This is a genomic window from Paenibacillus sp. QJM3NY_38 (genome assembly GCF_056173265.1).
In genome coordinates this window covers 1-57,671 of the sequence record NZ_JBWBUJ010000002.1, presented here as the reverse complement: position 1 = coordinate 57,671, position 57,671 = coordinate 1, and the positions used below count along the sequence as shown (strand labels likewise).

Here is a 57,671-nt window from a genome sequence, read left to right as displayed (position 1 = left end):
TATATACTTCAATATGACACCACCTTGATTCATGTATATTATTTAATTAATATATTACAATAAATAAACCATAAATCTACCATACATTTCTACAATTCTTTTAAGTTGAATGGGAATTATCGGAAAGCTATTAGTCTCCTTGTACTAATGTAGCTCTCTCCCTTACGCTGGGATATCTCCTACCATGATGTAGACCCTCTCCCACTGTCCAAAACACCCCTCCAATTGTGTGAGAGAGCCCCTCCATGTCTGTATATATGCTTTTATACTTTAAATTGTAGAAGTATTATTAGTATATGGATACATCTCTTAATAAATAGGTATACATATCCTATTTCTTATGAATACATCTCCAATAGTATTAATATATACGTCTCCCTATGTATTGGAGACATATACGTGTGACCATCATGGTCTTCCCGATTCTATGGGAGTCGTATATAATTCTAGTAAGAGAAGCATATTGTAGCGCATAGATACATCTCTCAATAAATTTGGAGAGGGTCTCCAATAAGAAGGGAGGGTTATTGTGAACGAAAATGTCTTTGAAAAAGCCTACACAATCAAGGAATTCAGCGATGCTACCGGAGTCCCCCAAAACACTCTCCGGAATTGGGAAGAGAAGCTTGGGGATGCCTTTATGGTTCCCAGAGATCCGCATGACAACCGTTTTTACACTGACAGACACCTAGAATTAGTGCGGTTAATTCAAAAGTGGCGGGACTCTGAATACGAATTAAGCTTCACCCAGATAAAGCAGATGCTTCTCCATATGAATGCAGCTGGCTCTACCACCGGTATGTTTATGCCTCCAAGTGGGGGGGAAGAGGGTTCCAATTCACTTGTATCTGTCTCCCAGTCGAACTCCCAATCCTTACAACTACAAGAAGTTCAGCAACTTGTAGTAGACATGGAAGCACGAATGCAACAATTTTTTGGACATCTTGATCAAGTCTTAGTGAAACACGCTGAGACAACACAAGAATTCATACGAAACGAAATCGAAACACTAAAAAATAGCCAGGCTAGTCGTGATGAAAGTTTAATTCAACAAATCGAATCAAAATTTCATGAAAAAATCCAAGAAGAACATAAAGAAATTGTTTCTAATGTAAATTCAATGAAAGACGAGTTTAAATCCCAGGTAGAAACTACAACAGCAAATAGCAAACAACAGTTAGAGGAGCTTATGGCAACCACCCAGAGCCAGCTCCAACAGCAGTTGGAGGAGAATATGAAGAAATGGGCAGTAATCTCCCGAGAAGATCTAGAGAACTCAAATAGAAAAAAGAGGAAAGGCTTCCTTGGATTATTCGGACGTGGAGATTAGAAGAACCAGAAAAGCGCTGCGTAACGCAGCGCTTTTTTTATGACCAAAAATCACGTAACGACGGCCTTTTTTTAGAGCAGAGGGCACTCGTTGAAAATTAACGACGCGTTACGCGTCGTTAATTTGAGGATAAAAGAAACCCCTCTCAATGAGAGGGGAGGGGGATCAGAGCATAAAATCATCATCGTCTTTTGCATTGGATTTGCTGTCGGTATCTCCAAAGAGATCAAACTCACTATTTACTGGTTCCTTAGTCGTTGCTACCTCGTTTTTAGCAATTGTTTTGAATGCTGAAAGATCTAAGACAGTCTTATTCTTGCGTTCACTCTTCTTCAATTCTAATTCTTGCTCTTCTCGGTCAATCTCTTCTAGCATCTTGGCGATCCGGTCAGGCAGGGCGGAGCATACGACACCTGTATAAAGAATGGCTTTGTTTCGCTCGCCCTCATTATGTTTCCCACGGCTTGTAATTGTTCCCCAATTACTATTTTCAATTAAGCCAGAATGGGGTTTCTCAGCATTAGCAATGAAGCGACCGAACCGTTCTTCTAATGTTCTGAATTCAGAATCCGAAATAATCGGGTTCTTGTGTTTAGGATGAATAACAGCAACGAAACCATTAACAGCATCTAATTCATAATCAAAGTCATTTGCTGTTGGGGATTCTCTAAAACTCTTTTCGATTAGCGAAGTTAAGCTATTCACTTCAAGAGAGTCATCTTCGTATATATAGCATTTTCCTGATGAATAGTAGCCTGGAGTACTTAATACATCAAGCAGTTCATCCTCGTCAAAGGTCTTGCTTGAAGGGAGAGAAGTCAAGAAAGCCACTTCGGTTAATAAAGATGCGAGAGTACTATTACCGTAATCTGTCCATTCCAACCTAGTCTCTGTATCACTAAAAATACCCTCAGTCATTGTAAATAGCTTCTCGTTATCCACGATTGTCACGGATCCACATGCATTTCTCTTAATCAATTCATCAATGTGTGACAATCCCCAGCGAGCATTCTTTTTAATTCCTCGTTTTTCCCATGATCCCGGTACTGACACAATAGCACCAAACGATGGTTTACCATTAAAGGGTTTTCGTACTCTACTCAAGTTACTTAGAATGATAGGGGCTGCGGCATTTCCCGTACCTCCGCCCATGCCTGCAATAACAAATACAAAATCCGCATCAACCACATCAGAATTACTGAGTAGTGATAACACCTTATCTCGGTTATCCTTAATTGCTGCCTGTCCACGCTCAATATCCTTAACCGCCCCATTGTAGCCATCCAACTTAATGATATTCTGAATGATTTTAAGGTCAGAGAGGTCAGATTCAGAGGTGTTTAGAGCATATACATCGTGCCCTAGACGAGCAAGCTCATCCCCTTGACGGCCACCAAACTGTCCGCATGAAATAAAGCAAAACTTTAGCTTTTTCTTATTCCCATCATCCCGGCGCATAAACCCCTCAAGTGTAATAAAACCAAGATTCATTTCCATAACCTAATCCTCCTTGTTTGGGTTGAGTTTACTATTACGCAAGTACACTGCTAACTGCTTGCCTCTGATTTCGTCTGGAATGTACTTCTTTTGCCGGCGATCGAGTGGGGAGGGGTCTACATTTACAAACCCATTCGTCTCTAAAAGAAGAAGAGCTTTTTCAACGAGATACCGATCCCCAATTTTGCTTACAAGATGTGTCCAGGTAATTCCTCCATCAGATCTGTGATTCCATATCTCAGCAAAAACACTTGTCATTTCTCGTGGAATCCTTCCTGCGATAAACTCCAAAACTTCCGTGGGATATTGAAGGTCTTGATCATTCAATTTCAATCACCCCTTTCACGCAACGTAACGATGCGTTATTCCACTCAAACAATCCAGATCAGCGTTAAATAAGGATTAATTAACGTTGCGTTACGGTGCACTAATTAGTTGTCAGTAAAGATTATTCACGTTGCTTTACGCGTCGTTAATTATGTAATTCGTTATTGAAGGTCTTGTTTCCTGCATATTATCAAGTTTTATATAACCTAAAATCGCGGAGTTAACGATGCGTTACGCTACGTTATTATTATTTAGCAGGATATTGTTTCCTGTCAAGTTTATAGGGAGTTATTTTTCTTTCTGAAGACCCTCACTTGAAAGATTGATATTATCGAATGGGTTCAATTACTATATTGTTGACGAGTGGCAATTAGTCTAGAAGGGGGGCACAAGAGAATGACCTTTTTTTATATTTGATTGATTCATTCATCGTAATTATGATGGTTCGTTCATCGATCCTTTTATCAAGTTACAAGTTGTTCATCCATTGATTCTTTTATCTATACTTCCACCACACTCTTCATTTAACGCTAAAACATCTGTATTTTTGCTGCATTTTCATGTAGAGTGCATGTTTATTGTTCCTAGTAATCCCCGACTAATACCCTAAAAAGGGTAAATTCAACCCAAGCCCATTCATGGGTTCCGAAGGAGATGAGGTATAATGGCTGACCAAGGGAAATTTGATCGTACTGATCAAGCAGAAGAGGGAGGTAGAAGACGCAAAAGAGGAGCGAGCGATTATTCTATAGGCGAAGCAATTGACCTCTTGAATGAAAGAGAGTGGCGTTTATTGGTAGACCTCTACAAATGTAGATGTATACCACAATCAGTCGTCGTCACAACATACTTTTTGGACTCGCCAGACTTGTACTATGAAGAGTATGAAAGTGTAGATAACCCTGCCAAGGCAGCCTTCGAGGAAAAGAATAGAAAGAGAGCTGTTCTAAAAGCACGTCGAACATTCAAGCGATTAAAAGATCGTGGTTTGGTTGAAGGAACATCAATCATCCCAGATGCTGTAGATTTACCAGTGGCCCGAAGAGGAAGGGTAACTGGGGAGACTTGGTACTATCTCTCGCAGAGGGGATTACGAGTTGTCGAAAAAAGATTAGAAATACCTGATGATTCAAAATTATCTAAAGTTGAAGTGGATATGGAACGGGCGAAGAAAGAGCACTACTGGGAACTCGGCAAAATATATCTCGATTTGAGATATCGTTGGATGGTAAGTTTCAATGATCTAAAGCAGTTCATTGATTGGGATTGGTATCCATCTGAAAGTGTATGGGGAGACAATGGGGTGATAGAGGTGCGTCCGGATGCTATTTTGCGAATAGGGGAACAGTTGTTTTGTATCGAGTTAGACCGCTCGACAGAACCAATTCAGAGATCTCCATTCCATACTGAACAGGTATCCATACAAAAAAAACTAGAGAGATATAGGGATGTTATAAAAGCTTCGACAAATACTATTATTCGGAATTCCATTATTGCATTTGTAATTCCAGATGCAGTCTATAAAACAAGACTACTTAATATTGGAAAAGCTGCTGATAAAGTTTTTGGTATAAACCATCGCGTACTAATAGGTCGAAATATTGAAGATATTTTAATAGCATACTCAGACCTTGCAGGAACATCCAACAATGAGTAGAGGGGGAGACCTTTACATTTTAGAGAAAATCCCGCTCCAATTGTTGTATATTAATTAATATACTTGTGTGTTATTATATTGATTAATTAATATATAAGTATCGGAGGTGATTGTTTGAGCAAAAACAAAAAGGTGGTCTTGGTAAGTGTTGGTGTTCTATTACTCTTGATTGCTTCAGTAATTCTATTCCGGAGCCCCACCAAAGAAACCATACCGGCGCCAACTTCTCAAGAAGTACATACAGAAGTTAGTGATCCTGTTGGATCAACAACTCACTCAGGCGAATACCAAGAATCCCATGAGAGAGTGGCTAAGGTAATTGATGATGCGAAACATGCCATTTCAGAGCGAGCACCAGGCTGGTGGGACAAAATTGAATCATGGTGGGGGTGGTTCCTAGGATTTAAGACAGAGCATGCCATTATCCTAGCACTTGTCGCGTTCTTCTTAATTGGAATCGTCTTTAATCCAAAGAATCGTGATCAATCCCGACATCGATAGGAGGTGAAACAAAATTGGGACTGTTTACGAAGAAGAAAAAGAAAGATGAAGTGAATGATTCTTCACCAACGAAAGAATCCGAAGGACAAGCACCTGAAAAGAAGAAAACCGATAAGTCGATTAAGGAACGAGCACCAAAATCTAGAACCGGTTTAAAGCTGCTCAGAACATGCGTCTGGGTTTTCATGTGCTTCATAATTTTTAAAGGCTGCATGTCGTTTGTCCAAGGGACTCGAGTAATTAACCAAACCGTTATAAACGGGAATACGGCTCCGATCATCGAAGAAAAGGTAAAAGGTTTCGCAGCGGACTTTGCAGCTGAATACTTCACCTGGAACACAGGCAACTTCTCTGAACGATCAACACGATTATCCGGATTCATATCGGGTATAGATTCCGATGCTGGTATTAAGGCGCTCGACATCAAGGGCTCGAGTCGAGTTCTTTCAACTGAGGTCTTTGATACAAAAAAACTAAGCGATAACCAAGTTGAGGTTACGGTGATGGTCCGAAGAGAAGTTGAACCTCTTATGGACCAAACCACATCGCAGCCTCCACACTCGAAAGATGATTCTACTCAAGAGGACGCGATCATACCATTGCCGGAAAATGAGAAATCAATTAAGAAGATTTACATGGTAGTTCCTGTAACACTGGTTGAAGAAGGTATGGTAATCCGATCATATCCGCGGTTTGTCTCCGAGATGCCCAAGGCGGAATCCGTCGAAGCGGCATCGAACGGTCCTTCAATCTCTGATACTAGCACCATTGCTTTAGCAAAAGAACTAACCAGCAGCTTTCTTAATGCGTGGTATGAGGGAAACATTAGTCAGCTTCGATATTTTTACTCTAATGCAGACGATGCTCCCAAATCCCTAAATAAATCCGCCTTTGACTTTGATCGTGTCGAGAGTTTAAACATGTATCGAAATGAATCACAAAGCGGAGTAATGAAAATTCTGGCAACAGTCATAGTGAAAAGTGATATTGGAGAATCATTCACCAATGCATGGTCTTTCGAAGTAATTGAAAAAGATGGGCGCCTCTACATGCTTGATACTGCTCAAGAGGAAGACATTATCGGAACTGAAAATCAAGAACTGACGTCCGATCCGCAGCAGACAACGGATGAGGAAATCCCAGACCAACCCGCTTCCAATAATCAAGAATAACGAAGGGATGCTTTGATAAATGAGAAAATTAAATAAGGATCTGGTGATCCGCACCACATTGCTCTCGATTGCATTAATGTTAATGGCCACGCCGGCATTTGCTAGTGGTCCTGGACAAAAATTGGGGACTTGGCTCACATCAAATATTGGTGCAGTGATACCAGGAATCCTAATCACAATTGGTGCTTATCACATGATAAAGCGAGATTGGATGAAGCTCGTCAGTTTCATGGGAATCGCACTTATTGTGGCAGTACTGATGAACTGGGAAGACGTCAAAAAATTATCAAAATATTTCTTTGATGCAATCTTCGGAGGCATTTAATGAGCGAAAAGCAATCTGAATCTCCTCGGGTGACCGTATCGAACTACTCGAAGATATGGACATGGGATTGGGTTATATATGCTTTTGAAGGTAAGAAGTTACCCGTTCCGGCGAACGTAAGAGCGATCGGCACATTCTTCGCTTGTTTAGTGTTTTGGTTTATCGTAGGAAAAATCTTATTTTTTATCCCACCGGCTTACACATATGCTGTTTTACCGTTCGTCTCAGCGTGGCTGATTATGAAGCAGAAGCTTGATGGAAAGGCTCCACACAAATGGCTGCTATCTATGATTTTCCATTGGATTAGACCGAAACACCTTCGGAGATACAAATCGATCCAGCACAATAAACGATATTCCTATGGCAGTAAAGTGGTGTATCGCACTCAAAGGGAGCGCGGGTAATCCGCGCTCCTTTTGTTAATAAGGAGGGTAGGACATTGAGCGTCGAAGCTACAAAAAAAGCGAACAAAATCAACATCGAGTTTCCTATCGCTTACTTTGAAGGGAACCTAATATTTAACCATAACAAGCAGGTCTGGGCCATTTATGAGCTAGATCCCTTCGTATATGACCATCAAAGTGACCAACAAAAAATAGACCGTTTGATAGCACAAACATCATTTTTAAGCATGTTAACGGATCAATTCCATATACTCTGGCTTCCTAAAGCCCATGATATTGCGAAACATCATGAACGCCTCAGGCAACGAAACTCCGGGCCACTTAAAAAATGGGGAAACCGGTATGTAACCGGACTGGAAGAGTATTTGAGCGAAGCCTATGATACCTCTGAAGGATCCAACAACGCAGAGTATCGTCCATATATCATTGTCTACATCCCCAAAAACGATGATAAGGACCTAGTAGAGCAAATTGAGACTGCGTATACCGAAGTAAAAAAATTGTTTCTTCATCCTAAACGCTTTTTCGAACATATCTCCGGTCTTAATGAACCAGAGATCTTTGAACATGAATTTCAAGCTTATATGGTAAAAGAGAGGCAAATATATGATAGGATTTCACGACGAGTAAAAGTAAAACGAGGCACTCCCGCTACTTCAGAATGGTTAATTAAACGCAATTTCTGGTGGGGAATATCCGATCCTGTATTACGTTCGACAAAAGAAAAACCCTGGTCACCAAAGAAAAGGAAAGGGAAGCGGGGTGGGCTCGATACGTTTTTGTATGATTCTAGGCAGATCATTACCTTAACGGAAGCCGAAATTGACTGTGGCACGCATCCCCGCCGACTACAAATTAGCCAGCCGCATAATGGAGAGGACCAATCTGTCTACCATACGTACCTAACCGTTTCTGAACTACCAGATAATATGGACATGCCTGGAAGTGAATGGCTCTACAGTGCCGCCACGCTCCCATTTCCAGTTCAAATGAGCATCAAAGTAGAAGTTTTGGAAGCGCCAGAGGCAATCAAGAAGCTCCTTAAGAAAAAGACTGATATCGATAACCAGGTAAAGAATGTACAGGAGGCTGGAGCTGCAGTTCCGATTGAACTCGCAGAAAAGCAAGAGAAGGCCCTGTACCTCGAAGATGAGTATAAAAAACGGAAAAACCCTACATTCATCACACATGTTACATTCGGTCTTTTCCATACCGATGTCAATTTGCTTAAGAGCAATGCAAAAATATTGCAGGATCATTTTCGAGATTTCGGTAACATTCACGTCGAAATGCCTGCTGGGGATCAATGGCTGCTCTTCAATGATTTTATCCCTGGATCACCTCGCTATGTCTCCGATTATATTCAACGAATTCCTCCAGAAACTCTGGCTTCAGGAATGTTTGGAGCGACTCAGCAGCTGGGAGACAACATCGGAGTTTATATCGGTACGACGGGAACATTACAACAGCCTGTTTATGTCGATCTTCGGCATGCAAGCCAAATTAACCGCTCACCTTCCTTCACCATCAGTGGGACATTGGGTGGCGGTAAATCGGTTTTGCTTAATCTGTTAGGTTATATCAATGCGACCTGTGGGGGAAAAACTTTGATCTTTGACCCCAAAGGCGAGCGATCCCATTGGCCAGAAATGCTCCCAGAACTAAGGGGGCAGATCCAGGTAGCTACCTTATCCGCTTCTCATGAAGACCAGGGGAAACTCGATCCTTTCGTGATGTTGCACAACATCGAAGACGCCAAAGAGGCAGCGATGGACATCCTATCCTATCTAGCCTCTGTGAAAAGTGACCGGGTTGAATATAGTTATATTTCCCAAGCTGTGACAAGAGTAGCATCTGAACCAAATCCGTATCTAAAAAAATGTATTGATGTTCTTCGTGAAATGGGAGAGACTAGACAGCCTGCAGCTGTTGTTGCCGAAGTTCTCGATAGTTTCAGTGACTTGTCATTTGCGAAGTTACTCTTTGGCAATGGAGAGCAAAAAACCATTAACTTGGACTATGCAATGAATATCTTACAGGTCCAAAATCTTAAGATGCCTCCAGTCGAAAAGCCTCCAGAGAACTATTCACTGGTTGAGAAAATGTCCGTCGCTACTATGTATTCTATCGGCCGTTTCATGGATACCTTTATTTATTTTGATCGTTCGGTTTTCACGTTAGCCGAAATGGATGAAGCTTGGGCGATCCTACGGACTCAAATCGGAAAAGAAATGGCAGATCGAGTCATCCGTACAGGCCGTTCCCTAAATGGGGGGCTGGGAATTGCAACACAGAATCCTACCGATGTAGCCGGAGATCTTGCAGGGAACATTGGAATGAAGTTTGCCTTCCGTGACTCCGATACAACAAAGATTAAAAATACACTCTCCTATTACGGACTGGAACACACCCAAGAAAATATTGACCTTATTAAAAATCTTGATATTGGTCAATGTCTCATGCAAGACATCTACGGCCGCATAGGCGTACTTACAGTCGATGTTGTGTTTCAACGACTATTTGACTGTTTTGATACTCGTCCGCCAGAGGAAGAGAGTTCTGATCAAGAAGAAGAAAGTGAGTTCTCGATTCTGGAGAAGTTCCAAGAACATTACGAGCAGTTTTCTGCAGCGGGTGATGTAGGAGGGGAGCTTGATGAAGAAGATCCAGACGAAGATTAGTCGACTCAAAATTAAGAAACCTCTTGTACTGCTTGGTATAGTCGTCTGTTTTCTATTGATTCTTGTTCTTCCTACCGTAGTAGAAGCGTCATCCATTGATGAAATGGTTCCTTCCGACAACAATAATGAAGCTATTTACAACAAGTATGGGGCCACAAATTATTCATTTCAGACGCTTCTACCTGAGCGATCCTTTTGGCAAATCGGCCAGAAAGCATCGGACGGAATTGTAAGAGTCTATGATCATATTCTAAGCTTCTTCTTTCTCGTCCTTGTTCAGATCACGCGACTATTTACGTTTTTAGCTCATCAAGCATTTACGTTTTCTTTCATGGATCAGCTGATTGATGCCATCGAAAACATTATTCAAAACATAACCGGTGTAAATAACGGTTTATTAGGAAACGGTTTATGGGGAAGTCTGTTCGGAATTTTTGCGTCCATTACGGTCCTATATATTTTGTTTAATATGATTCGTGGTCGGTATATGGACGGTTACCAATCCGCTGTTGGGTTTATAATGGCTGTCGTTATTTGCCTTGGGTTCTTTTCAAATGCCGGCACGATTATCAAATCCTTTAACAGTATTGGAAACGAAATGGGAGGATTGGTATATTCGCTCCTTGCCAAAGCAACGGGACTCAATATGGACCCCAATGCTGGCGTTGGTATAATCTCCGAACAAGTATGGAATGAGCTGGTTGTCCGACCATATAGCATGCTTCAGTTTGATGATTCGGAGCTTCGAAAAAAAGACCCTCAGATGCTTGATGAGGTGCTCGCTACAGCGCCTTTTTCGGAGGAACGTGAAGCAGTTTTGCAGAAAGCGCAAAGTAAGTACCCAGCAATTGGTCGTGAGAGACCTTATGAACAAATGCTTATCCTTGTCTGTTACTATGTATTTTCAATATTTACGCTAGGGTTATTCACCTTCTGGGCAATTCTTTCTGTTTTCTATCGTGTAAAACTACTGATTCATGCCGGCGTAATGGCCGTAACATTACTTGTCACTCTTCTTCCGGGTCGAGAAGCGGGATTCAACTCCATGAAGCAGCAGTTTATCAAGTTAATCGGTCTTTGTGTTATGACCACCTTTGTGATGTTCTTCCTTAGTTTATCCCTTGTATTTGGACATCAATCCTATGATGTAGTCTATCAAGCGGGAGCCGGCTGGTTTACTGCAATGATAGTAGAAGCTATCGTAGTTGTCGTGGTGTTCAAATATCGTAACGAGATTGGGGATGTCTTTAGTAAAGCCGCAGGTCATATTCCGATGCCAGCTCGCGCCAAATCTACAGTTGTTGACGCATTGCAGCGTAATGTAACAAGAACCTTGTACAGTAATGCAACGGGTAAAATTAGCAGTATGTTCAATCGCAAGGAACATGAAGGGGTTCCTAGTACATTTAAGCCGGCTGCACTCAGTACTGCTGATAATAACATCAATGATGCTACCACTGCGAGCATGGTCCTCCGATACCAGAGGGAGAAGAAGGCTGCCGAGCAGCTATCTAACGATACTGGAGGCCAGCCTCAATACTCGCCATTCGTGCAAAAAGTAAATGAAAACCTACAAAATGGAAGCAAAAATCCATTTCGTGGCCTGGACAAGGAATGGAAGGAAGAGAAGACTCGGTTATCATCTGTCAAAGCTGATGGCGGGGATATGCGAAATGCAATCCTTATGCAGGGCGTGAATGAAGACATGAATGACCAAGAGGTTGCAGCAACCTTGTATTCAAATGAAAATGCGATCCGAGAGGCAAGTACTTTCATGGTTAACCGCCCTAAACAAGCTGTGAACCAAATGAATAGAGCAAAAACACTTAATCGAAACCGAAAGCTGGAGACCGCGGTGGACGATTTTGTCATGGTCCAACTTTTCCAGCGTTACAAAACCGAGTACAAACAAGCCGTAGATACTTCTATCGAGACTGGCGAGCCGGTGCGTCATACAGATTTTGTTAAGAACATGGATGATGGATTCAAGAAAGCAGGCCTTAATACGACCAATAAAGTGAATACCACTATGCTGTCCAGGAAAGGCCGAATTTCAGTCGCTACACATTTTCAATCCATCCCTGAATATGGAACTCAAAAAGAGAAGCTGCTGAAAGCGAACGAGTCGTTCAGAAAGATTGCTGTGCAAAATGGTGGGATCCCAGAAACACCTAAGTTTCAGCCTCATCCATTACAGAATCCCGCAACCATTATAAAGAGCATGCCCCCGCTTCCTTCAGCTCAAATCAGAACTGGAGAAAAGATGGATTATGCTACGCAGATTAAGCTTCCTACTTCAATCACGGCTACACCTGTGACCGAACCAAAGTTGACCGTAAACAACGTGAAGTTCAGCAACCCGGATCTCAAGAACAAAATTGAAACTTCACGAGCAAACCTCAAAAACAACATAACAACGGAAGACTTACAAGACATGCGATTAGAAATCGACACCAACGCAAAAACAGCAGTCGTTATGAACCTAAGAAACAAGGTCTCTGGTGAAGTATCAGGTGGACTCGATGATATGCAAGCCTCCCTTGAAATCATGAAAAAGGCTCGCGGTCAATTAAACCGTGCGGAAGTGACGACAGCGAACCGGAGTATGGAAAAGTCAGTAGCCAATAAAGCCCAGAGCGGTAGAAAGCAGACCAGGGCTTATAGACAGCTTGACTAATTGGGGGAGAAAATTATCATGCAAGATTCTAAAGCTCTCATTGGCGATATCGTAAGTGGTAGATTAAACAAGGAGAACATGAAGCAACGTCTCAAAGGCGAAATCAAGCGGCGGATACTCAATAAAGCAATGCCTTTGCTTATTAAAAACCCAATATTTTGGATTATTCTCGCAGTCCTATTAGGTGTGCTCGCCTTTTTTATGATAATCGCTACGTTAGTCTCGTCAACAACGGTAGTAGCTTCATCAGCATTTATAACTGAAAGAGTTGTTCCTCCTCAAATTTATTATCGTGATTTAGATAGAATCATAACAAGTGAGTTTGGGGAGCGAACAGATCCGGTCTTTGGAACAAAAGCCTTTCACAAGGGAATTGATTTTGGTTTACCTGTCGGAACACCGATCATCAGCTCGTTTGATGGTATTGTAACAACGGTAAGCTATCCGTCTAGAAACTCATCGGAAAGCAATTACAATGCCGGCATATACGTGGCGATAAAAAGTTCAGATTCTGAACTAGCAACAACTACAAGGTATCTTCATTTGAGTGAGGCATTCGTCGAGCCCGGACAAGCTGTTCGCCGCGGGGAGATTATTGGTCTTTCGGGTAATACTGGGAAGTCTACCGGCCCTCATCTACACTACGAATGGATCCCTGATGGTGAGGAGCCGGTAGATCCTACCCCATTCATAATGTTGATGTCTAAGGCAACGGATACAGCCAGTAAAGAAGCATTCAAACTATTCAATAAGGTGAAGTGGACGAAGGAAAGCGGGGATTATGACTTTTTTTCAGACAAAATGATGTATTTAAGTGGTGTGTATATGGAATCTCCCGCTCCGCCATTTAGTGATATTGGGACTGTGACGATACGGAATGTACATTCTGGAACAAGTGATTCACGAACAGGTGAGGGGACGGATACTGAAACACCGGAGGAAGCCCCCGTAGTCACGGTCCCTCCAAACTTGGGTTCTTTGACACATCCCTTTTTCATGCAGTACGCTGCCGCCGCCCAGGCTGAAGAAAGGCGAAGCGGGGTTCCTGCAAGTATTACGCTTGCTCAAGCCGCGCTCGAGTCCGGGTATGGGAATCGAAGTATTTGCAACAACGTTTTTGGTATTAAGGCACAGAAAGGGTATACCGGTCCAACTTGTTCGGCTCAAACTAAAGAAGAGTACGGCGGCAAAATCGTAACAATCATCGCAACATTTCGTGCCTATTCTAGTGTAGAGCAATCCTTCGCCGATCACTCCGCATTTCTTTTAAGAAACTCGCGATATCGGTTTGCCTTAGCTCAAGACAATCCTTACGCATTTGCAAACGAGTTGCAGCGAGCTGGGTATGCTACAGATAGTCAGTATGCCAATAAGTTAAAGAGCATCATGCGAAGTCAAAACCTCACATCCCTTGACGCCAATGGAGGAATCGATCCAGCAACGGGACAACCGTTTAACGATGTAGCCTTTATTGGCGGAGGAAATGGGGGAGGAAGCGGCGGAGGCGTAGGGGGCGATGGTAACGTAACCCTAGTTTTCGGCATCCAGCAATATTTTGGCTCCTATGCGAAGGAGGTGCATCGGTCCACATCTACGGTTACTGACCCCGAAACGGGAAAAACCGAAACAACGGAAGTTGTTACCCGAACGGATTTAATTGATCCAACCTTTAATAAACCGATAATAAATTCGGTTAATTACAATAATGTGGTAAACTATGGTAGTTACGGTGAAACTGAGTATCCTGATCTATATGTAAAAGACTTGCCAGCCGCCATCATAGTGACTCTTTCAAGCGGTACCGATGAGGATCTATTCGTTTCTCACGTCCAATACGTTAGGGGGACATACTAATGAATGCACTCTTATCTAAACAGCTGCATGCCGAAACATATCTCATGTTGAATATAGAAATCACCTTCACCGGTTTGAAACAATGGTTCCGCATGGCTGGAGAGCAATACGACGATGTACTCCTCTTTCAAGCCGTCCTGATGCCTGAAAAAGCAGTACCTGAAAAGCAAGCTGAATTTGCCCAACTGGTACTGTTCCGGCACGAAGATGTGTTTTTCCATATGCACAGAGGATTACCTACAGATGATCCGATCCATCAATTGATGCTCCGGATATTAAATGTTCGCACTCTCTATGGAGAAGAAAATGCAGTGATAGAGCTTTGGGAGACTTTAAACCGTGATCGGATGGAAGAGCAGCCGAAATACAGATCCATTCACGAATTCTTTAGTAGTTAATATCTGGGGCAATAGATAAGGCCAATAAACAGCCTTCCTATTGCCCCATTTCCTTTAATAGACTATAATTAAGGTATTACGATTAAATGGATTAATTTTCTTTGCTGCTATTTTTCAGCGAAGAGGGAGTATGTTGTCTTTATACGACAACACTAAATAATTGCCTTGATGCAAAAAGGACGGAGCAGACCTTGTATTGGTGTGCTTTATTTTTTGCGTTCAGGGCTTTTTTTATTTCTATTTTTGAGAAAGGGGGTAATAGAGACGTGGATTAGTGCGCATTGTTCCCAGACAATCTGCTCAGAAATGAGCAATAAAACTGGGGGATTCATATGAATCTAACTCTACATCAGAGTAGGTGGGGGAGGTTCCCACTAAAGAATGAATGTTGGCATTCTTACCCTAATACTCCGACATGCCTGGTACATTTACTGGTACAAGGTATGAAGCTCGGTGAAGGCGCTGAAAACCAGACCTGAAAAGCGGTTAGGGAAGGTAAGCGGGGGGCCATAAAGTCACTATGCCTAATGCATTAGCGTGAATTCCTGTTTGACGGCTCGAAGTCTAAGACTCACCGAATAAAAGGGAGTCGCCCATTAACATGTGGGTCAATCGTAGAAGTACACTTAATCCTTGTACTTCTATACCACTTAAACTGAGTTGGTGATCCGCGTCCTCCAACAATGGACAAAAGATTGGTTGACGGGCTAGAGGGAGAGGCTAAGGTGAAAATGTAAGGCTACGATGTAGGGAACAATGGAAGTTCGGAAGAGGGTGTTAAGGGAAGTAAATCCCGATACCTCTAGATGTTAGGAAATGACCATCTAATCCGAATGGCGGCAGCCCGTAGTAGTCAGAGATGGGGAAAGCCCGTTACAAGGCGAAGGGGCATAGTCAGTTTTTATCTACATGATCACTCAATTTGTCGAGGAAGCCGTTGTGCGTACCTGACTAACGTCAACGATCTACAGGCCTCAAAGGAGGTGGTCACGTTGACTCAAAAATTCGACTATCCGAAGACAGAGCTAGAACTCCGGGACATACTAGACAAACTTTTCGCGGAAACAAGAGACAAGATTATTTCCAACGACCTACCGAGATTCAAGGGCTTGCTAGAAATTATATCATCAGAACCTAATATTTTATCTGCGATCCATAAAATCAAGGCCAATAAGGGTAGCCAAACTGCTGGGTCAGACGGGAAGAAAATGAGGGATTCAATTCTCGAAAGAGACTACCAAGAAATCATTCTTTTGGTTCGCGAAAATCTAACGAACTACTCTCCAAGACCTGTTAGAAGGGTTTGGATTCCCAAGCCGGGAAAAGAGGATAAGAGACCTCTTGGTATCCCAACAATTCTTGACCGAATCATCCAAGAATGTGTACGAGCAGTGATAGAACCTATTCTAGAAGCGCAGTTCTTCAGACATTCGTATGGGTTTCGTCCAATGCGTGACTCACACATGGCACTCGGTAAGATAACCAATACGGTACACACCACTGGTTATCACTGGATTATCGAAGGTGACATCAGCAAGTTTTTCGACAACGTAAACCACACCATATTGCTTAAAAAGCTTTGGCACATGGGGATACGGGATAGAAGAGTGCTGATGATTATCAAGTATATGTTAAAGGCCGGAATTATGGATGAACTCCAAGTCAATGACCTGGGAACTCCACAAGGAGGAATCATCTCACCACTACTCGCCAACGTATATCTTGATAAACTTGATACATGGATCGTGAGGGAATGGGAAGAGAAGAAGACGAGACATCATTACAAACGCCATGACAAACGCATCGAGATGCTTCGTAAAAATTCAAATCTTAAACCTGCTTATCTTATAAGGTACGCTGATGATTGGGTTCTTATTACGAGCTCCAAGAGCAACGCCGAAAAATGGAAGAAGCGTATATCATACTATCTCGAAGTCAACCTCAAACTAAAATTATCTGAGGAAAAGACTTTGATAACCAATATACGCAAAAAGCCAATAAACTTCGTTGGATTTAACTACAAGGTAGTAAAAGGAAACTCCCTTACAGGATGGGTTCCTAGAATTAGACCCAACCCAGAAAGGCTAAAATCGAAGGTTTACGAGATATTAAACGATATTAAGAACCTTGGTAAAGGACATCCAAAGCAAACGGAATTCCATTATCAACTAGTTCGCAATTTAACCATCATAAACTCGAAGATTAGGGGAGTTATTCAATACTACCGGGTCGCAACATGGGTTCACATTGATCTCAGTAAATACGCACAACTACTAAGTAGAGCAGGGTATATGAAGTTAAGGAGATACGGAGGATCGTTAACTCCTGCAAATATGGTAGACAATCTCGTTTCTGTACACAGTCAGTACAAATCTAGAATCCCAAGTATACGGCATCAGAATATGACCGTCGGGCTGACGAATCTAAGATTTGCCACATGGCAACGTGCACCATTTAAGAAACAAGAGGAAACTCCGTATTCAAAGGAAGGTAGGAAAATCTACTACGAACGTACTCAAAAGAAACCCTTACAAGTACGAGCGGATGAACTTCTGAGTATATCACTCCTGAATCTGATTGGTACACATCTGACCAATACCAGATACAATTTCGAATACTTCATGAATCGCCCTTATGCGTTTAATCGAGATAAAGGGAAGTGTCGTATTTGTGGAAGATTAGTTGAGCCATACAATGTCCACATACACCACACCAATCCCAACCTAGAACTATCCCATGTTAACCGTGTAAATAATTTAGCCACACTACATGAGGAGTGCCACAGGATGATACACTCATCCTCCAACTTCGAACATTTAGGTGGCCGAATCTGGAGAAAAATTCTGTACTTTAGAGAAATATTGAGCGAGATGTAGATAAGGATCTGATGGAGCGCCGTGTGCGGTGAAAGTCGCATGCACGGTGTGAAGCGGGGGAAAAGGGTGCCATAACGGGTAATGCCGATGCCGTCCCTTACCTATCGCTACCCATAAGGAAAACTGGCCACATGAATTAGAGTGTTTCCGGAAGGCCGTGAACGGAAGTGTCGATGAGTACATCATGGAAATCGCCGATCATTATTTAAATGATCGTCTCGACAATGAGGAGTACGAAGATCGTACATACACACAAATCGATATTGCCGTTGCGATCTTTAATGGGAAAATAATTGAAGGATATTCGAGCGAAGACAATCGAAAAAGGCCTTCCCGCTCCATGAAACTAGTTACCCCAAGCCGTTTAATTCTCGGTAAGGATCTTCAGGGGAATTGGTTTATCATTGTAGTTGGATTACTTTCGAGCAAGCATTTCAGGGTGATTACTTGTTACCCACCTGGGAGGCGCTATCTTCCTTATATCGAGACTGATTAATCACCAATTTTTTTGGAGAAATCAGGTTCCGTGATACAATAAGGTCAGAAGGAGGCGTTGTGTATGACGACTCATTGTGACCGTTGCAAAGGGGAGTACGTAAATATGTTAACCACAAAGTCCCAAGTTTTTGAAGGTGGTAAGTTAACCGTATCCGACATTCCCGCTAGGAAATGCCAATGTGAAGTACTGACACAGGTTCCTGATGGTGTAATTGTCGATGGTTATAAGATGCTGCTAGAGAAACATGGAATTATCGGTGATGTAACGGTTTCGTTGGCCAAGCTCAAGGAGCATTTTACACCAATGGATTTTATCAACCCGCACATCAGCACGTGACCTGGAGACATAAAAAGAAAAGTCCCGAGTAGAGTCTAACGTTGTAAAGCGTGATTCTCTCGGGGCTTTTTTTATTTATAAGACCATAAAAACGAAGGGTTTGATTCTAGTGCCGACTAAACGTACAGATAAGACCAAAGTGTTGTTAATCGTTTGCTATGTCATCGGGATATGCCTGACGATAGACCGATTGATTTTTGGGTAACGATCCATCGTGAAAGGGGTTAATAGACATGAATGTATTTCAGTACCGATTTAATGGGGGGACACTGATTGTCACGAACATTCGTGATGAAGATGCCAACTTCATGCAGACGATCGAGCATTACATCGATCTTCTCAATCAGTACAAGGTATACGGTACCGTTGAGGTTACTTTGGAAAATCTGAGACGAAGACTCAATTCAAAGTTAACTTCAATTGCCTAATGCAAACCAAACAAGGCGATAAAGAGAGCGACGACTTAATACGCTCTTTTTTTGTTGCCAAAAGGAGGCCATAAAGATGATTAAAAAGGTTTCGATTCAGCTTAACCGAAGCCTGATTTGCGGTGGGGTAGCAGTCGTTGAGAAGAATGGCATCGATGCTTGTATTTTCTTCGATGTTGTCAAATCCACCCCCATTAAAGTAATTGTCGGCAACCGTGGTAAAGAAGTGCCTGAACTTGAAGCAGATGAATACGAACATGCCCTTCTGGAACTGTTCGTAAGACATAATGTACCGCTTCAAATTGGCACATATTCTGTTTACAACGAAGTGCTATAGAGAGGAGTAATTGAGATGCGATTATCCAGCCGTAAACCCATCTGTCTGCTCATGAATCTTGGAGGTTTCGAAACCCGTATGGATGAGCTGCTGACCAAGGCATTCTGCTTAGGAGAAGAAGTATTCTCGTTAACAGGCGAGGGGATCGTTCCTCTCCCAGCTCAAAGTGCCATTGTCCCTGTGAACGTAATGTCCCTTTCTTCAGGTGAGTTGCACGTCTGGTCCTCATTGGTCAACGAGCAGCTGCAGGAGCGGGAGATGAATGTTGCGAATGTCGTCATCCTCGCTGCTGGTCGTAAATACTGTGGCGTATTGCCCCTAGGAACGATCATCTTTGAAGGCCTTCGGATTGGAGCGTGAGTCATGAAGCTGCAGAGTATCGCATTTAAATGGCATGCGGACGCACCACTGGAAGCCGTAGCTCCCATATTACAGCTAGCAGGTTTCACACTGGGTAGGCAAAACATCTGGTCCCGCTCCGTGGGCGAGCATAAGCTGGAAATTGAGGCCCGTGTACGGATGAATAGCCCTGATCGGTCTTATTTCTGGATCCGTTGGCTAAGTGCAAGGGGTATCGTCGATAAGGGACCAATGGAACGCCTGATAAGCGATTGGTTTTTTACAGTCAATAGTCATATTCCGATAACGGTCAACTGGCTACAAGTTAAAGTTGCGACTTCTGATTTTAAACCACCGTTATTTGGCTTTTATGAAAGCGTCACTAACATTTGGGTGAAATCAGAAAAACAGATCCGCCCAGACGATCAGATCTGCCTAGATCTGAACGTGGGGTAATAGATATTTTGTCAAGCCGGATCCATTGAATCGGCTTGAGTGATGGGTACGCTTAGACGTCTGCCCAGGGAGCCATAAAAAATACAATTATCGTGAGGAGGGAGCCCCTCTGCTGCAACTTTGGCGGGGGCGTATACCCTCAGTTGCGGTAAGGGCGATTAAAGATGAATAACAAGGTGAACCTTTATAAACTACAATGGATGTACAACCGCCGGTCACAAATGAAAAAGTATACTGTTATCGGTAAACTTTTGTCACGCTAGAGCGGGAGGTGCATTTAATATGTCAATTTCTATTTTAAATGAATCGGCTGTTAGGGAAGCGAAAAACGTCTATTTTCATTCGTGCGACGCCGGCCGTCTCACTGCAAAAGATTTACTGACGGTTATCCTGGAACCGATCGTAAGAGACCGATCCATCTCAGCGATGGTGGACGATATTCTGCAGAATGGATTGCCCCATCTGGGCACGCTATCCGAATTTGAATTATCTGTCCTGTTCGACCTGGATGAAAGGCAGAGTTTTCAGTTGATGTCGGTTTTTGAATTGGCTAAACGAATGAATGCTCCAATTATAAAAGATAAATTAATAATTCGAAGTCCTGAAGATGTGAAAGACGTCCTTCAGGATCTTAAATATTTGGACCGTGAACATTTCGTCACGATCTATCTGAATGCCAAAAACCATATGATTGGTCGTGAGACCATTTCTGTGGGTAGTCTAGATGCCTCCATTGCACACCCAAGAGAGATATTCAAAGGGGCGATCCGTAGAGGGGCAGCAAACGTTATATTTGCCCATAACCATCCAAGCGGAATACCGGACCCTAGCCCTGAGGACATCATGATTACACAACGGTTGGCTGAGGTTGGCATCATTGTTGGTATTGAGGTCATGGACCACATTATTATTGGTGGCGATAAATACTACAGTTTTCAAGAACACGGCACATTCCCAGTTCCAAGGGAAATAGGCTTGTCAGAATCTTTATGCTGATTGAATCCGTCGTTGAGATCACCGGCTTCAAACTGCATAAGATGGGCGCGCTGAGTGTAACAATTGTTACTTAGAATAAAAAGGGAGGGGCTTGGACGCTCGTCCCTTTTTGTTATGGGATAAATATTGTAATCCTCTTTCCCACTGGGAGATGAGGGTTAAGGGAGGGATATTCATGCAATATGAGCAAATCGATTTATTTGAGTATTTAGAGGACATGGAGTTCTCAGAGAATCAAGATTCTCTTGAGACAGAGATTTCGTTCCCTTCAGCTTGGGCAACAGGAATTCAGGACTTCAAGGACAGGGCCAGGTCATTTGGAAATAGACAGTTACTGGCGATCCGTACGGCTGCTGCTTGGTTCATCAAGGCAGCCCCTCTTCTTTTCATGTTTCAATACGTAAATGTGTATACGGTGAAACGAGTCTTTAAGGAAGAAGTGGGCAATTACGACTTATACCAATGTTGTGAGTCTGTACTGACCAGCCGTTGGAACGCAGAGGCGATCTCCCTACATTTAAAGCGCCAATACCAAATCAGCCATTGTTGGGGATCCCTCGGGAAAGATCATTGGGCACAAGAAATAGCAGTGCTTGCTGAGGCACGTAGAATGTACGGCCAAACCATACGAAAGTCAGCATAACTCTGCAATAAATAATCAGTGACTGTAAACAGGAAGCAGTATAGTCTTTGAGTCAGTAGAAATCGGCTCATCATAAAAGGAGGGAGACCCTAAGGTTGTGGGAGGGTTTGCCTCCGCAATCAAACGGGCAATACATGATCAATCATTTACATGGTGAAGGTTTAATAAACTTAACGGTAGATACTATGAGAAAGGTTCGGCTGGAGCTTGAACCATTGCTTCGTCGTTGGGACAACATGTGTCCTGAAGACCAGGATCATTACATCGCAACCGAAGTTATGGGATGGACCCTCGGTAGCGGGGAAAATGCAGGCTTGTATATTACTGAAACTGCTGAGCTATTGCGGGTTGAAGACTTTAAGCCAACAGAGTGCTTGACGACCGCTCATTATTTATTTGAGTTCTTTCTCATTCCTGACAAAGTATCCATTCAACCATGTGGCTCCGCAGCCGGATTGTTTTGGATGGTCTATTTTAAAGATGCCTACATCGGGGCGGGGAAGAAGCTGCAGCAGGCGCTGTGTAAGTCATGCATTGTAATGAGGCATGCGATCACGTTGACAAAGGAGAAACCGGTTCAAGGCGGGATGATGCAGCCTATTAACCGTGTTCTACCATAGGAGGCGCCCATGTCTACAATTCATTTCTTGGCAAAAGCGGAGGCAAAGGAACGGCTATTCTTCCGAAAATACGGAAAACCTGGTTACCAGGTACATACGGTGACTGGCAGAGCAAATACAATTGAACGCGTTACTGAAAAATACGTATACATCAAAACATCCAGCGGGAACGAAGCGAATCGTATTCCCCGGGAACGTCTGAGACAAGCCCTAGCTATTCTGTTTCACCAAAGAGTAATCACCTTAAAAGAATTGATCCGGATTCAAAAGTTTTCAAGCGCACTTGCTGCTTTAATCCGTATTATTATGATCGATATCTGTAAGGTACTTCGAACGCCAGCCGGCGTTCGTCTTTCTTTAAAGGGATTGCGATACATTTACTCTGGAATCAGCAAAGGGAAACGTGATGTGAGGATCGTAAAACAGAACGGCGGTTTGTTCGTCTTGATTAACTACTTTACCGTTCGATCGGACACCGCAGCAACCTGGAAGGATAACCTTCGCGAGCTGGGATTTGATTATAAATGCGTCATGCTCGATCCGGGGGAGAAGACCCTTCATGAAGCTAAGCGGAAAGGGAAAACAGTGAAACCGCTAGACCTGGATGAATATGCGGAGTTCGTGAAGCAACACAGTGTGATATCATCTATCAATTTTTAACGATCGATAAGATTGGGGATCCGGAAACAACACAGGCGAATACGCTTTATTTGGAGCGGGCTGTTGGCCGAAAGCCAATTCCGGTATATCATGTCCAGAATTCGCTGGCCGTGCTGCAGGATTACATCGATCAAGGCTATGAGGTCATTGCCATTGGCGGTTCCGTCTTTGTTGGTCGTAAGCGTCGTGCACAGCTGTTCGATGAAATTTTTAAACGATTCGGTGATATAGCGAATTTCCACGCGCTTGGTGTAGGTTCTACGGAATTACTGCTTCAATATCCATGGTTTTCAGCGGATGCTTCATCCTGGCTGAACGGACGGATATTCGGTAAGCTGCAGACCCTGAGTGGGAGTAAATCCGTGCCGACATGGATGACTTCTGAAGAAGCTATCTCTTTTAATGTCCGATTGTTCTCCGTCTTAGAGGATCGGTATGATGGTATACAGATGAACATCGACTTGTTACCGTTATTGTAAAAGAGTATGTCTGGGTTTATGAGTATGTGTTACAATATGGTAGATTTAAGACCAAGGGAGGTTCTAACTTGCCTGGAGAACATAAAGATCCAGAAGATCGAATTGAGTATCTTAGCTGGTTTGAAATGATAGAAAGATCTTTCGACCCTCCTCTTTTGAAAGGAAGGAGCCGTTTTAAAGAAACACAGGGCTGGTTTGGAGTTTGGTTGATACGTTCATTGAGCGGTTTTAAGTATAAAAAGATGTCAGAAGAAAGTTTCAACAAATTTTCCGCTATCTTCTCAAGCAAGTTACAAACTTGGCTTACATATTTGGGCTTGGGTGGAATTTTAGGATTCATAGGTTTCTCAAATGTTCCAAACCTCCACTTTGATTCATGGTATGCCATAGTAGGCTATGTAGTTATCGCTGCCTCTTTGATCATGTCATTAATCGCGAATCTGGCACGCATGCTTACGATTAGCGATCCTTACTTTAACTCTGAAGCGTACAGAATCTTCAAACGGGAAGAATACGAAATGTTTCTTCCCTATTTTAAAGAGAATAAGTACACTTTTAAAACAGCTCAAGAATGGGTAAAGCTTTTGTATAGGGAAAACAATTTGGATGCAGTGATTGCTGAGCATACAGAAATACACAGACGTTATCGAGATATCATAGATAATCTTAATATGAATTTAGAAAAGAGTACTCAAGGTTTGATAGAAACTGAGGAATCGGTAAAGTTGCTTAACCAGCAAATTGAACTTCTGCAGGGCTTAGCTAAGGTTAACGAAGATGGCTTCAATTCAGCAATTAGCACCATTTACCGCCTACGCTCTGAAGACCGATTATTCAATACTACCGATCTCAGGGTAGTGACGGACTTTTCTTTATTTGAACTTGTGGGCCCCTACTTATATCGGCTTTGCGAGCAGGGGACAACCGAGACTCCAAAAATGATATACATCGACGATCCGAATTATGAGCATTACTCTTCTGTAAAATTGGTGCAGGGTGAAAACACCATTGAATATGCAACTAGTGATCGTGAAGGTAGAACAGTTGCAAGTTATTGGATTGAATTACCTTCGGAAAGAATACTAGTATATAATTTTCACTATGACTCTACAATTACAGGTATGAATGATATAATAGAGATGAAAGAGATGTACCGCTATATCAAAGGAATATGCATGCATCTGGAAGAAAGAGGATTTTTAAACAAGGAGGGAAACCGCCATGTTGCAAACTAAACGTTCAACTAATAGCCTGAAAGCTAGTAATGAACGATTACAAGCCATAACTAAAGATATTAATAGGATCCAGAAGGAAAGCTTGCGGGCATGGACTTCCGCAGAAGTAAATCTTGGACGTACAAAGGAACTTAGGGAAGACTTGGGTGAATTACTAATTAAGCAAGAGGAGAGTCTTCACAGACTTGCAGCTCTTGCAGCAAAATAGTATCAACATTTCAATAAAAGGGAGCCTGTGAAGGCTCCTTTCATGTTTATTTTTCATAGATTCGTCAATACTGCTTCTATTACCACTAAGGGGTAGATTGCAGTGACAGAAAAAAACAGCAAAATCATAAAAGGTAAGTTTAGACTAGAGGAGAATGCCTTTGCTTCTTCAAAAGAAAAAAGAGAACAAATCATGCGGGACATCGAGAAAATCAACAAAAAATTGGCATCAGTTCGAAAAAATAAGTAATGAGCATGTTCTTTAAGAGAAGGAAATTTACACTTCAAATTCTATCCACACTCATTTTCAAAAAGTCTTATTGATAAAAAGCTGCTGAATCATTCAGTAGCTTTTTTATGTTAGGAATGTAGGATAAAGGTCCTTAGTGTCGAAATAATAAATTTCTAAAGAGCAGTAGTGAATGGTTAACTAGAGAGATGGTAAATAAGGGAGGAGCATAAAGTGCAAAACGATTTATGGGGTCGCTTTAATCCAGATGAGATAACTGAAAAAATAAAGTATTGGGTAGATTTATGGGAGGAGCTCATTACAAATAAATCATATGGTTTAAAAATGGAAAACCCTCATTTATTAGTTATGGACATTATCGATGAAATAGATTCAAATCAACTGCAGAATTCTGAAAACAAACAGTATTTCCATAATAAAATTAATGAGTTTCTAAAGAACGACATTGTTATAAAAAAATATTATCGAACTGATTTTGAATTACTTCGGTCCTATTATGATCAAAACAAGTTCTTATTAAAACAAATTTGTCTAAACATAAAGGAAATATTTGAAAAAGGAGGATATTTTAAAAATGCCTTGCTTTTTTTAAACAATATTCTTTTAACTCCGGAATGGCATTCCGATGATGAAGCGAACATATCGTTATTATCACAGAATATAATTATTGAATTCCTATTAAAAGGATACAGTCTCAATGACATTATGAAAATGCCAGATAACATTTTTAGTTTTTATCAAAAATTTGAAGATGAAGACACATATATATATACAAGTTTTCCCCATTCTGTATCCGATAAAAATGATGATAGAAGTGAATGTCTTAGAAAAGTAGCCGCCGAAATCGATAACCTTACTGTTGAAGACAGGCTTAGTGCCTTAAAGCGATATTATTTCTCTGAGCCAGAGATCTATTATGTCATCTATAGAATTACAGGTATCAAAGGGGACATTGATATTAAAATTGGCGAAGATGTAAATCTATATTCACCGAGAGTAAAAAACTACATTGTCAAGGAAGAAAGTGAGAGTGAATTTTTTGGATTCCCAGAGAATGAATATCATATTAACGCAGCTGTAAAAACCAGTGCTTTCACTACCTATTCTGCTGGGGAAATAGCTGTTCAAAAATTAGAAAGAGCTCTTGACTTATTTCGGATTATTTACTTAACCAATAATAATATTAGAGTCGAACACGAAAATTATATTGTTGTTAAGGATGGTTTAGAAGTCGCATCCCATAGATCATTAAGTAAAGACAATGGTTATCTTAGATGGGTAGAGGCATTAGACTTAGAGCAATTAGGACCCTCAATAGAACACCTAGAACTATTCAATCAAGCAAGTAAGTATCTTTATGCAAATCCAGATTCTCAAACAATAATAGAGAACCGAATTACTCATTCCTTGCGCTATTTTAGGAAAGCAGAAGACGCTGTTTCACCAGAGGAAAAATTAGTTAATTATTGGATTGCTATAGAGAATTTACTAGACTTTAAAACTTCTTTTCAAGAGTTACTTAATAAAAAGAAAGAAACGAAATTCAGTATTGCTCAGAAATTCATACCAAATGTCTTGATTATTGATTATATTTATGATTCTTTCAGAAATCTATATCGTTACTTTCGAGTTTTAATAGCCGATTCTAAACTGAAGTTGCCCAATGAACTTATAGAAATTACCAATCTCATACCTAAAGAAAATACTAAAGTCTCAATAATTCCATTTTTGGAGAACTTGAATCAGATATCACCACATACATCAAATAGATTAATATTAAATAAAATTTATGAGGGGGAGCGCTTCTATTCTGATAACAAATTCGTAATAGAACAAATTAACAATAGATTAAAAGAGATAAGTATTGACATTCTTCTTCTGTATCGTTACAGAAATAAGATCGTACATAATGCACATTATGATTCTAAAATATTACCCTACTACGTTCCAAAAGCTAGAGCAGTTGCAAGCAAAGTAATATATTTGGTTCTTAATGGTTATAGAGAGCAGAATCAATCCACACTTGAATCTATCTTCGTAAGTCATTATATAAAAATACAAAAATTGATTAATGTGCTTCAACAAAATAATAAAGATTCAATAATCAATATTTTAGAGCAGTTATAGTATTAGCCAAAGTGTTCGCAATATAAGCAGCTCCTCAAACAGTGTCAATGATCATCAAAGGTGGTGGAAATAAGCATGCAGAATCGGAAAATCATATTATCAGATGTAACGCCAAAAAAGCTGCAGTTTAAGTCACAGGACGAGATAACAAGAGAAAATAGAAAAAAACGTGAGGAAATTATCAAGCGTCTGGAAGAACGGAAGCACTGAACTAAATTTTTCTAATATATGGTTTGTATCTAGATCCCCATGAGCTCCTCGCTCTCTCCCGGGGATTTTTTGTTTTATATAAGTTGTGTGTAAAACCATATTAGATCTGCTATTAATGCATTCTCCAAAGATTTACACCAAGGACAAATATACGCTATAATATTGATATTACTTAAGTTTTTTTATTTTCCTTGCCGTCAATTTCGGCGAGGAAGGGTCAACAGTCAACTAGCTGCTTAAATATGATTTGCGCTTAAAGGAGACGTAAAAGTGTACGGGATACGTACGCTTTTTTTTGCGTCTTCTTTTTTTTGTGCAAAAAAGGAGGAAAGAAGAAAATTGAGTCATATCACAATTTCATCAAGAAGATACGAACAATTCTATTGGGTATTCGTACACGAGGATTTGAAGCGGTACATGGTGCTTTCAGATGAGGAGTTGGACAGTGCAGATTCTCTGCGCTGGGAGTTAATGAACGAAGGATTTGACGTCTTATGGGACTCTGCCCTTAGCCGTAAACAGGCGACCCGGTACATGAAATGTCTTTATCCGGATTGGAGGAAGTTCGAATTGGTTCCAGTGCCGGTGACTTTTAAAGAAGCATGTAACTTCATTGACATGTATCATCGCCATCATCCAGCTCCGCAAGGTATGAAATTTGCGCTTGGCTTCAGCAATGGACGTAGCTTAATTGGTGTCCTTACAGCCGGCCGGCCTGTGTCCCGCTTCCGAGACAACGGTCAGACGTTAGAAGTTACCCGTTTATGCGTCCAACGTGCCTATAAAAACGTCTGTAGTAAGTTGTATGCAGCTGCTGCACGTGTAGCAAAGGAAATGGGATACCACTCCCTCATTACTTATACACTGGTAGAAGAAGCGGGATCCTCACTACGAGCAGCAGGATTCCGATTCGATGGCATAAGTCCAGGAGGGAGTTGGCAGAGCCATGGCCGTAGACGACAAGATCGTCATCCTACGGGGCCCAAGAAGATTTGGATGATGGACCTTCGAACTTGCAAGGAGAAATAAAGAAAGGGAGTGATTGTTCTGAACCGAATTGCCCTGATCACTGAATCATCAACCCGGCAAACTAGTTCGATGCCGGCTTTTACATTCTATCAAGGATCGCGCAGCCGTTGGGTCAATAACATCATTCGTTATATGGAGGTTCGTAATTTCCCACATGAGAACATTTTCTTTCTAAGCGTATTTGGGCAGCGCATTTTCAAGTACCAGGAGCTCGTTGAGCCGTACCCTGTCCAGAAATGGCACCCACGCAAAGATGAATGTGCGGCATTTGCGGAGAAGATCGTAGCCTTTATTCAACAGATACACCCGCTTCCCTTCGTGGAGATCCATACCGGTAAAACAATATCCGACCCGTTAAAGCAACTATTTAATGCAAGTGGGATTGAATATCGCGTTTACGGCGATGGAGTACCGCTTGGAGCAAAGCCAACATGGTACGCGGAGTTGATTGAGGACGAGCTTACCCGGATCAGACTCAAGGAAATAGAACGAGAAAAAATGGTAGTGTCTTCTTTGATTCAATTTCAGGCACCAATTGAGGCAAGCAAACTGATTGATCAGTTCGAAAACAGAGCTCATTTGTATGGCATTGAGGCCAACATGGAGGAGCTGAAAAAACTGATCGGCAGCTATCGTCAAAAGAAAAAGGATGCGAACAAAGCATATGAGGCTTTTAAAGGCATTTTGGAGAGAGAAGATATCACCGGGGAACTGACCCGCTTCCTGGAGTCTATACAATCCTTAGCGGAGCTTCATTGGCATGCTGATTTTGAGCACTTTAAGAGCAAGTTTGGCCAGAGTATAGCAAAATTAAGGTTGTACTTGATCAAACACAATTACGCTTTGATGGCTGAAAACAATGTTTTTGCTGCACTGCAGCGTATTCAAATCGCACTTCTTAAATAGTAGGAGAAGCTATGATGACGAAGAGAAGAAGGCGCCCCCATACTCTCTAATTTCAGGTGTGAATGAAGGAGCGGGTATTTTCCCGTTTTGCGGTTCATTGTAGCCCCCTTCTGCGAGCTCCCTACCGGGATAAGTAGCACTTACGCTTCTCTAATCGAGAGAACGTAAGAGGACAGAGAGAGTCCTGCCTATTTCCGAATCGATAAACCGACTTCGGAAAATAGGAGAGATGGAATATGGCGTTAAATGGAACTGTAGTACAGTCAGGGTTGAGATATTTTGGAGGCAAAGCTAAATTGGCACGGTCAATTATTCCTTATCTACCAGATCATCATTGTTGGGTTGATCTGTTCGGTGGAGCTGCGAACATGACCATCGCGCGGGAGCAGCCTAGTAAGGTCGAAGTGTTCAATGATAAGGACGGAGACCTCGTCAATTTTTACATGGTTCTGCGGAAAAACAAGGAGAAACTGCTGGATGACTTAGCTTCTTTCCCGACAAGTCGTTATTTATACGAGACATGGCTTCGGGAAGAAATGCCCCAGGATCCCTATGAGCGTGCAGTCCGGTATTTCTATCTGCTGAGACAAAGCATCATCCCCATGCCAAATCAACCGAGCGGTTGGCGCGCTGGGAAAGTTAAAAATGCGGCAGCCGATTATCAATCCTCGATTGCCAAATTGGATGCATTTGAGAAGCGTTTTCGAAAGGTCATGATAGAATGCTTAGACTTTCGTGAAATCATCAAGCGTTATGACGGTCCGGATGTTTTCTTTTTTGTTGATCCGCCTTATGTTGGCCGCGAGAATTGCTACAAAGGTGGATACCGAGAAGAGGATCATGCAGAGCTTGCCGAAATGCTCAAACATATCGAAGGTAAGTGTCTTGTCACCTACTATGGTGACCCGCTTGTACTTGAGCTATATAAAGATTGGAAATATGTGACCATAGAAGCGAAGGTCGGTGCCGTCGTAAAGGCGTCGCTCGGCCAAAAACGCAAGGTGGAGACGGAATATCTGTTCATGAACTACGTTCCAAAACGTTCTGAACAGCAGATTTCGTTTTTTTAATTTGGAGCGATATAGAAGGAGGCTAACCTGAAATGACAGAACAACGATTGTTTAATTGCATCCTTGTGGACGAAGGACTTATAGAAAAAGTGTATTCCGACTTTGACTTCCATCGTTTCGTGAGAATTTGCAGTGACCAAACCAAGCATTATTTAACGAAACACGGGTCGGAGAAGGATGGCAAATCGGAGCTAACGACGGAAACCGGCTATCTTCATTTAACTTCGGTCATTCCGGGTGATCCGGAATCCGAAGTCTACATTTGGTCTTATCCTTTTGATGGCGAGACGAGTGTTGAGGACTTCTTCGAAGAACTAGAAAATGAAATTGTCTCGCTGGACCGAGGCAGCGCCGACGTTTACGTGATAGCGTTGAACAATGGTAAAGAAGTTGAGCGAGGTTTTATCTACAAAGTCATAAGGGAGCAACCAAGTGTACTTGAAGTGATGGACGAGATCAACGATCGAGCCACGTCGACTTTAGAAACAAACTGGAGTGAGGTAAAACGGATATCCGCTAAGCAGTATTTAACCATTTCGAGCCTTTACAAAGAAGCAGAACCGGACATCCAACGAATTTCGGAAATCACGGCCAGCATCTTGTGAAACGTTCGACTAACATGAGGGAGCAAAAGAGAGGAGAGATCCATTTGAAGATTTCCAATACAGCAATCAAAGCTTTTAATGCGGGAATTCGGCCGTCATTCAATCCGGCTGTCAACGTCCGTGATAAACGCGGGACACAAGAGGAGCATGCTACCCTCCGTTGTATTCAGAGAGCCAAATACGGTGTCTTCGGTGGTAAAGTGTCCCGGAAAGACGTTACAGAATATGCGTATTGTCTGGAGTAAGAGAGAGACAGGAAGACTGTTCACGGTATAGGACCAAACCAATACATCGAATGCTTTAACCCTCTGCACTGGGGATATCAATTTCCTCCCCCGTGCAGACGGGGAGGAGCAGGAGGAATAAGGATGGTCGTTTGTGTAAATAAACCTAAAGTTAAAACGGAACACACCGTGGCTCATTTATTTGGCGGCGCCGGCGGTGGTTCGCTTGGTTTTGCTCAAGCCCGCGGGGATTATATGGGGTTTGTAGGACGTTTCCGAACGCTCTGCAGCATAGATTCTGACCCGGTGGTATGCCAAAATTATGAGATGATCACCGGCAGTAAGGCTGTTTGCATGGATTTGTTTTCAAGAGAACAATACATCGATTTTCACGGACAAGAGCCTCCGGAAAATTGGTACGAGGCTACGCCAGGCGATCTGTGGGATGCATTCGGATGGGAAGTGCCCGATGTTATCTTTACATCTCCTCCCTGTAAAGGGTTCTCAGGGCTTCTGCCTGAGAAGTCTGCAAAAACAAAGAAATATCAAGCGCTCAATGAGTTAACAATTCGTGGACTTGAAATCGCGCTTAGAGCCTGCCTCGAGTATGGTGGCAATCTACCTGCTCTAATCCTTTTAGAGAATGTTCCAAGAATCATGACCAGAGGGAAAAAAATACTCGATCGAATTAAAAAGAGGCTGAAGTCTTTTGGCTATCTATCGAGTGATAATACCCATGATTGTGGGGAGCTAGGTGGCCTGGGAGAACGAAGAAAGCGGTATTTATTGATAGCAAGAAATGAACAGCGTATGAGTAACTTCGTTTACCAGCCGCCGCGGAAGCCGTTAAAAACGATTGGCGATGTTCTTGGAGATCTGCCATTGCCAGGTGATACCCTCGCAGGCGGCCCGCTTCATCGCCTTCCAAAGCTTGAGTGGAAGACATGGATGCGGCTAGCCCTGATTCCCGCCGGCGGGGATTGGAGAGATCTGAATCAATTGGATTGGTGGAACTACCGCATTGAACACGAGCCTCGTAGAGGAGCCTGGGCAGTCGAAGATTGGAACGATATTGCACGAACGGTAACAGGTGGAGCTGGTCCCGGACGAAGTAATGGGGCTACAGCGGTGTCGGACCCTCGGATGGGCTTGAACGAAAATAGCACTCATCGTTCCATTTACCGAATATCCCGATGGGATGAGTCATCTCAAACCGTAACAGGGGCTGTGGGACCAAATAATGGTGCCGTTTGCGTGAATGATCCGCGGTTAAAAGAACGTAAGGGGAGACACCCTGGTGTTTACCAGGTCGTTCGATCAGATGAACCCTCGCCGTGTGTAACCGGAACGCGGTTCGGAAGCGGGGCCTTGGCGTTTTCGGATCCACGTTGTAAAACCAATCTGCACCCTGATAGCTATGGCATACAGCGATGGGATGATACCGCAAAAACCGTTCGATCCGCAAATCGAATTATGCAGTCTGCAGCGAGCGTTTCGGATCCGCGAAACACTTTATCTCCGAATACCGAGGTTTCGGAAAAAGGAAGCATTTTTCCTGCGGATCAAGATCGAGGGGTGTATCTCATCATTGCAGAAGATGGTACGTGGCATCGTCCTCTTACAACGTTCGAACTAGCTATGCTTCAATCTTTCCCAGCTAGACTTCCTAACGGTTTGCCTTTTCAACTTACTGGCTGTAGCGATGCAAAGGCAAGAGAGTATATAGGGAATGCCGTTCCTCCAGAAGCAGCTAAAGCAATGGGAACTACGTTCCTTGTAGCCTTGATGGCAGCTTCTGTAGATGCCGGCTTTACACTCAGTTATGAGGCAGTTTGGGTTCGTCAAGAATCTGAACAACTGCCTGAAGCCATTGTTCATTAAGAAGGTCCTGATCGAATCGATAGGGCGACGGGAGCACTTAATCACTCAAAAAACCTGCCTTTAACCGGCAGGTTTTTCTTTTGGTACATTTTTTTCAAATAATCCTAATTGCTCAGCTCTCCTTATAATTTGTATTAAGTTTTGCATATCTTCTGACGGAGATGCTGCTACAGGAGACTTGGCCGATTCATGGTTCTCGACTTGTAGTGTGAGATGAGAAACTTGCTTCGTTAAGTCATCGATTGTTTCCCGCATGCTTTCATACTCCCGCTTCAACATTGTAAGAGTATCAATAAGTGGATCAAACGGAGAAACGGAATGTTGAGGTTCTGCATGAAGATCCTTATCGTGAGTGATAGTTGATACAATGCTTTTTCGAATGTGCCTCTTGTCAGATTTACTTTTCAATTTAGCTGATTTAATCTGCTTATCAAATTTTTTCCTTACAGTGCTATTCCAACGAAAACCGCATGCTGCTGGGGTGCGCTTGAGCCCTAATGCTACCTCTTCAAACGCCTCGAGTTGAGTTTTACCATTCTCTATGTGTTCTAGAACTGTTTGGGCTAGTAATAGGTCGTCGTTAAAGCTCCATTCATCTTTCCTTCTCATGAATACCTCCAGGTGATTATCTATTCATATGTTTATCCACTTCATTAAAGATTTATTCTTCACTTTAACTATCATAAGATTTATTCCCATATTAACCTTACATGATATCAATGTAGCTTCTATACGCCATTAATAACTGAATAGCTCAATAACAGCACTATTTTTTACGTAACGCCGCGTTACGCGTCGTTATTTTTAAATGGGCTGGAGTACTTATTTACTATTTCGAAAAAAGAGCATCCCCTAAAATAGGTAAAGCCGAGTGTTTTGAGCACTCGGCTTTTTAGAGAATGGTCCCATGTAGATCACCTGCTGAGAATCTTCTGTATTTCAATAATAACTTCTTATACCTAACTCATCGCAGTACTTATGATACTGACTTAAGAGTTTTCCTCCATCAGCATTTAAAGTTTTGCTTATCCGGTCTTTAAATGATCCTGAAGAACGAAGATTACATGATAGAGCATTAATATGTTGGACTAAATCAGAATCCAGTTCAGCATATTGCAAGTAAATCGGAAGTAGTTGCTCTTGATCATACCAAAATTTATAGTTTGAACCTGCATTACTTGCATTCATTATGTGGTTTCTATATGCTTCAAAATACCCATATCTCCGGAGCAGTTCTACAAATTGAGGTGTTAGTACATCTCCCACCCATTTTAGAGTTTCCGACTTAATCCATTTATTCCAAAGGTCTGGCAGTTCTGCAGGAGGAATCTTTTGATTTTCTAACAGCCAGCTTGTTATTTCGTATAAGTTACTCACGTTCTCATCAGATATATGTGCAATTGGGATAATTCTATGCCAAATTTTTCTCAAAGTCTGATTGTCATCATTGTAAAAGCGGATCAGTTTAGGGTAAGCAAAAATAAATCCCTCAAGATCGTCCAAATCATCCTTGAGATAGTTCAATAATTGTCCCCTTACAGCTTCATCGCTCTCTAAAAGAGAAATCCAAAAGTTTTTATAATAACTCCGGGAGCGGTATCTCATCGTAACGACTTGAAACAACTTTGAAAAGAGAGTTCCGTAACCTTCACTATGAACTACACTTGGAAGAATATTCAGAAGTTCTGTAAAGTCAGCGGTTGGGTCGTTTTCTGCCGGGTTAAAGTGAGATTTTACTAACTGTACATACCCTTCGACGCCGCCATTGACCATAAACTTGCCGGAATGATTCTGTATGAACATCCACAGGGACTCTACATGCGGATAGCTGACTATATCTTTGCCATGTGCACAATCATTCCGTTTATCCTTGAAATGCACAGCATCTTTTCTTACAGATTTTGAGATTAAGAAGATGTTTTTATCCGTCCCACTGTTATCCATCCCTATCAAATTGTTAACTTTTATATCCCAACTCTCAGGTTTCCGTAATTCTCCCTGAATATCCTTCCATTTCGACTGATCGGGAAGAAGTTCTGGGCTTGGCGGGCCGGACACCAACAAACGTTCTCTTACCATAGTAATGAAACCTAGATACGATAAAATATATGCTCCTCGATATGCAGAAGCCTTGTAGCAAATAATAGATTCATCAAAAATCGCCTTAGCCTCTGCGGAAATAGTCTGACGTTGACTATCAAGCCAAACCTCAAAACCTAATTTCATTTACTTCCAACCCCTTCTAAGTGTATTGTCTACCACCATCATATAGTTGTTATCGGAAATTTTTCAAATTTAATAACTAGGAGATATTTGTTGTGTTCTCCTTTATTTACAACAGATTTATCCAGCTTTATAATAAAACTATTAAGATTTTCTTCTTTCTTTTTCTTTGCCGTTATTAATTCGGTAAAGATGGTGAATAGCTGGCTACAGCTAATAAAAATGGGATTGAAATAGGAAGGCTATAAAGCATACGCACTACACGTATGCCTTTAGGGCCTTCTTTTTTTATGTCCAAAAATAAGGAGGAAATAGAGATGAGCAGCTTGGAGACAGTAATTGAAAAAGACGGATTGAGGATGCTGCGAGTTTATAGGGAGAACCGGCTGATCTTATGCCTTCCCAGTGTAAACCGAATTACTGCATTGGAGAGCCGTACCGATTCAGAACAATTCGATACGATTGAGGAAGCAGTAGATTTCATCAAGAAAAAGGAGCTGTATTGCCGAAACTCTTACTCGTTACATCTGATAGTCAGGGCATATGACATCGTTGACGAGCACTACATCCGAATTTATTACAACGTTCATGCTTCTGGATGCTAGAGAGGGAGGGAAATAGAAACAATGGAGACATATGAACGAGTCGAAAACACCACTAAGGTTGGTATCCAGAATCGCCTAAAAGACTTTAATTCGGTCATCTTGGACATGTGGGATTACTTCGAGTCTGCTGGATTCTCATTTCATGGAGTCATACGGGACTGGACCGGCGTTTTTCAAAACGGAGCCTGCTACGCAGTTCATCATTTCGTAAAGGATCGGCCGGATCAGGATTGCATTGCTCCCGACAGCGGTTACTCATGGAAGGATATTTTTAGAAGCGATTCTGCTGCAGGAGCGCTTTTTTTGTTCCTGGAGAAATCGGGGTTCCGGTTAAGAATGCCTGAACAAGCAGCCATTGACGCGTTGGTGGCCTCTACAGTATGTGATGACTCGGATATGTTCAGAACCGCTCTGTATCCGTCGATAAATGACTGGAGTCTTATGAGTCCGAAGCATAAGTTCCAGGTTTACGGAGTTCATAAAACGTGCGCTTTATTGATTGAAATATATTCGCTTGATATCCCTCCATACGGTGCGAGTAAACTCCCGCTCCCGTTTCCGGATGATCGCTGCCAGCCATCTTTTGATTTTTGGGATTTGGTACCTAACGAGCCGAAGAAGCGATCCAAACGAGCAATTGAGGGGGAGACCTTGGATTACCTTGAAAAGGTTGATGACGAGCTGCTGGCCGTCACCAGGGCGAAAATCAAAAAGATTTATGACGAACATTCCATCATCGGACTTTTAAATTCTGGGGGCGTTGATTCTAGACTTACGCTGCAGCTGATGATTGAACATGCAATAAAGAATCCGGATCCATCGAAACGCATCATGGTCATTTCTGCTGACACGTTGGTAGAAAATCCAGGCGTCAAAAAAATTATTCATGATCTCCGGGAAGCTTTACATAAAGCTTTTTCATGGATTGAGTACCATATCGTCGAACCACGTGAGGATAACACCCTCCTGGTGTGCATTATTGGCAAGGGATACCAAGCCCCGTCAGTAACCTTCAAGTATTGCGTCCGCCGCTTAAAAATTGAGCCGGCGCGAGAGTTTCTTGAAGCGGTGTTCCTAGCAGATGGCGCGGATGATACGGTACTCGTGTTGGGTTCAAGAGATAATGAAAGTGTACAAAGAAGACGCAGCCTCTCTAAACACTTTGGTGGGGATTTCTACGGACACCACCCGGTCGGCAATATTCGCACAGCATCGCCGATTAGAGATTGGACAAAGCAGGAAGTTGTGACGTATTTAGCTTTTAACAGAGCACCATGGAAAGGGGCTCGCAATACAGAGTTATTGGCGTTTTACGGAAATGCAGCGGGTAGTGAATGTCCACTCGGCGCGGCCGTCGTTAATGATAATGAGGCCATGATGCAGTGTGGTAAATCGGCTAGAATGGGATGCTATCTTTGTACCATTGCGCAGGACAAGAGCATGGGGAATTTGATCTCGACTCATCCGGAATACGAAAAGTACTATCAGTTCCGGCGAATTCTGAAAGCCATCGGTCAGGACATTCGTTATGGTGGCATTACCGGATTTCAACGCATCGGAAAGTCTAAAATCGGAAGCGGGATCGGTGACTTGACGATCGATTGTCGAACCCACCTCCTGCAGGCGATGGCTAGATTCGATATTGAATGGCGTAAGAGTGAAATCATTACGGCCTATCAGATGGTACTAGAACGTGAAACTGTCGAAGGCTTTCCTATTACTGAAAGGTTCCGTAAAGCGATCTACCGGTTAATCGGTGTTTCTGGTCCATTCCAGCGATTGCTCGGGCACTCTGTGTTTGATCCGTATGGAACAGGGGTCGATCAATGTTCAGAGGAAGATGCAGAAGCTATAAAGCGGGTGCTTGCTAAAAGAAGCACGATGATTTGAAGATAAACGAATGACTGGCCCATTGTTTTCTCTACGTCCTGGCGGACGGTAAAATACCTCCGCCTTGCGCGGAGGAGCATGGAGGTATAAATATGTCTAAACAATCAGTTATGTCACTGTTTGATTACTTCTTATACGATCAGGACTTTCAAGTTTCTATGCCGCATGAAGTCGTACTGGATACACTTCCGTCGTCATCCAGCAGTAAGAAACAATACGCCTACGATTGTGGCGAGGAATTGCGCGGAGCACGGAAGCATCTTACGGCCGGTCTGGCCAGATTTTCACCAGAGTGGCAGACCGCGATTGAAGATGACCCTATCCAGGCATACCATCAGGTCTGCAAAGATGGGATGATCGACTCATTACGTGCTGAAACATTCCAGGAGGAGGGCTACGCATCTGAAGCTGCCCTAGTGATTAAGCTCATTTGGGGCCGCGTTAGCCAACGTCCTGCCGATGATCCACTGCAAAGAAGATACTTTATTCAAGCAGTGAATGAACTGAGAGCGTTATTTAAAGACGCAAAGACGATAGACTCTGTACAAGAGGCCGTGACAATACTACACGAGAATGTTCGCAATGCATATTATTCGCAATCCGAGTATCGAGTAAAGAAAAATCCGGATCTTTTGACATATAGCTATTGGCTATCACTCGGAGATCGATTTTTATCCCTTTTCATTTCAAAGTCACGCACTGTTGCTGGCTACCGAAAGGTTTATCAGAGGGCTTTCGATTCGGAGGAAGGACGAGACTGGAACTGGGCAAAGCCCAAGGAACGAAGCAGTAGTCTGCAAAATAATAAAGCATTTTGGGAACGTAAGGTGCCCGAAGAGGTTATCCGTTTATCGGAGAATCCCTCGGGGGTTGCGAAGCCAGATGATTTCATTGAATATTATGGATTTCGCGGCATTCAGTTCGGCAATTGGGTTGATGATGCTGCCGGTCGATATCACGTTTTATGTTCAGGGAATGCATGGGCCGATCTCGCTTCGATTTTGAAGCTTCCCCCAAAAGCCATTTCATTTTATGGCGCCTTAGGGCTTGCCTTTGGAGCACGAGGGAGTGGTAAAGCAGCTGCACATTTCGAAGTCGCTACCAACGTCATGAACTTGACCAAGTATCGCGGTGGTGGGGCTCAGTGCCATGAATGGGCTCATGCCTTGGATCAGAATTTATATTCTTACTCCCATCAGTTTACGAATGGTAAGCGTGCTTTATTATCCGGAACCAATGCAGGCCCCCATCTTCCAGTTGAGGTGAAAGAGACATTTGCTGCGTTGATTAAGGTCATTAAAGAAGGTACTGGAAGACGGTATGTTCACGTTCCTGATCCGCTCCCTCTTCCAGAAAATCATTATTATCAAAGTGTTAAGGGAGAATTAGCTAAGAATAACTACGATGTGAGCGCCGCACTGCATTCCTTGGTTGGCCGATATCGTATAAAGAAAAATATGTGGATGGACATAGGCATTCTTTATTGTAACTTACTGAAGGAAGCGGGAAAGGAAGTTCCAAACAACTTCTACATCCCTTCAGACGAAAGCCTGTTTTATTCCGATGCTAAAAGTCGAGGAGCCTACTGGCGAAGCAATCATGAACTCTTTGCTAGGGCATTTGAGGCATGGATTGAAGATGAATTATCCGAGGCCGGAATGACTAATTCGTACTTAGTATATGGCACTCAGTTTGGTGGACCATACCCGACCGGTGAGGAAAGGCAGTTGATTAACGCTGCTTTCCGTAAATGGTGGGAAGTAATGCTGCAGCTTGGTATTTTCACAAGTGACCGTTTTGGGCGGAATGCGCATTGATTTAACACTAAATACCGGGAGGAATCGGAATGACCAGGACCTTGAAAGAAGTGGAAAGAGATATTGAGCGAAAAAGAGGAATACTGAATAAAGCGGGAAAACGCTTAGGGCTTCATTCCGCTTATGTTCTGAGAAAATCACAGGAACTTGATTGTTTGATAAATGAATATACAGCAATGTCAATGGATCGTCGAAATCGAAATAAATAAAAATAACTGAAAAGAACAGGCGGATGAGATCCCGCTTGTTCTTTTCACATTTTCGTACGTCTTGGTTTTTCGAGCTATTGATGGATCAAGTAGGCCCAGCATTATTCGTTCAATGTTCTTCTGATGTACGCGCAAATACTCGCTTGTCCCAGCAAAGAACATCCGTCCTTATGCTCCACACTCTGTCCTATATCCCCCCTAACAAGTGCTACTTTATGCGGGTTATCCCCGAAGGCTGGTCCCAATGGTTTTTCGATTTTTCAGCTGCTAATGGATCGATATTATCCCATACCAAAATGTATTCGTTCCCATCCTCATCTATTGCTAAAGCCGTGTACATTTTCCCCTCATCAGTTGGATAAGGATCCTGTGTCGTAATTAACAACTTTCCTTCCCATTCGATGACTGTGGAGTTATGAACATTTATTTCGTTGAATCTTCGCATGATAATACCCCCTTATAATTCTCTACCTTCGTAATGCGGTCTGTTTTCTTCGTAAGAGCCCAGCTGCTTTATTTAACAATATCCTAAATGGTTGTATAGCACAGCAGAACAAAATAGGAACAGCATCTGAAAGTTTCCCTTTTTTTCTCATTGATAAAGGAACTGTTGTTCGCATATAATACAAACAAATGTTCCTGTTTTATCAAAGGAGGAATATGCGTTGAAATCATCCAAACGTGTGGTGATGCTTGGTGACTGCCAGTCTTTTTATGCCTCAGTTGAAAAGGCTGAACATCCTGAATATAAGGATCGGCCTTTGGTGGTCGCTGGGGATCCGGAACGACGTTCAGGAATTGTGTTGGCAGCATGTCCTCTTGCTAAAGCAAAGGGAATTACAACAGCTGAACGACTTGGGGAAGCAGTCGCTAAATGCCCAGACCTTGTAGTGATCAAGCCGCGAATGCAGCGATACATCGACGTATCTATGTTGATAACGGACATCTACAAAAGTTATACGGACTTGGTCGAGCCGTACAGTATTGACGAGCAATTTCTTGATGTAACAGGATCAATGCATCTTTTTGCGGATACACCAGAAGAAATGGCACGGATCATCCAGGCTCACGTTCAGGCAGTCACAGGGGTATATACTCGGTTCGGGATAGCCGAAACCAAGATTCTTGCCAAGACGGCCTGTGATAATTACGCTAAGAAGAACTCATCCGGCATATACACCCTGACCAAAGAAATGCTGCCTGAAACACTTTGGACACGGCCAGTCAGTGACATGTTTATGGCTGGGAGCAGGATGACGAGACATTTCACTACTATGGGCCTTCCGACGATCGGACACGTCGCTCAGACACCTCTCGGGAAGCTGAAGCAAATGATGCGGCGAAAATTCGGAAAAAACTCCGACATCCAAGCGGAAATGTATTGGCGCATCGCAAATGGTATCGACGACAGCCCGGTCCGGCCAGGGACTCACCAAGTAGCTCCTAAATCAGTCGGCCACATGATGACCTTGCCACGGGATTATGCTCATCTGGAAGAAATCAAGGTCGTGCTGCTGGGTATCTATATAAAAACATGTGTGCATAAAGGGTCTAATCTTTTAATTCTTTGGAGGAATAATATTTTTCAAGTTGTTTGATATAGAGCACAAATAAAAAATGAGCATAATTCTATCTATTTATGCTCATTTTTAGTCGAATGAAGGACGTGTTCTATTGACAAACATAGATGGTCGGAGTTTGATTCTATGACATACGCGTCCTTGGATTAAAAGAAGGAGGGATATGTGTTGAAATCATCTAAACGTGTGGTCATGCTCGTTGACTGCCAATCCTTTTATGCGAGTGTAGAAAAGGCCGAACATCCTGAGTACAAGGATCGGCCTTTGGTGGTTGCTGGGGATCCGGAACGTCGTTCAGGAATTGTGCTGGCAGCTTGCCCTATTGCCAAGTCAAAGGGGATTACTACCGCAGAGCGCCTTGGGGAGGCAGTGGCAAAATGCCCGGATCTTGTTGTTATTAAGCCGAGGATGCAACGATACATCGATGTGTCTATGCTGATCACGGACATTTACAAGAGCTACACAGATCTGGTCGAGCCGTACAGCATTGACGAACAATTTCTAGATGTGACCGGCTCGATGCATCTGTTTGCGGATACACCAAAAGAAATGGCCCGGATCATTCAGGCTCATGTACAAGCTGCGACAGGCGTTTATACTCGCTTCGGGATTGCCGAAACCAAAATCCTTGCAAAGACTGCATGTGACAATTACGCCAAAAAGAATCCATCCGGCATATATACCCTCACCAAAGAGATGCTGCCCGAGACGTTGTGGAAACGTCCCGTCAGCGACATGTTTATGGCCGGCAGTCGTATGACCCGACATTTCAATGCTATGGGACTCCTGAATATTGGAAGTGTAGCTCAGACACCTCTTGTAAAGCTGAAGCAGATGATGCGGCGGAAGTTTGGCAAGAACTCCGACATCCAGGCGGAAATGTATTGGCGCATCGCAAACGGAATCGACGATAGCCCAGTGCGATCAGGCACACACCAGGTTGCACCAAAGTCAGTAGGCCATATGATGACCCTCCCTTTTGATTATCGGGAGTTTGACCACATCTTAACTCCATTGCTCGAGCTAACAGAGTTGGTCTGTCAGCGCTGCCGGGCACTAGGGTTCATGGGGCATGTTGTGTCGGTGGGGTGTATGGGAGCTGACTTCGATCGGCCAACGGGATTTTCAAGACAAATGAAGATGGAGGATCCATCCAACATCACCAATCAGGTTTATCATTGGGCACGCCGATTGCTTGAAACTTATTGGGATGGCTTACCGATCCGGCGGATAGGCGTTAGTTTGACTCAGCTCACCCCCGACAATGAATATCAGTTATCGCTGTTTGATACTGACCGGGAGAGACAGATGGCACTTGAACGGACAACCGACGCATTAAAACTCAAATACGGTAATGCAATTGTAATCCGAGCAGTCTCAAAAACAGCAGCGGGCCAAGCGCTCGATCGATCAGCTAAGATAGGAGGACACTATAAATGACAATACGCAAAAAGCTGGAGGGTAATGGGCTGTGGGAGTCTAGTCGCATGATGCTTCCTGAACATAAAGAAACAATCATTCGCCGGCAATTAGAAGAGGGCAGGGAGGCTCGGCCCACGCTTGATCCCCAAGAAATGGAGTTAATCGAGAAGGCGTTGGCCGAATCTTTTCATGAGCACCGCACTGTTACAGTAAGGATGTTTGTTGAGTATGAAGAAAGGGAGTTAACCGGTATTGTCGTACTAATCCATACGTTCAGACGAGAGATCAAACTGTCTATCTCTGAGGGTGAATGGAATTGGATAAAAGTAGATGATATTACTTCTGCAAGCACATTTTGAAAAAGGAACGCTTATCGGCATATAGCTGATAGCGTTTCTTTTTATATTGATTAAAAGATTCCAAAAAAAATTAGGATTCTGCTAACTTATTAATCTATTTAGCGTTTATATATATGAAGGCCTAAAAATTGGGAAAAGAGGTTGATTAATCATGAAAAGTAAATTTAAAATTTCTTTGGTATCATGTATTATTTTATCTGCAATGTTAACTGGTTCTGCTTTTGCTGATCCAACAATCTCTTCCGAAGATGCCTCTCTAAGCCAATCCTCTACTGGGAGCAACGTTAGCGAGGAAAGTAATTCAGGCGGAGATTTTGAAACGCAAGTTTTTCAAGAATATGGACCTTTCGGTGGCCTATACCAATATAGCGGTGCTATACATGGAGCTTTAGTAAAACCTAACTCTAACCATAGTATGGAGATCAGAAACCTTAGAGTTTATGGTGTTAATTCAGGAAACCCAGCATATTTCACTCTGCGTGTAGCTGATGTAGATGGAAATACAATATATTCAAAAACCTACATGACAGACCAAGACCTCAGAAATAAACCGCCGATTTTGGTACCGGTTGTTAGCTATAAGAATTATCAAGTTATTATAGAATCACACACTAACAACCTTATGCAGGGGGGCTTCTATCTCGGCGTCGACGGGAACGTGTCACAGTTTTAAAAAAATACTCAGTATATTAAAAAAGAACTGCAACCCGTGAGGCTGCAGTTCTTTTTTTATTCTTTAACTTGCTTTGTTATGGTTTCTGCAATTGTAATCATTTCATCTACGTTTAGTGTGAAGCTACTCATTTCAAAATAAACATCGCCCTTAACCCATCTAAGAACCCATCCGCGTTGTTTGCTTTTCCAGGGGTAAAAAGAATAGGTAGTATTATTGATTACCGTTTGTTCTGACTGAGCTACAGGGACCATTGATCTTCGATTTTCTTCAAATATGGTCATAATTAAATCATTATCATCAGAGTCAAAATAAGCTAATAAAATGCTGTTTTCAAATTTTTTTGTTTCAAGTCTCCAACTCTTAGGCACTTCAGGATGTATTGGTTTTTTTATTCTTAATGGTGCATCATAGCCATAACCAACCTCAGGCTTCTTATCGTGAACAGGTTCAGCATGGACAACAGGATGAACTGTGAAAGCAAGCAAAATACAAATCAAAAGCTTCTTCATAATACCTCCGAAAAAGTTAAGTTTATCTTTAGTATTACAATTAAAGCTTTTTTTATGTGGAGGGATTTTAAGTATCACTATACTTTGGCAAGTAATTGTCGGCATTCTCTAACCGTAATAGCCTTTTGTTTTCAGAGAGATGGATTTGGAATTAGAACGCAGCACTTTACCACTCTTTTTATTCACAACAAATTATTTTAGTTCATCTTTGTCCGAGCTATATGAGAGTTCCTTAAAGCTTAGTTGTTCAGCTAAGGATTAATCCGATTTTTTTACTCAAATCGAGACGCAAGCCTAGCGCATCTTCCCACCATCAATTATCAAATAGCTCTGGATACATTTTTACAATATCAGCATTTAAGGCACGATCTTCTGATTTTTTATTTTTAGTGATGGATATGATTTTTTCTAGTGCCTCTTCATCCTGGAAGGTTTTATAAGTACTTTTAACAGCAACTTCAAGGTACTGTTGTCTGAGTAATTTAATTTCGTTCTCAAGCATTTTAATCTGCTTTTCCTTTATAGACAAGTTAGCGGCTAAGTCTTGATTTTGCTTGAGGATTGTATCTGACTCCTTCGCTTTTTGATGCAAAGCATTTAGCATCTGATTGAAATGAGATAACGCGCTAATCAAGCCTGATTTATTATTCCAGTATGTTTCGACAAGTTCCACAACATTAGGTAAGGGAAGTGAAGTTTCAGTTTCTGTATTTTCCAGCTGCATGGGCTCGTTAATCATTGCGATTTGTTCGGACATTCTTCTTTTCCATACAAAGCGGTTTACCCCAGTCTCTCTTTCCAAAATAGAAGGGTTAATCTTCTTCCCAGGATTTTTTGATATATATTTTAACAAGATGTCTCTTAATTGCTTATCCGTATATTTTTGTGGCGCACCTTTTTTCATAATTCGTCCTCCAGCAAATAAGAATCGACCATCGCCTTTTGATCCATCAATCTTCGCAGTTCATTACTCGCTGAGGATAGCCTTTCTTGACTAGTATGCTGATATGTCAACGTAGCACAATCGTAATTTGTGGATTTTGTGACATATCGTATGAGTTCCAATTGTTCCTTTAATCTGCTTTCAAGAGCATCAGAACAATCTTTCAACCAGGCTAATCCCTTTTGTTTGTCTTCTGGTGAGAAAAAATAAAATTCACAAAACCGGCAATCCCCAACCTGACAGCGAGATGGGTGATCCGTACAAAAGCCATGTTCCACTTTGTGCGTCTCTTGGAAATCACTTATTTGATAAATTCTACTTTTAGCAATTATGCCCTGAGTCGCAACATCCCAATTTGATCTCCATAAGTTCACACGTTTCATTCGAAGCATCTGCGCCGCGTGATGGACAAAAGATTGAGCGAAGTGATCCAAATGTTTATGATAATGTAATTGGGTTTCTAATTGACTATGTCCACCCATGCGAGCAATAGTTAACATATTAAACCCTTGCAACATCATATTGCAGAAGGCAAAATGTCTGGTATCGCCAGGCTTTATTCTTTCCAAGTCGCCATACTTCGCAGTAACGATTTCATCATAAAATCGATCAATCATATTAATAAATTGGGAAGCTCCTATCTTTTCTCGCGTTATTTCCTTTGATTTTAATTTAACGTACTTTCGATAAGCTTTATACGATATCAAGTAGGAAGATTCAGTTGCATAAGCTAATGTAAGTCGTTTATAGTCCTCAATTAATTCGAACACTTCCCGATTCACTTGGATAGTATCCGTGACCGCTAGCTTTCCTGGACGGCTGGATAAATTCTTTCTTCGAGGTACAATCATCCAATATCTATCCTCATCATCCTTCATTGTGCAGTCCCTGCTTAAAGAGTAAAATTCGACGGGGCGCATGGGAATAATCCGAGTAATCCTCCACCATAAAAAAATCGGATAATATTGCAATTTTTCTTCGTCTGAAGTACATGTTATAAAATAGTCATCCAAAGCAACATCGAAAAGCAAGATATCATGAAAATTAGGTAATTCACGTACATTGGAGACTTTCGCATTATAATTAGCACATAAGTCGCAATACAACTCAGTATGAGGATGATTATAAAAAATCAGAAACTCCTTTATACTGGTAGCCATGGCAAACTGTTTATGGTCTCCGAAATGATTTAACGTATCTTCTAAATGTTTGAGATGGTCTAATCGAAAACCTCGGGTAATTCGTATAGCCTCTTTTATTTGTCCTATATTTTGGCGAACGGTTTGCGTAGTAATGCCGTTATACATTTTTTGGACAGAATAGCATTTCAAAGCTTGATTGATTTCACCATAGATTTCACAATCAAACTGAAAAAGAAAATTACTGGATTCCCCTTTAGCCGACCACAAGAAGTCTTCAAAATCGCCTGTTACAATAAGCCCTTTGCGTTCCAATTCTCTGAACATATCCTTGTAATCGTGAAGTTCTTCTAAACTAAAGGTGACAGACTCAATACTTTCTAAAATTTGTCTATCGCTTAATTCCTCTAGGGTTCTTCTTCTGTGTAATGCAGCGTGGAATTTAGCCATTAAACTTCCTCACTAATTAAATTTTGAATAGCAATCATCTTTTCCTTTAAATTGTTAAGATCGATAAAAGTCTGAACATAGGTTTTGCCGAATTGCTGTATCGCCTGACTTAAAAGATCTAGAATTTGAAACAAAAACTTGCGGTCCCTGACCCGAACGGCAGGATACTTGGTATTTTTAATCGATACGATCAATCGATCAAGTTCATGATGAATAGAAATTAGAATATATATCTTCGGTATTGCGTTCTCACAATGTAAGCAAGTCGTTGCCGTTGGTGAAGTGCAACTTGGGAAGGTCAAGCATTGAACATGCTGCAGTTTGGCTGGCATCTCACCTTTATAGATTTTATGCAACAAAGTCATCAGCTCTGTTTCAGTAAGATTCGATAGTTGCAAAGCCAATGAATGTTTACTTTGTTGCTGGCGTACTAAGAATTGGCCAAGTTGTTCCAATTGATAAGGAGAAAGTTCTTTTCGAAACTGTTCGATCAGTGCGGTACTTTGCTCTACCTCTAACTGAGGCGCGTTTGGCATAGATAGACGAATGAGATGATGGTACAGCCATCCAAAGTGCCCTCGGTTAAACAAGTTTAAACTTACCCGTTCAATTGAACCATCTTTGTTTACTGCTTGAATATAGGTTGCAGTCGAGTTTTTATCGGTATGCCCCCTCATTCGTTGAGACAGTTCGTACGCGATATCCGCACTTCCTTTCCCCTCTACGACACTATAAAAGAAATAGGTCAAGAGAGTTCTATTCATTTTTCGACTTTGGAAATCAACAAGATCCGGCCGCTTATCGAAAAATAATCGGATATACGTTTCTTTTTCAAAGTGGACGAATCTTCTTTGGCCCAGTCTGAGTAGTTGTTGATCTCCTTGCATTCTACGATGGATTTCTGTGATCACAAGAACGGTAGCCGTGGGAACAATCATGTCCTGATTAACGAGGAAATGCCCCAGGGCACCAGTTTTGCTAATATACATTCGTTCTACCCGTTTATACAGATGGTTGATGACAGCTTGCGCTTGCTCCTTTGACAGTTTCGTTTCCCTTAGTTGATCAAAAGTCTGTAAATTGCAGACCTCCAGCTCAATATTCGGCAGCTTAATAATGTCTGATGGTCTCCACGCATCAATGACATGCATTAAGACATATAACCATGTTACAGCGTAATCCCTACTTTGGATGGCCTGCTCAATGTGAAGGTCGACATCCCTAACATAACTGTAATAAGCTAAAAATTGTTCCGGACTGTACATCTCTCTTTCTTCTATAGGAAGGGAAGTGATAGCATAACTTTTCGAGAATGAACATAGCCCTTTACCTGTGCAATATTCCAAAAAATAAATGAAAGTGCTTTTATCCCGAATTCCCATTCCAGGATTTCGAAAGATAGTTTCTAATTGTTCTGCATTCATCAAGAATACTTCAGTCTTTAGTAGACGGAATAAACGCTTTAATGTGCTGATATACTCCAGAGCCTTATTGTGGATTGTTTTGCTGTTACCGTGGCTGCTATTAATTTTTAAGATAACAAATTCACGATAGAGATCTACTGTTTTTTGCAACGTATCAGGCACTTCCAGTTCAGCCAACCTGTATTCAAATAAATCAATTGGTCCCGATAGTTCCGCTAATTCTTGTTTTCTATTTCTTTCCTTTTCAATATGTTTAATGGACTCATCAGAAGGTACCATCCACTCATTGTTATGTTTTATACCTCCAGGAATTACTCCCTCCCGAATCAACTCTGATACCCATTTTTTACTAACACCCAAACTTGCGGCAATATCAGTAGGAGGTACATAATCACTTAAAAAAGATTGCGATTCCTTAAACTGATTTATGGACTCAATAGGAATAATCCATCCCGCGTGATGATAGGGAATTTTTTGTTTTTTTGCACCCGTGAATGCACCTTCATTAGCTAATGAGCTAATATTTGCTTTACTCAGTGATAATACTTGTGCAGCTTGATCCGCGGAAAGATATCCTTCAGGTGGTGAAATCGATAATAAATATTCGTCCACACATTCTATTCGAATGTAACGAACACCATTGATGACTTCGACACCCGATAAAATGTTTCTTAATACTAATTTTCTGATCCATGATTCACTTACGGATAAATATTCAGCTGCTTCCGGGAAGGAGAGGAATCCTTCGGGAGAAGAGGACGACTGAATATATTCCTGCACAGACATGGAAGGCACTATCCAAGAACCTCTATGTTTCTTTGCCCCAGCAAATGTTCCTCTCTTAATAAGTCTGCCAACCCAAAGCTCGGAAAGATTAAGTCGTTCAGCGATCTCGGCAATAGTCAAATATTCATCGGGCATGTTTAATAATGCCTTGTAATCCTCCACAGACTTCAGAGGGATTTGCCACGAACCCAATACTTTTATTGCTCCTGTAAACGCGCCGTTTTTCACCAAGCGTAGTAGGCTTCTATAGCCTATTCCTAATTTTTCTGCAGTTTCAGCAGGACTTAAATAAGACATGTTTCTTCTACTCCAATAATCAATTTTTTATTAATTTTGGTAGGTAATCTTTATATAAATGTTGCATCCGGTTCTCAAGTTTCTTTCTCATTCGTTCCGTGTTTCCTTGATACACAAGAGATGATGCAAGATTGGAGTCTCCTCTTGGCAAAGCAATATCGTATGGATTATCAGCTTCTTCGGCTAGGAGATTTGTAAATATGCCTCTGCCTAGATGAGTGGACCATTTATATTCTTCCAGTTTGACTGCATAAATCAGATCATCTGGATTAGACGATTTCCTCAGTTGCTTCAAAAATTCTTTTTTTAATTTACTGAAGTAGGCCCTGTAACTTTGTCCTGACATGGCTTTCCCATCCCGATTTACAAATAACGCATCAGATCCATCCATAGGAGGATAATTTTCAATGTGATTACGATACAGCATCTGCAACCAATCTTGAATTGGGAATACGATTTGTCTTCTTGGTTTTTTTACACCACTTGAACCAGCACTATCTTTAATATCCATTCGCAAGGTTTTTTGTTCTAGGCGAACTACTAAACCGAATTCTCCATAAGAGCCGATAGAATTTACATCGGATTTTCGAATGTTCACAAGCTCTCCTTGTCTAATTCCTCCGAAACACTGCATATAAATTCCCAAGGCAATGGGATTCGCGGTTTTCACAGCCAGCTCAATAAAAGGTAAAATATATTGTTCAGGCAAATCATGAGCTATATGGCCTTGCTTATTTCTCGGCATTATCACTCCTTTAAATGGGGAGACCGTATATTTTTGGTTTGATTTTCCGTACAGGAGCCTTTTTTTAAAGGAACTTTCGTTAACATGAACCAACAGTTTTTTCTTCGCCAAGAACTCAAAGAATAAGGTTAAGGTTCTTTCCGCCTTTCTAAGTGTCATTCTTGATTTGTCTTTTTTCGTTAGTTCGTTCAAATAGTCAGTTCCATGAGAAAAACGAAGTTCTTTTAAAGAAGAAAGCTTATATTTTTGCTGATTATCAATAAGTATGTAATTTAAAAAAGAGCAAAGGTAATTAGCATGGAGCCTTTGAGAATTATACGCTCTATATTTCCAGTAGTGAAAAATAAACTCTGTAAGAGGATGGATGCATAGTCTACCATTCATTTTGTTTTGCAAAACAATTACAGCATGCTTATTAAGGACAGGTTCGCTATCTCGATACCTTTTCCAAAACTCAATTCCAACACTTTGTACACTAAAACGTAACTCATCAATCTTTCTTGAAAAAGGCAAGATTGAACTATTCAGGCTCATTTAAACACCCCCACATCTAATTCAGTAAATAATTATGCTCATTCATGAATTCGAAATATTTAATATGTTACCATATCATTGTTATCGTGTTAAGCAATCAATAATGCTCATAAAGAAAAGGTCCTCAAATTAGTATAAAGCCTTGATAAATCAAGGTTTATGCTAATTATTAATGCACACAACAAAATATGCTCAAAATTTTATAGATACTATTGGAACTGACGGAGCTGGTCTGCCAACGATGCAGAGCCCTCGGTTTCATGGGTCATGTTGTGTCAGTCGGTTGTATGGGGGCAAACTTTGACCGTCCTACGGGGTTTAGCAGACAATTGAAGATGGAGGATCCCTCCAATATCACCATGCAAGTATATCGCTGGGCCTGTAGGCTACTGGAAGAGCATTGGGATGGGCTACCAATACGTCGTGTGGGGATCAGCCTAACGCAGCTCACTCCGGATAATGAATATCAGATGTCGTCTTTTTGATACTGGACGTGAAAGACAGATGGCGCTTGAGCGGACAACCGATGCGCTGAAACTGAAATATGGAAATTCAATCTTGATTAGGGCAGTTTCAATGACGGCAGCCGGGCAGGCGCTCGATCGATCGGCTAAGATAGGAGGACACTATAAATGACGAAATTAGACGGTAACGGATTATGGGAGTCTAGCCGGATGATGCTTCCAGAACATAAGGAAACAATCATCCGCAGGCAGCTGGAAGAGGGGAGGAAGGATAAGCCGGTACTTGATTCACAGGAAATGGAATTGATCGAGCAAGCGCTGGCTGAGTCATTTCATACGCATCGTAAAATTAAATTGCGCTTGTTCGACGAATATGAGGACCAGGAGCTGGCCGGAACAGTCTCGGTAATTCATACATACCGACGTGAAATCAAGCTGGCGACCGGAATAGGTGCATGGGAATGGATCAAGATTGATGATATTGTTTCTGCGTACTAACAATAAGAGTCTGCCAGGCATTACCCCGGCAGGCTCTTATTGTTTATCTATATCTTGTGTACTCACTTCGTATCCATTGTCCAAAGAAAATAAAGAATTAGACTGCCACCGCCTCATTAAGCTAACGGGCAGGATAGCTCAATAACAACCAGGTCGAAGCTGCCGGTACACGATCGGCAGCTTCATTACGTTAAAGGGCAGATGACTCCAATGTAGAATAGTCGCAATATATCCTCGCTAAATCAGTACCATTTGCAGTTCAATTTATTAGCCCATCCCGTACTGTATATCTTAGACCTGTGCAGTCGGACGGATTACAATCTCATTCACATCAATATCGTCTGGTTGCTCGATTGCGAATGCTATAGCGCGAGCAACCGCATCCGGCGGCATCGCCAACTCGTCCCGAATAGCGGTGAGACGGTCTCTTACCTCCTTATTTGTCACACCATCCGCGAAATTTGTTTGTACGATACCAGGCGATATGATTGTTACGCGTAGTTGATTGCCAGCCTCTTGGCGGAGCCCCTCTGAGATTGCACGAACAGCGAACTTCGTTCCAGAATAGACAGATTGATTCGGTACTGTTTTATGTCCAGCGGTAGAAGCGGTGTTGACAAAATGACCAAAACCCTGCTTGCGAAAGACAGGCAGTGCGGCGGCGATACCGTATAGTACGCCCTTCATGTTGATATCGATCATTGACTCCCAGTCTTCAACACGCAATTCATCAAGGGGTGAAATCGGCATAACGCCGGCATTGTTGATGAATACATCAAGCTTGCCATACCGTTCGCATGCCAACGTGACAAGATTGGACAAGTCTTCTCACCGTTTCACGTCTGTGCTTACATAAACGGCTTCACCGCCCCGTTTCATAATGCGCTCCGCAAGTGCTTCAAGTCGTTCCGTACCTCTCGCTCCAAGCACAATCTTCGCGCCACGCTCGGCAAGCAGGAGTGCGGCTGCTTCGCCAATTCCGCTGCTTGCGCCCGTTATAACGACGACTTTGTCTTTGATTCCTGACATGATTATGTTCTCTTCTACGCTCATCGCCAAATCCTTCTTTCGTTCTAATAGTAGTCGCAAGTATTGTTGACCTTACTAGTAGAAGTATATAAAAGATCAATTAATATCAGGTAGACGATTCCTACGCGTTCTTTGCCTAATCCTGTCTGTCTGACTACAATAAACTTAAGATATTGTAGAAAAAGGATTGGTGATTATGAACCAACTTACCATTTCGACCTATCAGCAAGAGTTGGCTCGGCTGATTCAACTTCATGCACCGATAGATGGTACACACACTACAGCCATTACCGAGCTTTGTTTCAGGCGGGCATCGAAAGAATCGGAGCCGACGCATTCTGTCAACATGCCCTCTCTTTACGTGATCGCCCAAGGCTCTAAATTTGCCACTTTGGCCGGGGAAAATATCCGATACGATTCGGCTACCTATATGGTCACCTCCGTTCATTTGCCCGTTATCGGTAAAATTACTCATGCATCACCGCAGCTACCATATTTAAGTCTGCAATTAACGCTCAGTCCAGATGTTCTTCTGGAAATCGTCAATAAGACCAGCCCGCAGAGAAGCAGGGAGACTGGACGAGGGATTTTGGTGAATACGTCTACACCTCCCTTGCTAGATGCAATTCTTCGCCTTGTCCAACTTTTAGATACACCGATGGATATCCCAATGCTTGCTCCGCTTATCGTCCGCGAAATATTTTATCGGGTGCTACAGGGCGAGCAGGGGACGTTGCTCCGGCAGTACGCACTGGTCGGGAGCAATGCACATGGTATATCCCAAGCGATCCATCTCATTAACCGAAATTATTCCGAGCCTCTTATCATTAATGAGTTAGCAAAAAAGGTTAGCATGAGCTCCACATCTTTGCACAAGCATTTCAAAAGAGTAACGGCAATGAGTCCGTTGCAGTATCAAAAGATAATTCGGTTGCAAACGGCACGCCGATTGCTGCTCACGGAAAAATTGGATGCTGCCACGGCAGGTTTTCGCGTCGGTTACGAAAGTCCTTCTCAGTTCAATCGGGAATACGCGCGCTTATTCGGACGTCCGCCGATAAGCGATGTCAAGCATCTCCGCGATTCTTTATATGGTCATCAATGATTTCATAATCTCATGGATAGCTTATCCATCTATTAGATCGAGAATGTGTTAGACTAACGGGAAACGATAGTTGAATAAAGAAGAGGAGGCAGCTGGTCAGAGCGATCAGTTGCCTTTTTAAGCTAACGGGCAGGATAGCGCGGCGGTTGCGGAGAAATTTACTTAATAAAAACGGGCCCTTTTGCAATTTTGGAGATTCAATCTCTACTTTTGATTTTGTGATAAAAGCATTTTTACTTTACCAGCTGTTTCGGTACTACTCACGGGCGTATTAATTACAATCTGCAGTTCCGGGGAATCTGCAGCCCAGAATGCAAGATATTCAAAAACCAAACTACCTGCAATTGGATGACAAATGACCTTGTGCCCTTCAGGGGCATAGATCACTTCTTGTTGCTGCCACATTACCTTGAATTCATTACTAATGTTGGATAACTCAAGAATTTGTTCAGACCACCAAGTATCTTCAATGTTGCGACCGTAGCCTGCGCGAAATTGGGCTAAACAGCGTAATGCGGATCCTTCCCAGTGCTCACCTTTAATTTCTCGAAAATATGATGATGTGAAGGTAATCCATACCAAATTCCGCTCACGCTCATTCATTAGCTGGTAATCCCCATACACTGCACAAAAAGCTTTATTCCAGGCGATGACATTCAGCCTTTCATCAATTACATACGCAGGAGACGAAATTAATTCATCAAGGACATTTTGGAGGCTAGGTTTAATGCTGTTTTGTAGCCGTTTCTCTTCTGAAGGATACTGTCTATGTGCAAGTGTATACAGATGTCTTCGTTCATTATTATCCAGTTTAAGCACTCGAGATAGACTATTCAAAACTTCAGCTGAAACTTGGATATCTCTTCCCTGTTCAAGATACGTATACCACTCAAGACTCATTCCTGCTAACATAGCGACTTCTCCCCTCCTGAGACCCGGTGTTCGTCTTCGACTTCCTTTTGGGATCCCCACATTTTCAGGCAAAAGTCGCTCCCGACGACTTCGTAAAAAATGAGCCAATTCACGATGGCGGTCGAATTTCAAGTGTTCCATAATTTCCATCTCCTGTTATTCGATTCTTATAGTAGTAGTCGTTCTCCTAGGATAACCATACCTCTCGTTAGCATTTGCCATCCATTATACAGTACCAGTGAGGCACAAAGCATTCACTATGATTACTAATCAATGGGAGGTTTTTATATGTCAACGCAAAACATCAATAAAATAGCGCTTATTACAGGTGCAAATAAAGGAATTGGATTTGAGACAGCTCGTCGCTTAGGCAAGCAAGGTTATACGATCTTAGTCGGAGCTAGAAATAAGGAGAGGGGAAAAGAAGCTGAAGCAAAATTACGTTTTGAAGGTGTGAATGCTCATTTATTAGAGCTTGATGTAACAAATCAGGATTCTGTTGACAAGGCGGCAAAAGATATTGATATGACTTACGGACATCTGGACATTTTGATTAACAACGTTGGTGTTGCACTCGGAAATTTTGAAGAGATTTTTGTGCCATCGAAAACGGACATCAAGCTATTAAAGGAGACTTTTGAAACAAATTTCTTCGGATTATTTATAGTGACCCAAGCATTACTTCCTCTTGTTCGAAAATCATCCGCAGGTCGTATTGTTAATATGTCTAGCGGGCTAGCATCTTTAACTCAGCAAAGCGACCCCTCATCTGAGTTTTATCATCACAAAGTTTTACTTTATAATTCATCAAAAACAGCAGTTAATGCTCTAACAGTTCATTTTGCATACGAATTAAGAGATACAAATATTAAAGTTAACTCTGCAGACCCTGGTTTCACAGCTACCGACTTAAATGGCTTTCAAGGCACTCGTACCGTAGAACAAGCTGCAACTGTTGTCGTTCATCTTGCTAACCTTCCTGATGATGGTCCAAGTGGTGGATTTTATGATGAAAGTGGAGTACTCCCCTGGTAAGTTATAACCTAGGAGTTGCTTTTTTTATCATCCATGTTGATTATCACATATGAAAAGATTGCTTTATCACAAATTTGTGGTGAACCGTACCATAGATGACAGGTGAGGTCATTACGCTAACGGGAAACGTTAGTTCAATAAAAACAGCGACAGTCTAGGACTTTATTTTCTCGTCCATGGCAGTCGCTGTTTCAATTTCAAGGGTTATTGAGTCTGACGGTATGACAATTCGAAAATCCGCGTGAAATATAGAGATCCAGTCTAATACTTTATTTTACGCTAACATCCATGTCATCAGAAAGTGGAAATCAGTCAGTATTGCGGATATATTTTTCGGTTATCTGAAACAAAATCACTATAGTAAAGACTGCCAAAGCTGGTGGTTTTGTTCTACTTATGCATATCCTTTGCTTGTCACTCATAAGATGAAGGTGTAAATGATTTTTTCTTAATTGAATTCATTTAGTTTTGATTCTTAATTAAGTATTTATTTGTTCTCAAACCTTGATATAGGGTATCTCAACCTTTGATCCAAACTATCTCATAATTTCAGAAGGAGTGTCTCAGTAATTGACTAGCGTTTCTGTTGATCATAATTTGAGAGATAAATACTCAAAATCTGACAGGCGGCTGAAAAGTGGATAACTCGCTATTCAAAAATTGAGAGACACCGATTCTCATTTTTTTATAGTCCGCCTTTCAAATATTGAGAAGCGACGTGGATAATTTTGATAGATAGCTCCTCAATATTTGAGAGGCGATTCAATCCAACAAAAAAGCAGGCCTTTGTGGCCTGCTTAATCTAACTGTAAACTGTCAAATTGTACATCGATGATTTCTCCATTTAGCGAGCGAAAGATATTTAAGATCATATTCTTATAACGATCCCTTAACCAGTCCCGTGTAAAGGGAACAGGGGAATACACTGTATAGATTTGATCCCGCTTAATAGCAAAAGTGTTTTTAAACCAAGTATCAAAAGATGGTTGGGAAATCTTGGATTTTATTTCGGACAGGACCTGCTCCCATAAAAGTTCATCCTCTGCGGAGCGCTCCTCTTGTAATAGACTGATTTTATTTCGGGTTTCTTTCTCGAGCTGCAGCACAGTTTTTTCTTTACGAACAACGGTTCCATTTTTGATAACATCTTCATAAATTTCGAAATAGTCGACAGCTGGATCCAAATTGAGAATGTGATCAAAGTTCGTAACGATACCTTGCATATATTTATCGTGATCAAGTTTCAATTCAGTCGGCAGTTGCTCATAGAGCTCTTGAGGTAGGAAAGGAACCTGCTTGCGAACCTTATACAGTGGGCTTTCCTCCATATTGTTCTTGTCAGCGTTTTGAACATTAAAAACAAGTACAAATCCGTAACGTTCAAGGTTTCCGAGTATTTTTTTGATCGTGTTTCGGCTTTTATTCATTTTCATGCCGATTAGATTAAGGTCTGGCCAACAATAATCTTTATCGCCGTAACAGTAACGTTTCAAATGTCCGTATAGGGCAACCCCTTCAGCGGTTAAGAAATGACTCCAATAATCGAAAATATAGTTGCTAAGTATCGTAACATGACCATCCACATAAGGTATTGGCTGACCATGTTTATCCAAGGTAAACTTGCGAACATCATTTTCAGAGATATAGATTTTCTCAAGCTCTTTTTCGGTATAAATTTGCTCGATACCACCGACTTTTCTTACCTTAGGTTTTTCCGTACCGGTTGGCCTGTAGCGATAATACAACAGCTTATGTTGCGTTCCTTTTAGGTTCTTATCAATCAT

General features: G+C 41.9%; 56 protein-coding genes and 2 pseudogenes (1 of these 58 running past the window's edge). 44 read left to right on the top strand and 14 right to left on the bottom strand.

Going from position 1 to position 57,671, the window contains the following annotated elements:
- Nucleotides 1-12 carry the beginning of a type IV secretory system conjugative DNA transfer family protein gene (locus tag AC0VZ8_RS34065; RefSeq protein ID WP_475487944.1) on the bottom strand. The gene continues 2,451 nt to the left of window position 1, outside the view, so the window shows 12 of its 2,463 coding nt (coding positions 1-12); its start codon is at nucleotides 10-12; its stop codon lies off the left edge, out of view.
- Between the two features lie 517 nt (nucleotides 13-529).
- Between AC0VZ8_RS34065 and AC0VZ8_RS34060 the strand changes: the two genes are divergently transcribed.
- Nucleotides 530-1,330 carry a helix-turn-helix domain-containing protein gene (locus tag AC0VZ8_RS34060; protein ID WP_475487943.1) on the top strand — a complete coding sequence of 267 codons (801 nt, stop codon included), beginning with the start codon at nucleotides 530-532 and terminating at the stop codon, nucleotides 1,328-1,330.
- 165 nt (nucleotides 1,331-1,495) lie between these two features.
- Here the strand turns inward: AC0VZ8_RS34060 and AC0VZ8_RS34055 are convergent, their stop codons facing one another.
- Together AC0VZ8_RS34055 and AC0VZ8_RS34050 are read right to left on the bottom strand one after the other, a co-directional pair.
- The gene (locus AC0VZ8_RS34055; protein WP_475487942.1) at nucleotides 1,496-2,827 is read right to left on the bottom strand and encodes an FtsZ/tubulin family protein; all 1,332 of its coding nucleotides are present in this window, start codon (nucleotides 2,825-2,827) and stop codon (nucleotides 1,496-1,498) included.
- A gap of 3 nt (nucleotides 2,828-2,830) precedes the next feature.
- Complete coding sequence (locus AC0VZ8_RS34050; RefSeq protein ID WP_475487941.1) at nucleotides 2,831-3,154, bottom strand: hypothetical protein; 324 nt, start codon at nucleotides 3,152-3,154, stop codon at nucleotides 2,831-2,833.
- Nucleotides 3,155-3,818: 664 nt separating this feature from the next.
- On the opposite strand from AC0VZ8_RS34050, the gene AC0VZ8_RS34045 reads away from it, so the two are divergent.
- The 31 genes from AC0VZ8_RS34045 to AC0VZ8_RS33895 all read left to right on the top strand — a co-directional run bounded on the left by AC0VZ8_RS34045 (nucleotide 3,819) and on the right by AC0VZ8_RS33895 (nucleotide 33,236).
- Nucleotides 3,819-4,811: a replication-relaxation family protein gene (locus AC0VZ8_RS34045; RefSeq protein ID WP_475487940.1), complete on the top strand. Its 993-nt coding sequence runs from the start codon at nucleotides 3,819-3,821 to the stop codon at nucleotides 4,809-4,811.
- A 114-nt stretch (nucleotides 4,812-4,925) separates the two neighbouring features.
- Nucleotides 4,926-5,312 carry a hypothetical protein gene (locus AC0VZ8_RS34040; RefSeq protein WP_475487939.1) on the top strand — a complete coding sequence of 129 codons (387 nt, stop codon included), beginning with the start codon at nucleotides 4,926-4,928 and terminating at the stop codon, nucleotides 5,310-5,312.
- Nucleotides 5,313-5,326: 14 nt separating this feature from the next.
- Complete coding sequence (locus AC0VZ8_RS34035) at nucleotides 5,327-6,484, top strand: conjugal transfer protein (RefSeq protein WP_475487938.1); 1,158 nt, start codon at nucleotides 5,327-5,329, stop codon at nucleotides 6,482-6,484.
- A gap of 19 nt (nucleotides 6,485-6,503) precedes the next feature.
- Complete coding sequence (locus tag AC0VZ8_RS34030) at nucleotides 6,504-6,809, top strand: hypothetical protein (RefSeq protein ID WP_119851408.1); 306 nt, start codon at nucleotides 6,504-6,506, stop codon at nucleotides 6,807-6,809.
- Nucleotides 6,809-7,213, top strand: a complete 405-nt coding sequence (locus AC0VZ8_RS34025) for a conjugal transfer protein (protein WP_260068865.1) — start codon at nucleotides 6,809-6,811, stop codon at nucleotides 7,211-7,213. Before AC0VZ8_RS34030 ends, AC0VZ8_RS34025 begins: the two co-directional genes overlap by 1 nt.
- Nucleotides 7,214-7,248: 35 nt before the next feature.
- Nucleotides 7,249-9,894, top strand: coding sequence for an ATP-binding protein (locus AC0VZ8_RS34020; RefSeq protein WP_475487937.1), 2,646 nt, complete (start codon nucleotides 7,249-7,251; stop codon nucleotides 9,892-9,894).
- The gene (locus tag AC0VZ8_RS34015) at nucleotides 9,869-12,571 is read left to right on the top strand and encodes a CD3337/EF1877 family mobilome membrane protein (protein ID WP_475487936.1); all 2,703 of its coding nucleotides are present in this window, start codon (nucleotides 9,869-9,871) and stop codon (nucleotides 12,569-12,571) included. The genes AC0VZ8_RS34020 and AC0VZ8_RS34015 overlap by 26 nt, the downstream gene beginning before the upstream one ends.
- Before the next feature lie 18 nt (nucleotides 12,572-12,589).
- Nucleotides 12,590-14,425, top strand: a complete 1,836-nt coding sequence (locus tag AC0VZ8_RS34010) for a glucosaminidase domain-containing protein (RefSeq protein ID WP_475487935.1) — start codon at nucleotides 12,590-12,592, stop codon at nucleotides 14,423-14,425.
- The gene (locus AC0VZ8_RS34005) at nucleotides 14,425-14,823 is read left to right on the top strand and encodes a hypothetical protein (RefSeq protein ID WP_475487934.1); all 399 of its coding nucleotides are present in this window, start codon (nucleotides 14,425-14,427) and stop codon (nucleotides 14,821-14,823) included. Before AC0VZ8_RS34010 ends, AC0VZ8_RS34005 begins: the two co-directional genes overlap by 1 nt.
- A 992-nt stretch (nucleotides 14,824-15,815) precedes the next feature.
- Nucleotides 15,816-17,699 carry a group II intron reverse transcriptase/maturase gene (ltrA, locus tag AC0VZ8_RS34000; RefSeq protein ID WP_475487933.1) on the top strand — a complete coding sequence of 628 codons (1,884 nt, stop codon included), beginning with the start codon at nucleotides 15,816-15,818 and terminating at the stop codon, nucleotides 17,697-17,699.
- A 184-nt stretch (nucleotides 17,700-17,883) separates the two neighbouring features.
- Nucleotides 17,884-18,195: a DUF4258 domain-containing protein gene (locus AC0VZ8_RS33995; RefSeq protein ID WP_119851414.1), complete on the top strand. Its 312-nt coding sequence runs from the start codon at nucleotides 17,884-17,886 to the stop codon at nucleotides 18,193-18,195.
- 105 nt (nucleotides 18,196-18,300) lie between these two features.
- Nucleotides 18,301-18,534 carry a hypothetical protein gene (locus AC0VZ8_RS33990; RefSeq protein WP_244235591.1) on the top strand — a complete coding sequence of 78 codons (234 nt, stop codon included), beginning with the start codon at nucleotides 18,301-18,303 and terminating at the stop codon, nucleotides 18,532-18,534.
- 233 nt (nucleotides 18,535-18,767) lie between these two features.
- Nucleotides 18,768-18,962, top strand: coding sequence for a hypothetical protein (locus AC0VZ8_RS33985; protein ID WP_475487932.1), 195 nt, complete (start codon nucleotides 18,768-18,770; stop codon nucleotides 18,960-18,962).
- A gap of 76 nt (nucleotides 18,963-19,038) precedes the next feature.
- The gene (locus AC0VZ8_RS33980; RefSeq protein WP_475487931.1) at nucleotides 19,039-19,299 is read left to right on the top strand and encodes a hypothetical protein; all 261 of its coding nucleotides are present in this window, start codon (nucleotides 19,039-19,041) and stop codon (nucleotides 19,297-19,299) included.
- Between the two features lie 15 nt (nucleotides 19,300-19,314).
- Nucleotides 19,315-19,659 (top strand): hypothetical protein, encoded by a 345-nt coding sequence (locus AC0VZ8_RS33975; RefSeq protein WP_119851418.1) that lies wholly within the window; start codon nucleotides 19,315-19,317, stop codon nucleotides 19,657-19,659.
- A 3-nt stretch (nucleotides 19,660-19,662) separates the two neighbouring features.
- Nucleotides 19,663-20,094 (top strand): hypothetical protein, encoded by a 432-nt coding sequence (locus tag AC0VZ8_RS33970; RefSeq protein ID WP_475487930.1) that lies wholly within the window; start codon nucleotides 19,663-19,665, stop codon nucleotides 20,092-20,094.
- Nucleotides 20,095-20,376: 282 nt separating this feature from the next.
- Complete coding sequence (gene radC, locus AC0VZ8_RS33965) at nucleotides 20,377-21,090, top strand: RadC family protein (RefSeq protein WP_475487929.1); 714 nt, start codon at nucleotides 20,377-20,379, stop codon at nucleotides 21,088-21,090.
- Nucleotides 21,091-21,265: 175 nt separating this feature from the next.
- Nucleotides 21,266-21,733 (top strand): hypothetical protein, encoded by a 468-nt coding sequence (locus tag AC0VZ8_RS33960; RefSeq protein ID WP_475487928.1) that lies wholly within the window; start codon nucleotides 21,266-21,268, stop codon nucleotides 21,731-21,733.
- A 95-nt stretch (nucleotides 21,734-21,828) separates the two neighbouring features.
- Entirely contained in the window at nucleotides 21,829-22,353 is a 525-nt protein-coding gene (locus tag AC0VZ8_RS33955; protein WP_475487927.1) for a BC1872 family protein, read from the top strand.
- Between the two features lie 9 nt (nucleotides 22,354-22,362).
- A complete protein-coding gene (locus AC0VZ8_RS33950; protein ID WP_475487926.1) occupies nucleotides 22,363-23,013 on the top strand; it encodes a hypothetical protein in 651 nt (216 codons plus the stop codon).
- A gap of 50 nt (nucleotides 23,014-23,063) precedes the next feature.
- Nucleotides 23,064-23,492 carry a hypothetical protein gene (locus AC0VZ8_RS33945; RefSeq protein ID WP_475487925.1) on the top strand — a complete coding sequence of 143 codons (429 nt, stop codon included), beginning with the start codon at nucleotides 23,064-23,066 and terminating at the stop codon, nucleotides 23,490-23,492.
- A gap of 68 nt (nucleotides 23,493-23,560) precedes the next feature.
- The gene (locus AC0VZ8_RS33940) at nucleotides 23,561-24,727 is read left to right on the top strand and encodes a hypothetical protein (RefSeq protein ID WP_475487924.1); all 1,167 of its coding nucleotides are present in this window, start codon (nucleotides 23,561-23,563) and stop codon (nucleotides 24,725-24,727) included.
- Nucleotides 24,714-24,935, top strand: a complete 222-nt coding sequence (locus AC0VZ8_RS33935; protein ID WP_475487923.1) for a hypothetical protein — start codon at nucleotides 24,714-24,716, stop codon at nucleotides 24,933-24,935. The genes AC0VZ8_RS33940 and AC0VZ8_RS33935 overlap by 14 nt, the downstream gene beginning before the upstream one ends.
- A 102-nt stretch (nucleotides 24,936-25,037) precedes the next feature.
- A complete protein-coding gene (locus tag AC0VZ8_RS33930; protein WP_475487922.1) occupies nucleotides 25,038-25,184 on the top strand; it encodes a hypothetical protein in 147 nt (48 codons plus the stop codon).
- A gap of 213 nt (nucleotides 25,185-25,397) precedes the next feature.
- Nucleotides 25,398-27,311 (top strand): hypothetical protein, encoded by a 1,914-nt coding sequence (locus AC0VZ8_RS33925; RefSeq protein ID WP_475487921.1) that lies wholly within the window; start codon nucleotides 25,398-25,400, stop codon nucleotides 27,309-27,311.
- A gap of 480 nt (nucleotides 27,312-27,791) precedes the next feature.
- Nucleotides 27,792-28,550: an XF1762 family protein gene (locus AC0VZ8_RS33920; protein ID WP_475487920.1), complete on the top strand. Its 759-nt coding sequence runs from the start codon at nucleotides 27,792-27,794 to the stop codon at nucleotides 28,548-28,550.
- A gap of 9 nt (nucleotides 28,551-28,559) precedes the next feature.
- Nucleotides 28,560-29,456, top strand: a complete 897-nt coding sequence (locus tag AC0VZ8_RS33915; protein ID WP_475487919.1) for a hypothetical protein — start codon at nucleotides 28,560-28,562, stop codon at nucleotides 29,454-29,456.
- 236 nt (nucleotides 29,457-29,692) lie between these two features.
- On the top strand, nucleotides 29,693-30,526 hold the full coding sequence (locus AC0VZ8_RS33910) for a DNA adenine methylase (RefSeq protein WP_475487918.1): 834 nt from the start codon (nucleotides 29,693-29,695) through the stop codon (nucleotides 30,524-30,526).
- Nucleotides 30,527-30,558: 32 nt separating this feature from the next.
- On the top strand, nucleotides 30,559-31,131 hold the full coding sequence (locus AC0VZ8_RS33905) for a hypothetical protein (RefSeq protein ID WP_475487917.1): 573 nt from the start codon (nucleotides 30,559-30,561) through the stop codon (nucleotides 31,129-31,131).
- Between the two features lie 44 nt (nucleotides 31,132-31,175).
- Nucleotides 31,176-31,376, top strand: coding sequence for a hypothetical protein (locus AC0VZ8_RS33900; protein WP_475487916.1), 201 nt, complete (start codon nucleotides 31,176-31,178; stop codon nucleotides 31,374-31,376).
- 123 nt (nucleotides 31,377-31,499) lie between these two features.
- Nucleotides 31,500-33,236 (top strand): DNA cytosine methyltransferase, encoded by a 1,737-nt coding sequence (locus AC0VZ8_RS33895; protein WP_475487915.1) that lies wholly within the window; start codon nucleotides 31,500-31,502, stop codon nucleotides 33,234-33,236.
- 60 nt (nucleotides 33,237-33,296) lie between these two features.
- On the opposite strand, the gene AC0VZ8_RS33890 is transcribed toward AC0VZ8_RS33895, so the two are convergent.
- The gene (locus AC0VZ8_RS33890; protein ID WP_475487914.1) at nucleotides 33,297-33,845 is read right to left on the bottom strand and encodes a hypothetical protein; all 549 of its coding nucleotides are present in this window, start codon (nucleotides 33,843-33,845) and stop codon (nucleotides 33,297-33,299) included.
- A gap of 330 nt (nucleotides 33,846-34,175) precedes the next feature.
- A complete protein-coding gene (locus tag AC0VZ8_RS33885; RefSeq protein ID WP_475487913.1) occupies nucleotides 34,176-35,462 on the bottom strand; it encodes a hypothetical protein in 1,287 nt (428 codons plus the stop codon).
- A gap of 314 nt (nucleotides 35,463-35,776) precedes the next feature.
- Between AC0VZ8_RS33885 and AC0VZ8_RS33880 the strand changes: the two genes are divergently transcribed.
- From AC0VZ8_RS33880 to AC0VZ8_RS33865, 4 genes are all read left to right on the top strand, one after another.
- Nucleotides 35,777-36,064, top strand: coding sequence for a hypothetical protein (locus AC0VZ8_RS33880; protein WP_475487912.1), 288 nt, complete (start codon nucleotides 35,777-35,779; stop codon nucleotides 36,062-36,064).
- Between the two features lie 21 nt (nucleotides 36,065-36,085).
- Nucleotides 36,086-37,954, top strand: a complete 1,869-nt coding sequence (locus tag AC0VZ8_RS33875; RefSeq protein ID WP_475487911.1) for a phosphoadenosine phosphosulfate reductase domain-containing protein — start codon at nucleotides 36,086-36,088, stop codon at nucleotides 37,952-37,954.
- A gap of 92 nt (nucleotides 37,955-38,046) precedes the next feature.
- Complete coding sequence (locus tag AC0VZ8_RS33870; protein WP_475487910.1) at nucleotides 38,047-39,771, top strand: LPD1 domain-containing protein; 1,725 nt, start codon at nucleotides 38,047-38,049, stop codon at nucleotides 39,769-39,771.
- Between the two features lie 29 nt (nucleotides 39,772-39,800).
- Nucleotides 39,801-39,980, top strand: coding sequence for an aspartyl-phosphate phosphatase Spo0E family protein (locus AC0VZ8_RS33865; RefSeq protein ID WP_148246156.1), 180 nt, complete (start codon nucleotides 39,801-39,803; stop codon nucleotides 39,978-39,980).
- Nucleotides 39,981-40,188: 208 nt separating this feature from the next.
- Here AC0VZ8_RS33865 and AC0VZ8_RS33860 read toward each other — a convergent pair whose 3' ends face one another.
- Nucleotides 40,189-40,425: a hypothetical protein gene (locus AC0VZ8_RS33860; RefSeq protein WP_475487909.1), complete on the bottom strand. Its 237-nt coding sequence runs from the start codon at nucleotides 40,423-40,425 to the stop codon at nucleotides 40,189-40,191.
- Between the two features lie 220 nt (nucleotides 40,426-40,645).
- On the opposite strand from AC0VZ8_RS33860, the pseudogene AC0VZ8_RS33855 reads away from it, so the two are divergent.
- The 4 genes and pseudogenes from AC0VZ8_RS33855 to AC0VZ8_RS33840 form a co-directional block, all read left to right on the top strand.
- A pseudogene (locus AC0VZ8_RS33855) lies at nucleotides 40,646-41,518 on the top strand (DNA polymerase IV); the annotation flags it as partial.
- A 210-nt stretch (nucleotides 41,519-41,728) separates the two neighbouring features.
- The gene (locus AC0VZ8_RS33850) at nucleotides 41,729-43,000 is read left to right on the top strand and encodes a DNA polymerase IV (protein WP_006212427.1); all 1,272 of its coding nucleotides are present in this window, start codon (nucleotides 41,729-41,731) and stop codon (nucleotides 42,998-43,000) included.
- Nucleotides 42,997-43,341, top strand: a complete 345-nt coding sequence (locus AC0VZ8_RS33845; RefSeq protein ID WP_006212426.1) for a YolD-like family protein — start codon at nucleotides 42,997-42,999, stop codon at nucleotides 43,339-43,341. Before AC0VZ8_RS33850 ends, AC0VZ8_RS33845 begins: the two co-directional genes overlap by 4 nt.
- A gap of 151 nt (nucleotides 43,342-43,492) precedes the next feature.
- Nucleotides 43,493-44,014: a hypothetical protein gene (locus tag AC0VZ8_RS33840; protein WP_063477318.1), complete on the top strand. Its 522-nt coding sequence runs from the start codon at nucleotides 43,493-43,495 to the stop codon at nucleotides 44,012-44,014.
- Nucleotides 44,015-44,070: 56 nt separating this feature from the next.
- Here AC0VZ8_RS33840 and AC0VZ8_RS33835 read toward each other — a convergent pair whose 3' ends face one another.
- The 5 genes from AC0VZ8_RS33835 to AC0VZ8_RS33815 form a co-directional block, all read right to left on the bottom strand.
- A complete protein-coding gene (locus AC0VZ8_RS33835) occupies nucleotides 44,071-44,526 on the bottom strand; it encodes a DUF4367 domain-containing protein (RefSeq protein ID WP_036642935.1) in 456 nt (151 codons plus the stop codon).
- A 313-nt stretch (nucleotides 44,527-44,839) separates the two neighbouring features.
- Nucleotides 44,840-45,430 carry a hypothetical protein gene (locus AC0VZ8_RS33830; RefSeq protein WP_475484784.1) on the bottom strand — a complete coding sequence of 197 codons (591 nt, stop codon included), beginning with the start codon at nucleotides 45,428-45,430 and terminating at the stop codon, nucleotides 44,840-44,842.
- Nucleotides 45,427-47,058, bottom strand: coding sequence for a site-specific integrase (locus tag AC0VZ8_RS33825; RefSeq protein ID WP_063477316.1), 1,632 nt, complete (start codon nucleotides 47,056-47,058; stop codon nucleotides 45,427-45,429). The genes AC0VZ8_RS33830 and AC0VZ8_RS33825 overlap by 4 nt, the downstream gene beginning before the upstream one ends.
- Nucleotides 47,058-49,565, bottom strand: a complete 2,508-nt coding sequence (locus AC0VZ8_RS33820) for a helix-turn-helix domain-containing protein (RefSeq protein WP_063477672.1) — start codon at nucleotides 49,563-49,565, stop codon at nucleotides 47,058-47,060. Before AC0VZ8_RS33820 ends, AC0VZ8_RS33825 begins: the two co-directional genes overlap by 1 nt.
- 19 nt (nucleotides 49,566-49,584) lie before the next feature.
- Nucleotides 49,585-50,844 carry a site-specific integrase gene (locus AC0VZ8_RS33815; protein WP_006212418.1) on the bottom strand — a complete coding sequence of 420 codons (1,260 nt, stop codon included), beginning with the start codon at nucleotides 50,842-50,844 and terminating at the stop codon, nucleotides 49,585-49,587.
- 260 nt (nucleotides 50,845-51,104) lie between these two features.
- Between AC0VZ8_RS33815 and AC0VZ8_RS33810 the strand changes: the two genes are divergently transcribed.
- Nucleotides 51,105-51,329: a DinB/UmuC family translesion DNA polymerase gene (locus AC0VZ8_RS33810; protein ID WP_475487908.1), complete on the top strand. Its 225-nt coding sequence runs from the start codon at nucleotides 51,105-51,107 to the stop codon at nucleotides 51,327-51,329.
- Between the two features lie 147 nt (nucleotides 51,330-51,476).
- Entirely contained in the window at nucleotides 51,477-51,806 is a 330-nt protein-coding gene (locus AC0VZ8_RS33805) for a YolD-like family protein (RefSeq protein WP_148246159.1), read from the top strand.
- 291 nt (nucleotides 51,807-52,097) lie between these two features.
- On the opposite strand, the pseudogene AC0VZ8_RS33800 reads toward AC0VZ8_RS33805, so the two are convergent.
- Nucleotides 52,098-52,835: pseudogene (locus AC0VZ8_RS33800) on the bottom strand (SDR family oxidoreductase).
- 196 nt (nucleotides 52,836-53,031) lie between these two features.
- Between AC0VZ8_RS33800 and AC0VZ8_RS33795 the strand changes: the two are divergent.
- The gene (locus tag AC0VZ8_RS33795; RefSeq protein WP_475487907.1) at nucleotides 53,032-53,940 is read left to right on the top strand and encodes an AraC family transcriptional regulator; all 909 of its coding nucleotides are present in this window, start codon (nucleotides 53,032-53,034) and stop codon (nucleotides 53,938-53,940) included.
- 204 nt (nucleotides 53,941-54,144) lie between these two features.
- Here the strand turns inward: AC0VZ8_RS33795 and AC0VZ8_RS33790 are convergent, their stop codons facing one another.
- Nucleotides 54,145-54,993, bottom strand: a complete 849-nt coding sequence (locus tag AC0VZ8_RS33790) for a helix-turn-helix transcriptional regulator (RefSeq protein WP_475487906.1) — start codon at nucleotides 54,991-54,993, stop codon at nucleotides 54,145-54,147.
- A gap of 147 nt (nucleotides 54,994-55,140) precedes the next feature.
- On the opposite strand from AC0VZ8_RS33790, the gene AC0VZ8_RS33785 reads away from it, so the two are divergent.
- The gene (locus AC0VZ8_RS33785; protein WP_475487905.1) at nucleotides 55,141-55,887 is read left to right on the top strand and encodes an SDR family oxidoreductase; all 747 of its coding nucleotides are present in this window, start codon (nucleotides 55,141-55,143) and stop codon (nucleotides 55,885-55,887) included.
- A 797-nt stretch (nucleotides 55,888-56,684) separates the two neighbouring features.
- On the opposite strand, the gene AC0VZ8_RS33780 is transcribed toward AC0VZ8_RS33785, so the two are convergent.
- Nucleotides 56,685-57,671 (bottom strand): helix-turn-helix domain-containing protein, encoded by a 987-nt coding sequence (locus AC0VZ8_RS33780; RefSeq protein WP_475487904.1) that lies wholly within the window; start codon nucleotides 57,669-57,671, stop codon nucleotides 56,685-56,687.

Bases quoted from the DNA above. Each gene is read 5' to 3' on its own strand.
- AC0VZ8_RS34055 (WP_475487942.1), bottom strand. From the start codon at position 2,827: ATGGAAATGAATCTTGGTTTTATTACACTTGAGGGGTTTATGCGCCGG.
- AC0VZ8_RS34045 (WP_475487940.1), top strand. From the start codon at position 3,819: ATGGCTGACCAAGGGAAATTTGATCGTACTGATCAAGCAGAAGAGGGA.
- AC0VZ8_RS34030 (WP_119851408.1), top strand. From the start codon at position 6,504: ATGAGAAAATTAAATAAGGATCTGGTGATCCGCACCACATTGCTCTCG.
- AC0VZ8_RS34025 (WP_260068865.1), top strand. From the start codon at position 6,809: ATGAGCGAAAAGCAATCTGAATCTCCTCGGGTGACCGTATCGAACTAC.
- AC0VZ8_RS34015 (WP_475487936.1), top strand. From the start codon at position 9,869: ATGAAGAAGATCCAGACGAAGATTAGTCGACTCAAAATTAAGAAACCT.
- AC0VZ8_RS34010 (WP_475487935.1), top strand. From the start codon at position 12,590: ATGCAAGATTCTAAAGCTCTCATTGGCGATATCGTAAGTGGTAGATTA.
- AC0VZ8_RS34005 (WP_475487934.1), top strand. From the start codon at position 14,425: ATGAATGCACTCTTATCTAAACAGCTGCATGCCGAAACATATCTCATG.
- AC0VZ8_RS33995 (WP_119851414.1), top strand. From the start codon at position 17,884: ATGGAAATCGCCGATCATTATTTAAATGATCGTCTCGACAATGAGGAG.
- AC0VZ8_RS33990 (WP_244235591.1), top strand. From the start codon at position 18,301: ATGTTAACCACAAAGTCCCAAGTTTTTGAAGGTGGTAAGTTAACCGTA.
- AC0VZ8_RS33985 (WP_475487932.1), top strand. From the start codon at position 18,768: ATGAATGTATTTCAGTACCGATTTAATGGGGGGACACTGATTGTCACG.
- AC0VZ8_RS33980 (WP_475487931.1), top strand. From the start codon at position 19,039: ATGATTAAAAAGGTTTCGATTCAGCTTAACCGAAGCCTGATTTGCGGT.
- AC0VZ8_RS33975 (WP_119851418.1), top strand. From the start codon at position 19,315: ATGCGATTATCCAGCCGTAAACCCATCTGTCTGCTCATGAATCTTGGA.
- AC0VZ8_RS33970 (WP_475487930.1), top strand. From the start codon at position 19,663: ATGAAGCTGCAGAGTATCGCATTTAAATGGCATGCGGACGCACCACTG.
- radC (WP_475487929.1), top strand. From the start codon at position 20,377: ATGTCAATTTCTATTTTAAATGAATCGGCTGTTAGGGAAGCGAAAAAC.
- AC0VZ8_RS33960 (WP_475487928.1), top strand. From the start codon at position 21,266: ATGCAATATGAGCAAATCGATTTATTTGAGTATTTAGAGGACATGGAG.
- AC0VZ8_RS33950 (WP_475487926.1), top strand. From the start codon at position 22,363: ATGTCTACAATTCATTTCTTGGCAAAAGCGGAGGCAAAGGAACGGCTA.
- AC0VZ8_RS33935 (WP_475487923.1), top strand. From the start codon at position 24,714: ATGTTGCAAACTAAACGTTCAACTAATAGCCTGAAAGCTAGTAATGAA.
- AC0VZ8_RS33910 (WP_475487918.1), top strand. From the start codon at position 29,693: ATGGCGTTAAATGGAACTGTAGTACAGTCAGGGTTGAGATATTTTGGA.
- AC0VZ8_RS33905 (WP_475487917.1), top strand. From the start codon at position 30,559: ATGACAGAACAACGATTGTTTAATTGCATCCTTGTGGACGAAGGACTT.
- AC0VZ8_RS33895 (WP_475487915.1), top strand. From the start codon at position 31,500: ATGGTCGTTTGTGTAAATAAACCTAAAGTTAAAACGGAACACACCGTG.
- AC0VZ8_RS33890 (WP_475487914.1), bottom strand. From the start codon at position 33,845: ATGAGAAGGAAAGATGAATGGAGCTTTAACGACGACCTATTACTAGCC.
- AC0VZ8_RS33885 (WP_475487913.1), bottom strand. From the start codon at position 35,462: ATGAAATTAGGTTTTGAGGTTTGGCTTGATAGTCAACGTCAGACTATT.
- AC0VZ8_RS33880 (WP_475487912.1), top strand. From the start codon at position 35,777: ATGAGCAGCTTGGAGACAGTAATTGAAAAAGACGGATTGAGGATGCTG.
- AC0VZ8_RS33875 (WP_475487911.1), top strand. From the start codon at position 36,086: ATGGAGACATATGAACGAGTCGAAAACACCACTAAGGTTGGTATCCAG.
- AC0VZ8_RS33870 (WP_475487910.1), top strand. From the start codon at position 38,047: ATGTCTAAACAATCAGTTATGTCACTGTTTGATTACTTCTTATACGAT.
- AC0VZ8_RS33865 (WP_148246156.1), top strand. From the start codon at position 39,801: ATGACCAGGACCTTGAAAGAAGTGGAAAGAGATATTGAGCGAAAAAGA.
- AC0VZ8_RS33860 (WP_475487909.1), bottom strand. From the start codon at position 40,425: ATGCGAAGATTCAACGAAATAAATGTTCATAACTCCACAGTCATCGAA.
- AC0VZ8_RS33845 (WP_006212426.1), top strand. From the start codon at position 42,997: ATGACAATACGCAAAAAGCTGGAGGGTAATGGGCTGTGGGAGTCTAGT.
- AC0VZ8_RS33840 (WP_063477318.1), top strand. From the start codon at position 43,493: ATGAAAAGTAAATTTAAAATTTCTTTGGTATCATGTATTATTTTATCT.
- AC0VZ8_RS33835 (WP_036642935.1), bottom strand. From the start codon at position 44,526: ATGAAGAAGCTTTTGATTTGTATTTTGCTTGCTTTCACAGTTCATCCT.
- AC0VZ8_RS33830 (WP_475484784.1), bottom strand. From the start codon at position 45,430: ATGAAAAAAGGTGCGCCACAAAAATATACGGATAAGCAATTAAGAGAC.
- AC0VZ8_RS33825 (WP_063477316.1), bottom strand. From the start codon at position 47,058: ATGGCTAAATTCCACGCTGCATTACACAGAAGAAGAACCCTAGAGGAA.
- AC0VZ8_RS33820 (WP_063477672.1), bottom strand. From the start codon at position 49,565: ATGTCTTATTTAAGTCCTGCTGAAACTGCAGAAAAATTAGGAATAGGC.
- AC0VZ8_RS33815 (WP_006212418.1), bottom strand. From the start codon at position 50,844: ATGAGCCTGAATAGTTCAATCTTGCCTTTTTCAAGAAAGATTGATGAG.
- AC0VZ8_RS33810 (WP_475487908.1), top strand. From the start codon at position 51,105: ATGGGTCATGTTGTGTCAGTCGGTTGTATGGGGGCAAACTTTGACCGT.
- AC0VZ8_RS33805 (WP_148246159.1), top strand. From the start codon at position 51,477: ATGACGAAATTAGACGGTAACGGATTATGGGAGTCTAGCCGGATGATG.
- AC0VZ8_RS33795 (WP_475487907.1), top strand. From the start codon at position 53,032: ATGAACCAACTTACCATTTCGACCTATCAGCAAGAGTTGGCTCGGCTG.
- AC0VZ8_RS33790 (WP_475487906.1), bottom strand. From the start codon at position 54,993: ATGGAACACTTGAAATTCGACCGCCATCGTGAATTGGCTCATTTTTTA.
- AC0VZ8_RS33785 (WP_475487905.1), top strand. From the start codon at position 55,141: ATGTCAACGCAAAACATCAATAAAATAGCGCTTATTACAGGTGCAAAT.
- AC0VZ8_RS33780 (WP_475487904.1), bottom strand. From the start codon at position 57,671: ATGATTGATAAGAACCTAAAAGGAACGCAACATAAGCTGTTGTATTAT.